This window comes from Pseudoalteromonas issachenkonii (genome assembly GCF_002310795.1).
Classification (GTDB): Bacteria; Pseudomonadota; Gammaproteobacteria; order Enterobacterales; family Alteromonadaceae; genus Pseudoalteromonas; species Pseudoalteromonas tetraodonis.
On sequence record NZ_CP011030.1, the window covers coordinates 2710553 to 2768223 of the forward strand.

47 protein-coding genes and 4 tRNA genes (1 of these 51 cut by a window edge) are annotated in these 57671 nt (G+C 40.1%); 24 read left to right on the forward strand and 27 right to left on the reverse strand.

The window, feature by feature from the left end:
* Positions 1–641, reverse strand: the 5' portion of a protein-coding gene (locus PISS_RS12575; RefSeq protein WP_013465765.1) for an iron-containing alcohol dehydrogenase. Its footprint begins 505 nt before the window's first position; 641 of the gene's 1146 nt are visible here — the first part of the coding sequence; its start codon is at positions 639–641; its stop codon lies beyond the left edge, outside the window.
* A 183-nt stretch (positions 642–824) separates the two neighbouring features.
* Between PISS_RS12575 and PISS_RS12580 the strand changes: the two genes are divergently transcribed.
* Positions 825–1703, forward strand: coding sequence for an AraC family transcriptional regulator (locus tag PISS_RS12580; protein WP_058155197.1), 879 nt, complete (start codon positions 825–827; stop codon positions 1701–1703).
* Between the two features lie 260 nt (positions 1704–1963).
* A complete protein-coding gene (locus PISS_RS12585) occupies positions 1964–3430 on the forward strand; it encodes a sensor domain-containing diguanylate cyclase (protein WP_232311324.1) in 1467 nt (488 codons plus the stop codon).
* A gap of 24 nt (positions 3431–3454) precedes the next feature.
* On the opposite strand, the gene PISS_RS12590 is transcribed toward PISS_RS12585, so the two are convergent.
* Entirely contained in the window at positions 3455–3877 is a 423-nt protein-coding gene (locus PISS_RS12590; RefSeq protein WP_024601311.1) for a VOC family protein, read from the reverse strand.
* A gap of 283 nt (positions 3878–4160) precedes the next feature.
* Here PISS_RS12590 and PISS_RS12595 point away from each other — a divergent pair, with 283 nt between their 5' ends.
* The 3 genes from PISS_RS12595 (at position 4161) to PISS_RS12605 (ending at position 7179) form a co-directional block, all read left to right on the forward strand.
* Positions 4161–4466: a hypothetical protein gene (locus PISS_RS12595; RefSeq protein WP_008111425.1), complete on the forward strand. Its 306-nt coding sequence runs from the start codon at positions 4161–4163 to the stop codon at positions 4464–4466.
* Positions 4463–4846, forward strand: a complete 384-nt coding sequence (locus tag PISS_RS12600) for a hypothetical protein (protein WP_008111424.1) — start codon at positions 4463–4465, stop codon at positions 4844–4846. Before PISS_RS12595 ends, PISS_RS12600 begins: the two co-directional genes overlap by 4 nt.
* Positions 4847–4989: 143 nt before the next feature.
* A complete protein-coding gene (locus PISS_RS12605; protein ID WP_058155199.1) occupies positions 4990–7179 on the forward strand; it encodes a fasciclin domain-containing protein in 2190 nt (729 codons plus the stop codon).
* 70 nt (positions 7180–7249) lie between these two features.
* Here PISS_RS12605 and PISS_RS12610 read toward each other — a convergent pair whose 3' ends face one another.
* On the reverse strand, positions 7250–8074 hold the full coding sequence (locus PISS_RS12610) for a sterol desaturase family protein (protein ID WP_058155200.1): 825 nt from the start codon (positions 8072–8074) through the stop codon (positions 7250–7252).
* Complete coding sequence (locus tag PISS_RS12615) at positions 8064–8513, reverse strand: SRPBCC family protein (protein ID WP_013465770.1); 450 nt, start codon at positions 8511–8513, stop codon at positions 8064–8066. The genes PISS_RS12610 and PISS_RS12615 overlap by 11 nt, the downstream gene beginning before the upstream one ends.
* Before the next feature lie 96 nt (positions 8514–8609).
* Between PISS_RS12615 and PISS_RS12620 the strand changes: the two genes are divergently transcribed.
* Together PISS_RS12620 and PISS_RS12625 are read left to right on the forward strand one after the other, a co-directional pair.
* Complete coding sequence (locus PISS_RS12620) at positions 8610–9608, forward strand: AraC family transcriptional regulator (protein ID WP_013465771.1); 999 nt, start codon at positions 8610–8612, stop codon at positions 9606–9608.
* Positions 9609–9701: 93 nt separating this feature from the next.
* Positions 9702–10463, forward strand: a complete 762-nt coding sequence (locus PISS_RS12625; RefSeq protein ID WP_013465772.1) for a substrate-binding periplasmic protein — start codon at positions 9702–9704, stop codon at positions 10461–10463.
* Here the strand turns inward: PISS_RS12625 and PISS_RS12630 are convergent.
* Entirely contained in the window at positions 10460–10870 is a 411-nt protein-coding gene (locus PISS_RS12630; protein ID WP_016900495.1) for a nucleotide triphosphate diphosphatase NUDT15, read from the reverse strand. The two genes, PISS_RS12625 and PISS_RS12630, sit on opposite strands and share 4 nt — an antisense overlap.
* A gap of 203 nt (positions 10871–11073) precedes the next feature.
* Here PISS_RS12630 and PISS_RS12635 point away from each other — a divergent pair, with 203 nt between their 5' ends.
* Entirely contained in the window at positions 11074–12963 is a 1890-nt protein-coding gene (locus tag PISS_RS12635; RefSeq protein WP_058155201.1) for a propionyl-CoA synthetase, read from the forward strand.
* 119 nt (positions 12964–13082) lie between these two features.
* A complete protein-coding gene (locus PISS_RS12640) occupies positions 13083–14351 on the forward strand; it encodes a mechanosensitive ion channel family protein (protein ID WP_058155202.1) in 1269 nt (422 codons plus the stop codon).
* A 3-nt stretch (positions 14352–14354) separates the two neighbouring features.
* Here the strand turns inward: PISS_RS12640 and PISS_RS12645 are convergent, their stop codons facing one another.
* A complete protein-coding gene (locus PISS_RS12645; protein ID WP_013465776.1) occupies positions 14355–15239 on the reverse strand; it encodes a LysR family transcriptional regulator in 885 nt (294 codons plus the stop codon).
* A gap of 110 nt (positions 15240–15349) precedes the next feature.
* Here PISS_RS12645 and PISS_RS12650 point away from each other — a divergent pair, with 110 nt between their 5' ends.
* Positions 15350–16492 carry an alkene reductase gene (locus PISS_RS12650; protein WP_029610021.1) on the forward strand — a complete coding sequence of 381 codons (1143 nt, stop codon included), beginning with the start codon at positions 15350–15352 and terminating at the stop codon, positions 16490–16492.
* Between the two features lie 255 nt (positions 16493–16747).
* Positions 16748–17935 carry a GGDEF domain-containing protein gene (locus PISS_RS12655; RefSeq protein ID WP_232311325.1) on the forward strand — a complete coding sequence of 396 codons (1188 nt, stop codon included), beginning with the start codon at positions 16748–16750 and terminating at the stop codon, positions 17933–17935.
* Between the two features lie 69 nt (positions 17936–18004).
* On the opposite strand, the gene PISS_RS12660 is transcribed toward PISS_RS12655, so the two are convergent.
* A complete protein-coding gene (locus tag PISS_RS12660; protein WP_058155204.1) occupies positions 18005–18532 on the reverse strand; it encodes a hypothetical protein in 528 nt (175 codons plus the stop codon).
* Between the two features lie 291 nt (positions 18533–18823).
* Here PISS_RS12660 and PISS_RS12665 point away from each other — a divergent pair, with 291 nt between their 5' ends.
* Both PISS_RS12665 and katG read left to right on the forward strand, forming a co-directional pair.
* Positions 18824–20164, forward strand: a complete 1341-nt coding sequence (locus tag PISS_RS12665) for an L-cystine transporter (protein ID WP_024601432.1) — start codon at positions 18824–18826, stop codon at positions 20162–20164.
* A 315-nt stretch (positions 20165–20479) separates the two neighbouring features.
* Positions 20480–22747 carry a catalase/peroxidase HPI gene (gene katG, locus PISS_RS12670; protein WP_058155205.1) on the forward strand — a complete coding sequence of 756 codons (2268 nt, stop codon included), beginning with the start codon at positions 20480–20482 and terminating at the stop codon, positions 22745–22747.
* A 61-nt stretch (positions 22748–22808) separates the two neighbouring features.
* On the opposite strand, the gene PISS_RS12675 is transcribed toward katG, so the two are convergent.
* The gene (locus PISS_RS12675) at positions 22809–24689 is read right to left on the reverse strand and encodes an MFS transporter (RefSeq protein WP_058155206.1); all 1881 of its coding nucleotides are present in this window, start codon (positions 24687–24689) and stop codon (positions 22809–22811) included.
* A gap of 226 nt (positions 24690–24915) precedes the next feature.
* Between PISS_RS12675 and PISS_RS12680 the strand changes: the two genes are divergently transcribed.
* From PISS_RS12680 to PISS_RS12690, 3 genes are all read left to right on the forward strand, one after another.
* On the forward strand, positions 24916–25695 hold the full coding sequence (locus PISS_RS12680) for a DUF2189 domain-containing protein (RefSeq protein WP_013465783.1): 780 nt from the start codon (positions 24916–24918) through the stop codon (positions 25693–25695).
* Between the two features lie 177 nt (positions 25696–25872).
* Positions 25873–26292 (forward strand): CBS domain-containing protein, encoded by a 420-nt coding sequence (locus PISS_RS12685; protein ID WP_016900499.1) that lies wholly within the window; start codon positions 25873–25875, stop codon positions 26290–26292.
* A gap of 165 nt (positions 26293–26457) precedes the next feature.
* Positions 26458–26820 (forward strand): DUF2237 family protein, encoded by a 363-nt coding sequence (locus tag PISS_RS12690; protein ID WP_058155207.1) that lies wholly within the window; start codon positions 26458–26460, stop codon positions 26818–26820.
* A 33-nt stretch (positions 26821–26853) separates the two neighbouring features.
* Here the strand turns inward: PISS_RS12690 and corA are convergent, their stop codons facing one another.
* On the reverse strand, positions 26854–27810 hold the full coding sequence (corA, locus tag PISS_RS12695) for a magnesium/cobalt transporter CorA (RefSeq protein ID WP_016900502.1): 957 nt from the start codon (positions 27808–27810) through the stop codon (positions 26854–26856).
* A gap of 348 nt (positions 27811–28158) precedes the next feature.
* Here corA and dps point away from each other — a divergent pair, with 348 nt between their 5' ends.
* The 3 genes from dps to PISS_RS12710 all read left to right on the forward strand — a co-directional run bounded on the left by dps (position 28159) and on the right by PISS_RS12710 (position 31558).
* Entirely contained in the window at positions 28159–28683 is a 525-nt protein-coding gene (gene dps, locus PISS_RS12700) for a DNA starvation/stationary phase protection protein Dps (protein ID WP_013465787.1), read from the forward strand.
* 185 nt (positions 28684–28868) lie between these two features.
* Positions 28869–30611: a SulP family inorganic anion transporter gene (locus PISS_RS12705; RefSeq protein ID WP_058155208.1), complete on the forward strand. Its 1743-nt coding sequence runs from the start codon at positions 28869–28871 to the stop codon at positions 30609–30611.
* A gap of 533 nt (positions 30612–31144) precedes the next feature.
* Positions 31145–31558, forward strand: coding sequence for a c-type cytochrome (locus PISS_RS12710; protein WP_058155209.1), 414 nt, complete (start codon positions 31145–31147; stop codon positions 31556–31558).
* Between the two features lie 102 nt (positions 31559–31660).
* Here the strand turns inward: PISS_RS12710 and PISS_RS12715 are convergent, their stop codons facing one another.
* Complete coding sequence (locus tag PISS_RS12715) at positions 31661–32371, reverse strand: VC0807 family protein (protein ID WP_028835687.1); 711 nt, start codon at positions 32369–32371, stop codon at positions 31661–31663.
* A 255-nt stretch (positions 32372–32626) separates the two neighbouring features.
* Between PISS_RS12715 and PISS_RS12720 the strand changes: the two genes are divergently transcribed.
* Positions 32627–33403, forward strand: coding sequence for a type 2 periplasmic-binding domain-containing protein (locus PISS_RS12720; protein ID WP_024601439.1), 777 nt, complete (start codon positions 32627–32629; stop codon positions 33401–33403).
* A gap of 113 nt (positions 33404–33516) precedes the next feature.
* The gene (locus PISS_RS12725) at positions 33517–34851 is read left to right on the forward strand and encodes an MFS transporter (protein ID WP_058155210.1); all 1335 of its coding nucleotides are present in this window, start codon (positions 33517–33519) and stop codon (positions 34849–34851) included.
* Positions 34852–34928: 77 nt separating this feature from the next.
* Here the strand turns inward: PISS_RS12725 and PISS_RS12730 are convergent, their stop codons facing one another.
* Positions 34929–35786: a hypothetical protein gene (locus PISS_RS12730; RefSeq protein WP_058155211.1), complete on the reverse strand. Its 858-nt coding sequence runs from the start codon at positions 35784–35786 to the stop codon at positions 34929–34931.
* 312 nt (positions 35787–36098) lie between these two features.
* Between PISS_RS12730 and PISS_RS12735 the strand changes: the two genes are divergently transcribed.
* Genes PISS_RS12735 through PISS_RS12745 form a run of 3 tightly spaced genes read left to right on the forward strand, consistent with a single transcriptional unit; the run spans position 36099 to position 37934 of the window.
* Positions 36099–36731, forward strand: a complete 633-nt coding sequence (locus PISS_RS12735) for an energy transducer TonB (RefSeq protein WP_058155212.1) — start codon at positions 36099–36101, stop codon at positions 36729–36731.
* Between the two features lie 14 nt (positions 36732–36745).
* Complete coding sequence (locus tag PISS_RS12740; protein ID WP_058155213.1) at positions 36746–37336, forward strand: sigma-70 family RNA polymerase sigma factor; 591 nt, start codon at positions 36746–36748, stop codon at positions 37334–37336.
* Entirely contained in the window at positions 37323–37934 is a 612-nt protein-coding gene (locus PISS_RS12745) for a hypothetical protein (protein ID WP_058155214.1), read from the forward strand. Before PISS_RS12740 ends, PISS_RS12745 begins: the two co-directional genes overlap by 14 nt.
* A 67-nt stretch (positions 37935–38001) precedes the next feature.
* Here the strand turns inward: PISS_RS12745 and PISS_RS12750 are convergent, their stop codons facing one another.
* The 16 genes from PISS_RS12750 to prfB form a co-directional block, all read right to left on the reverse strand.
* The gene (locus PISS_RS12750) at positions 38002–39678 is read right to left on the reverse strand and encodes a KAP family P-loop NTPase fold protein (RefSeq protein WP_058155215.1); all 1677 of its coding nucleotides are present in this window, start codon (positions 39676–39678) and stop codon (positions 38002–38004) included.
* A gap of 193 nt (positions 39679–39871) precedes the next feature.
* On the reverse strand, positions 39872–41248 hold the full coding sequence (locus PISS_RS12755) for a Na+/H+ antiporter NhaC family protein (protein ID WP_058155216.1): 1377 nt from the start codon (positions 41246–41248) through the stop codon (positions 39872–39874).
* Positions 41249–41328: 80 nt separating this feature from the next.
* Positions 41329–42969, reverse strand: a complete 1641-nt coding sequence (gene pbp4b / locus PISS_RS12760; RefSeq protein WP_058155523.1) for a penicillin binding protein PBP4B — start codon at positions 42967–42969, stop codon at positions 41329–41331.
* A gap of 20 nt (positions 42970–42989) precedes the next feature.
* Entirely contained in the window at positions 42990–44165 is a 1176-nt protein-coding gene (locus PISS_RS12765) for an exo-beta-N-acetylmuramidase NamZ family protein (protein WP_058155217.1), read from the reverse strand.
* A 537-nt stretch (positions 44166–44702) separates the two neighbouring features.
* Positions 44703–45497: a LytR/AlgR family response regulator transcription factor gene (locus PISS_RS12770; RefSeq protein WP_058155218.1), complete on the reverse strand. Its 795-nt coding sequence runs from the start codon at positions 45495–45497 to the stop codon at positions 44703–44705.
* Positions 45497–46480: a sensor histidine kinase gene (locus PISS_RS12775; protein ID WP_058155525.1), complete on the reverse strand. Its 984-nt coding sequence runs from the start codon at positions 46478–46480 to the stop codon at positions 45497–45499. The genes PISS_RS12770 and PISS_RS12775 overlap by 1 nt, the downstream gene beginning before the upstream one ends.
* A gap of 133 nt (positions 46481–46613) precedes the next feature.
* Positions 46614–49142, reverse strand: a complete 2529-nt coding sequence (locus PISS_RS12780) for a glycoside hydrolase family 3 protein (protein ID WP_058155219.1) — start codon at positions 49140–49142, stop codon at positions 46614–46616.
* Positions 49143–49192: 50 nt separating this feature from the next.
* Entirely contained in the window at positions 49193–49969 is a 777-nt protein-coding gene (locus PISS_RS12785; RefSeq protein ID WP_024600785.1) for a family 16 glycosylhydrolase, read from the reverse strand.
* Between the two features lie 73 nt (positions 49970–50042).
* Entirely contained in the window at positions 50043–52727 is a 2685-nt protein-coding gene (locus PISS_RS12790) for a TonB-dependent receptor (RefSeq protein WP_058155220.1), read from the reverse strand.
* 1154 nt (positions 52728–53881) lie between these two features.
* A tRNA-Arg gene (locus PISS_RS12795) sits at positions 53882–53958 on the reverse strand.
* A 43-nt stretch (positions 53959–54001) separates the two neighbouring features.
* Positions 54002–54078, reverse strand: a tRNA-Arg gene (locus PISS_RS12800).
* A gap of 58 nt (positions 54079–54136) precedes the next feature.
* Positions 54137–54213 (reverse strand) — tRNA-Arg (locus PISS_RS12805).
* A 34-nt stretch (positions 54214–54247) separates the two neighbouring features.
* Positions 54248–54340 (reverse strand) — tRNA-Ser (locus PISS_RS12810).
* A 128-nt stretch (positions 54341–54468) separates the two neighbouring features.
* Positions 54469–54651, reverse strand: a complete 183-nt coding sequence (locus PISS_RS12815; protein ID WP_013465804.1) for a hypothetical protein — start codon at positions 54649–54651, stop codon at positions 54469–54471.
* A gap of 352 nt (positions 54652–55003) precedes the next feature.
* Positions 55004–56539: a lysine--tRNA ligase gene (lysS, locus tag PISS_RS12820; RefSeq protein WP_008467803.1), complete on the reverse strand. Its 1536-nt coding sequence runs from the start codon at positions 56537–56539 to the stop codon at positions 55004–55006.
* Between the two features lie 26 nt (positions 56540–56565).
* Positions 56566–57664, reverse strand: a protein-coding gene (gene prfB / locus PISS_RS12825; protein ID WP_096038752.1) for a peptide chain release factor 2 whose coding sequence is annotated in 2 segments (ribosomal slippage) — positions 56566–57588 and positions 57590–57664 — 1098 coding nt in all. Because the reading frame shifts where the segments join, the coding sequence is not laid out codon by codon here.
* Between the last annotated feature and the right edge of the window lie 7 nt (positions 57665–57671).

Consider the following 57671-nt stretch of genomic DNA (forward strand, 5'->3'; position numbering starts at 1 on the left):
TCTGCGTATCCTTCTTGTACCAATGCGCCTTCAGGGAACGTAAGGTATTGCTCACAAGTATGCACCCACGCATCAACTAAGCCATTTACAAGCTGGCGCTGTGGTAATGTTTTCATTACGTCAGGATCCATAATCGCAAATTTAGGCAGTACTTCTGGTGAAGCAAACGGCAATTTTTGCTTAGTCGCTTCTTTGCTTACCACTGAGTTTTGGTTAGATTCAGAACCTGTAGCTGGTAGCGTTAATACGGCACCAATTGGTAATGCGCTGGTAATTGTATGCTTACCAGTAGGAATGTCCCAACCTTCGCCGTCGTATACTGCAGAAGCCGCAATGTATTTAACGCCGTCTATTACAGAGCCGCCGCCGACACCTAATACAAAGTCGATATCTTGTTCTTTACAAATTTTAACCGCTTGGTCAAGTACTTCAATTGTTGGGTTAGCACCCACACCCGAGAATTCGACCCAATCAAAACCTTCAAGTGCAGCAGCAACTTGGTCATACACGCCGTTCTTTTTAATTGAGCCGCCGCCATAAACAACCAATACTTTTTGATCTTTTGCGATCAAGTCGCTAAGTGCGGCAATTTGCTGTTGGCCAAATTGGATGAGAGTGGGATTTACGTAGCTAAATTTCATTATTTTGCTCCTAGGTGACGGTTAATTTCATAATGCTTTACTTAGTCACATATCAAGTAAAGCTTTGATGGATGCATATTAGTAGCAAAGTTAATATATAAAAAGCCCAATAACTGCCTAAAGCTTGCCTAAAACTACCAGCACTGTTATTTTACGCAAAATATTTTAATTACAGATACTTTTATGCCCATCATAGCCAAAATGTTGCAACAATACGCCGAGCACAATAATTTACTAAGCTTTGAGGGCACCATGGAAACAATTATTCCTGGGGTGTATTTTCATCGCGCTACCAAAAGTTCACCGCGCCAGCCGCTTATTTATAATTCAGGCATAATCGTGGTTGGCCAAGGCCATAAAATAATTCATTTCCCAGAACATCAAATAAAATACGGCGAAGGTGATTACTTGGTACTAGGTGTACCGGTCCCATTAGAGTGTGAAGCGTTTACCGATAATGACTTACCGGTTATGGGCATAGCTATAGATATAAACCCTGTCATGTTGCACAAACTGGTTAATCAGATGATGCAGCACCAGCCTTTATCTGTCTCCAGCGCGCACATTGGCGCAGTACAATCAGCAAAGCTAGACTGCGCAATGGAGCAGGTAACATGTAGGTTACTAACGGTTTTAAATAATCCACTTGAGGCTGAGGTATTCGGCGAAGATATAGTAAAAGAGCTAGTGTATCGTGTCCTTTGCGGCCCCCAAGGGAATACTTTAATAGGCCTAGCTATGCATGATGGCCATTATGCGCGTATAGCTCGCACACTAGCAACGATGCATCAGGACTATGCAAACCCTATTACTGTTGAAGGTTTAGCAGAAGAGGTAAATATGAGCGTATCCTCTTTTCATCGTGCATTTAGACAGGTAACGTTTGAATCTCCCTTACAATACTTAAAAAAAGTACGTTTAGCTAAAGCAAAAGAGTTAATTACCACAGCGGGAAGCAAAGCAAATGAAGCTGCTTTTAAGGTAGGTTACACCAGTGCATCACAGTTTAGCCGTGAGTTTAAACGCCACTTTAATAAAACTCCGAGTGAAATACAGTTATAAAAATAAGATTTACCCATTCATGCGCTATATCAAACTTTATTATTAACTTTTACTAGCAAAGATAACACGCTTTGTTAATATAGGGTAACTGCCATTTTTATAACCCTACTATGCTCAATAACACCGTAACAATAAGGAAGCACTTACATACAACCACCTCCTTATGTATTAAACTTTGCGGTGCTTTATTTTTTATTTTTCTTATCTGCAATACAGCTATTGCAAAAGATAGCTGCAATTTAAAATCTATTACAAACAGTGTGTCCATTCCCTTATCGCAAGGTATTGCTGCAGACATAAAACTAGAAAAAGGCATTAACCAATTTGAGTTGGTATGTACGCTAAACCAAAGCGGTGTTTTTACGTTTACTCGCCCTGCACTTGAAAGTTTTTCGTGGCAACAAAATAACCAATTAAAAGCCCCTTTAAAAACAAATCAAATGGCTATTTTAATGGAACAAGGCAGCTTTAATGCAAAGCTAACTTTAACCACTACTGCCAGCTATAATCCCCGGTTTACTTGGCTAGACTCACAGCAGTTTATTGAAAAGGTGCAGTTGTACAATTTAATATTTGGGGTGTTTTATGGATTATGCGCAACGCTTATTTTTTATGCTTTAATAATAGGTTATGGCATTAAAGACGCTATTTTTAAACTGTATGGCCTCTATCTTTTTTGTATCGCTAGCTTTATTTTTTTACAAGAAGGCCAGCCCTATTTATTTACCAATGGCTACTTTTCTGCATATATCAGCCACCTTTATACATTAAGCATTGGTTTAACTATAGTCAGTGCTACTTGGTTTATGAGCGCACTATTAGAGCTACCTGAGTATTGGCGCAAATTAAGTTATGCATTAAAAATTATCGCGTTATGTGTACTGACTTTGTGCTTACAAAAAATAGCTTTAGATTTACCCGCTATTACTAATATCACCACAATCGTTACTGGCTATTTGTCACTACTGATTGTGATGACCATTTTTATACTCTCAGCTGTGCAAGCTAAACAAGGCGTTAACGAAGCCAGCTTGGTATTTATTGCCTTAAGCTGTGTATTTATCAGCATGATATTTAGAGTGTTACTAACCGAATACAGTCCTTTTATACAGCGTTATGGGTTTGTGATTGCTTTTACGATTGAATCTCTGCTTCTTGCTATTGCAGTTGGTAGGCGAATTCAACGGCTCAGTTATGCTAAAAAACAGGCTGAACAGCACGCTAATTACGATCATCTTTGTCATATTTATAACCGCCGAGGCTGGAGTTTAAAAGCCAATGAGTTATTAAAAAAACACGCTCAACGTGGTGGCGTATTGTGTTTTTTATATATCGATTTAGACCGATTTAAAGCAATAAATGATACCTACGGCCATGATGTTGGCGATAAAGTACTTTGCACGGTGGCAGAGTCAATTAGTCAGCATATGCGCAGTGAAGACGCAGTTGGCCGCTTAGGCGGAGATGAGTTTGTGGCTATGGCATTATTTACCAGCAAAGATAAAATTAACCAGCGAGTTGCGACCCTTGAACAAAAATTAAATGCGCTTAGCTTAGAACACCAAGGCAACACCATCGCTATTTACGCAAGCGTAGGGCAAATAAACTATAGCGAAGCGCCTAAAAATTTAGATGAGGTTTTAAAAGCCGGTGATGAAGCAATGTATCAAAAAAAGTCATTACGAAAAGCGCAGGCTAAGCAAACCTACACTAGAGAAAACGCCTAAAGTAATCGTTTAGGCGCATAATCATTACTCGCCTTTTTTGAATAAGACTTCTGGGTTTACCATGGTTTTCATTTCTAAAACGTTACCATTTGGATCTTCAATAAAAAACGTTTCTTGCTCAAATTCATCACCTACAAAACGGCGGTAAGGCTTATCTAAATATTCGAGACCAGCAGCCGCAATCCGAGTTTTTAACGCCTGAAATTCATCTTCAGATAAGTGAATACCAAAATGCGGTACAGCTACTGCGCCCATATCAACATCATGACGCACTGTTGGTAAGCGCTCTGTGCTTTGATGAAGCGTTAACTCGTTACCCCAAAAATCAATGTCTACCCATCGCCCAGCTTCACTATTACCCGTTTTACAACCAAGCACGTCACAATAAAACGCTTTCGCTTTTTCAAGATCACCAGCTGGAATAGCCAAATGCAAACAGTTAGACATAAATTACCTTAGGTTATAACTTTTAATATATGAAATATGCTGCATTATACATAATTTGTAATTTATAGAACATTAACGGCATTATTTTTAGTCATTCATTGCGTACATTTAATTTAAAGCCACGGTTATTTGCTCTTTTGGAAGCCATATATCGCTTTTAGTCTTAAATCGTCGATTTTAACTATTAAAGCTAAAACTGAACCTTTATGATGTGCGCCTTATGACTAAATTCATACTTTTAAAATTCATCACCTTTTTTATCGGCTGCTTGTCGTGCTTTATAATGCATACCACATTGGCATTACCTATTGTTGTGTCTGCTGCTTTAACAGGCCTCATCGGCTCATTTATTCCGTTTCCTGCACGTTATCAAAACCACCCTTATGCCTCCATTTATGCAGGTAGTTTTGCCGGTATGTGTTCCACCAGCTTAATTAGCAACTATTGGGAAATCGCTATTATTTCTGCCATTGGCGCTGTTTTATATACACTAACACTTAATGTATTTGCAGGATTTGGCGGACGATTAGGCAGTATTGCATTTGCCAGTGTAGCCCTGTTTGTTTTAGCTAAAGGATTGCTGATATGACTATTACATACCCAGTATTAGCCTTGGCTGGTGCTTTTTTTACCTTTTATTTAGCAAAGCATAACCGCTTTGATGCTATAAGAGCCTCAGCTGCACTCTCAATTATTGCCTATCTGATTTTTGCACAGCTGAGCCTCAACGCAGAACTCTATAGTATCGTTTTTTTTGGCGGCACCTTTATTGGCATGAGCGCCCCTCACCGCTTTGGTGTTTATACGCTTGCCAGTTCAGCAATTATATTTTCATTGTTTTTTGCCTATTTGGTTCCCATTCTTGATGGCTTTGGTGGCGCTTTGGGAATTAGTGCATTTTTATCAGTGTGTATTTGCCACCTTTTTATTTTACTGGGTGCGCCTCGCAGTAAAAAAACTAAAATTTAAGACTTACTGGAATAAAAGTTCAATTAAATCTTACACCTATTAAATCGTACAAAAATAACGCTCCTTTTTTTGATCAATACAGAGTTTGGCTACGTAGAGTTCACAAAGCTGTAACACTGTAACATTCAATTAAAGGAAAAATTATGAATAAAGTATTTAAGCTCGGTGCTATCATACTTCCCTTGTTACTCATTCAAGGTTGTAGTAGCGACGACGATAACAACGCCCCTGTCACTGTAGATCCACAACCAGCTGTTTCTGTTTTTGATGCCGCGCAGGACTCTGGAGAATTCACTACCCTTGTTGCAGCTTTAGAAGCAACAGGTCTAGATGAAACACTAGACGATTTAACTAACAGCTATACCGTTTTTGCTCCTACTGATGATGCATTTGCGTTATTAGGTGAAGAAACTATCAATAATTTATTAGCTGATCCTGATACTTTAAGCTCAATTTTAACTTACCATGTGATCTCTGGCAGAGTAGATGCGCAAGCAGCAATTGGTTTGGCTGGGTCAACCGTTGAAACGGTAAACGGACAAAGTATTGCACTGTCTTTAAATGGTGAAAGCTTATTAGTTAATACCAGCACGGTAACAATGACCGACATTAAAACCGACAACGGTATTATTCATGTTATTGACGCAGTACTTACACCAAAAACGGTTTCAGAAACACCGTCAACCAACAACATTGTTGAAATAGCTCAAAAAGCAGGCGACTTTAGTACTTTGCTTGCCGCACTTGACGCTGCAGGCTTAACATCGGCACTAGCGGATACGTCGAAAGAGTTCACCGTTTTTGCGCCTACCGACGCTGCATTTGAAGCAATTGGTAGTGGTTTTTTAAATACACTGCTGGCAAACCCTACAGTTTTAGCGGATGTTTTAAAGCAGCATGTGCTTGTTGGGTCAGTTGATTCAGTCACTGCAATGTCTTTAAACGGCCAATCAGCTGAAACGCTATTAGGCAATACACTTCCAATTGCGATAAACGCAGATACAAATATGTTGTCGTTTGGCGGTGCAAACATCATTGTTAAAGATATTATGACTTCTAACGGTGTTATCCATGTAATCGATTCGGTTATTATTTCTGATGTAACCTTACCGCAAAGCGCAGGAACAATTGCTGATATAGCCAGTGCAAATGGTAACTTTACTACACTTCTTGCTGCGCTAACGGCAACAGGCTTAGATACGTTAGTTGCTGATCCAGATAACACTTTTAGTGTATTTGCTCCTACGGATGATGCATTTGCAGCGCTCGGTCAGGATACAATTAATGCGCTGTTAGCTGATACAGATACACTTCGTGATATCTTGCTTTACCATGTATTCCCTGACGCCACTGTTTTATCTGATGACGCTGTAGCCATTGCTAATAGCAATAGTAACAAAGTAGAAATGGCCAATGGCGACATGGCTGCTATTTCTTATGTAAATAGCTCGCTATTTATCAATGATTCGACAATCACAGAGGCAAATGTAACCGCTAGCAACGGCGTTATTCATGTATTAAATAAAGTGATTATGCCACCGGCTGAAGTCGGCACACCGACTAAAACTATTGCAACAGTTGCCACAGAAACGCCTGCATTATCTACATTAGTAACTGCACTGCAAGCAGCAGGGTTAGTTGATACGTTTAACGATACCACTCAATCATTTACTGTATTTGCACCAACAAATGCGGCATTTAGTAAAATCCCTTCCGCTGATTTAGATGCCTTATTGGCTGACACCGCTGCACTAACAGGTGTTTTGACTCAACATGTATTAGGCGCTCAAGTTGGAAGTACCGATGCATTTGCAGCCAATGGTAAAATGGTCACTACACTTGCTGATAATATGCTAAGCGTAAACGTGGTAGATTTTACCAGTACCGAAAATACAGCAACAGACAGCGTAGCTTATGATGCAACAAATAATCGTTTAGTAACGGGTATGGCCGATGCAATGCCTGGTAAAACCGTGTATGTATTTGATAACGACTTAGGTGAGGCAATGAGCGTATGTGAAGCAGCTTGTGCAACAACGTGGCCACCCGTGTTAGGCACTGCGGCATCGATTGAAAATATTCCGGGTTTATCATTGATTGCTCGCTCAGATGACAGCATGCAAGTAGCTTACCTTGGCCGCCCTTTATATACCTTCTCAGGTGATACGGCATTTGGTCAGAATAATGGTCAAGCTGTGAACGATATTTGGTGGCAAGTAAGCTTACCGGCTACATCACTACAAGTAGCTGGCAGCAATGTAACAACCACTGATATTTACACTAGTAATGGCGTTGTACACTTAATTGATACAGTGATCACAACGGCCAAATAACTAAATTTTACTGTGAGATAAGCCAGGAGTGATGCTATTTGCTCCTGGCTTTTTTTATATAAAAATAGGCTTACTTATTACTACTTTGAGAGCTTGTTGGGTAGCCAAACAACACGTTTAACTTGGCTTTTAACCCTTTAGCTTGGTAAGTACTTTTAAATAAATACTGCCACTGATGAAAGGTGATTTTGATTGGGTTATTACTGTTTAATTGACCAATAATGCCGTATTTACAGGGCTTGTTTTCATCCTCTTCTACATAAGTGCCAAATAATTTATCCCAAATAATTAAAACGCCAGCGAAGTTTTTATCTAAGTAGCCATTATTTATAGCGTGGTGCACCCGATGATGCGATGGGGTATTAAATAATTCTTCAAACCAACCGAGCTTTTTTACCACTTGCGTGTGTACAAAAAATTGATAAGCCAAATTAAGTGCCACCACCGCAAAAACAATCACAGGCTCAAAGCCTATTAATATCATCGGCAACCAAAATAGCCACATTCCCGCCAGCGGATACATTAAACTTTGCCTAAATGCCGTGGTAAAGTTCATTTTAGTAGAACTATGATGCACTACATGAGCGGCCCATAACCAATGAATATGGTGTGATGCACGATGAAACCAATAGTATAAAAAGTCTTGCAGTAAAAAAGCGCCTAATACAGTAAATAGCGTCAATTCAATATCAAATAGCCGAAACTGATACAACCAATAAAAAAACGGCATTAATAATAATAACGCAATGGCATCAGCGCCTTGATGTAATAAAGCAAGTAACGCGTTGGCTAAGCTGTCTTTTATATCGTAGTAACGTCTAAATTTTATAAACTCAACCCCTACAAACAGCAAAAAAATAGGGCTCAGTGCCAATAAAATAATTTCAATGCTCATGACCTTTCTCCTGAAAATAGCTGGCTATTTTTTTAAGTGCTTGGCTAACATCTTTTTTTATAAAAAAAACCAGTATAAAGTCGGGTAACCACAAAGGCGCAATACAACGAATATGGTAGCTGATCTCGGTGAGTGATGGCTGAGTATTATTGGCTTTTAAGTAAATATCACCACGGTGCTGTGCAACGGGTTTATCCCCTAAAATGCAGTAACAAATGTGGCTATTATCGGCCGTTATTATTTGCTCCTTAAATGTTGTACCTTGCATTTTTATTTGTCTAATGGTGCCTTTTCCACCACTTATTTCACCCGAGTCTTGCGGTGTTAACACTTCAAACTGCGCATTAAAAAAGCGCCCCAAATCAGCATGCGCTAATAATAAGGTGCGTAATTGTTCAGGCGTTGCTGCCACACTATGTTTAACGTTTATCTCAATCATTGTGTGCCCCATATTATTTTTATAGATCTCTAGCATATAAAAATATTGCATGGCAAACTTGCGATTAGATGACTATTTTTTAGCTTTAGGCGACAAATGAAAACCTTAGCCGATCATTACTTTTCTAGCTGTTTGGATTATCTTCAAAGCACAGGATTAGATAGCCAAGAGATACTAACTGCCATTGAATTTGATGAATATACAAATAAGCAAACACAACAATTAGCGCCACGTATTAGCTTAAAAAGCTATAATGCGCTGCTTAGTTATGCACAGCAAACGCTAAATGACTCCTTATTCGGGTTTGAATTAGGAAAACAAATACGTACCGCTGATTTTGGTGTACTTGGGTATTTAATTGAATCGAGTACTAATCTAGCCAGTGCCATTACTGCATTACTGAGCTACGACAGTTTAGTGGCTAACATAGGGCGTGCTGAGTTTGAACAGCAACAAACACTTTGCAAGGTAACCTGGTTAGCAGACCCACAGTGCAGTCCACAGGCCGTATTACGAAATATGACCGCGTGGGTAAGTGTTATACGCCAACTGCTTAATCCTCAGCTTTCGCCTAGTTGCGTTTATTTTACAGCACATTTTTCAGACAGTGAGTTACAACAATTAGCGCAATGGTTTAATTGCCCAGTAAAAGCTGGCGCTAACTTTAATCAAGTAGAGTTTCCAAGTAGTTACTTAACCCTTCCTTTTAAAACCGATAACTCCCAGATTAACGCTGTGCTAAAGCAAATGTCAGAGCAACAGCTATCCCAGTTTAAAAGTCAGCAATTATTAACAGAAAAAATTAATCATATTTTAATGGCTAAATACGATTTGCAGGACTGCTCACTGATCAGAACGGCTAGTGCTTTAAATATGACCCCGCGCACAGTGCAACGCCACCTAAAGCAAGAAAACACCAATTTTGCCGCTCTTCTTGAGCAAGAGCAAAAACGCCGTTTGTTAACTTATATTCCTCATTATTCGCTAAGCAGTATTGCAACTATGTTGGGGTTTAATGATCAAAGCTCTTTTAATCGCGCCTTTAAGCGCTGGTATCAATGCTCACCTCGTCAATTTATAAAAAACAATAATTAAACAATTTGATTACCTAAAACACACATTTAACGTGTACCTTTTTATTGATTTTATTTACACTAGCCTCATGTATTGCTTTAAAGACAATTATTTATGCGTTTGCGTATGATGTTAACTGTTTTTGTATTGGTTTTTTATAGTGCGGCCTGTCACGCAAACCCGGTTACCTTCATCGCTGAAGATTTGCCTCCTTATCATTTTAAAAACCCTCAAGGTGAAGCGCAGGGTGCCTTAGTAGATATCGCTAAAGCAGTATTAAAAGGCACGGCTTTAACAGCAACGTTTGAAATAATGCCGATGGCGCGTATGTTTCAACAACAACAAGCCAATCCTAATGCCATCATGCTGTCACTGTTAAAAACGCCAAACAGAAACAGCCAGTTTAAGTGGCTGGGAAAAGTGTATTTTGCAGATGCATACCTAGTAAGTTTACGCAGTCATAACGATGAAGTGATTCACTTAAACTTTGCCAAAGAATACAAAGTAGCCACTATTCGCGGTTATTCTGCACAAGCTTATTTAGAAGCTCAAGGCTTTACTGAAAGTGAGAATTTAGTCTTAGTCAGTTACTACCAGCAGCTATGGAGAATGCTGTATAAAAATCGTATCGATTTTGTGGTGACTAACACCCTCACCCTTGAAAACGAGTTAAAGCGAGCAGGGCTCGACCCAAACTTAATTACTAAGCGTATACATTTAGATGAGCTACCTTCTTCTCTTCACTTTGCAGCAAGTAAGCAGCTTAACCCGCAAACAGCGAAAATTATTACTGATAGATTAAACGCGATAAAAGAAAGCGGTGAATACCAACAAATTTTAAATAAATGGCAACTCCCTATTCCAACGCGCCTTTAGTATTGAGTAGGTAAAACGCCTTGCGTTAAGTAATTTTTTAATGAAGTAAATAAAGGTGAAGGTAAGTTATTAATATCGCACCAACGCCACTGTAAACATTTGTTAGGCTCTTTATTTACAGGCTCGCCACCTTCATACTTTGCCTGTACATATAAGGTAATATAGTGCTTGTTCTCAGCGCTAAAAATATCGTTGGTAAAATCGAGTTTACGAATATTAGTAACAGTAAGCCCAGTCTCTTCAGCGACTTCACGCACTGCACATTGCTCTACCGTTTCACCAAATTCTAAATGCCCCCCAGGGGTTGCCCAGGTATTTGCACCATGTGCGCCTATTCGCTCACCGAGTAAAATTTTATTATCATGCATTACTATCACTGCAACGCCTACTCTGACAACTTGACTCATTATTACCACATTAAATAGTTCATCATTTTTATATGTTACCTCATTTAAATCATCAAACTAGTCGTTAGTTCTTTATAAACCATAGCGTTAGCTAAAAACCACACAATCCGTTCATTATTTAACCGACCATAGTCGAATATCACTCCTGATAAAAAGCGCTTAGTTTTAAATAAAGTTATATTAAATTTTGCTCAGGAGCCTTTATGTCAGGTGAATACAAACAACACTACAACGAGTTTAAACAAAACCCGGCAGCGTTTTGGTTATCGCAAAGTAAACGCCTCCCTTGGTACCAGGCTCCCGAAACAGCTTACACACAAGATGAAAACGATTTATATCACTGGTTTGCCGACGGCCAACTTAATAGCTGCTTTTTAGCGGTAGATCAGCATGTTATTGCCGGCCATGGTGATGAAACAGCGTTAATTTATGACTCACCCGTAACCAATACCGCGCGCAGCTACAGCTACTTTGAACTACAACAAGAGGTCGCTAAATTCGCAGGAGTAATGCAGTCTTTAGGCGTAACAAAAGGAGACCGCGTGGTTATTTATATGCCCATGATCCCCGAGGCCGTAATTGGTATGTTAGCCTGCGCCCGCATCGGCGCTATTCATTCGGTCGTATTTGGCGGGTTTGCAGCGCATGAGCTTGCCGTAAGAATTGATGACGCCAAGCCTAAGTTAGTACTCAGTGCTTCTTGCGGTGTGGAAGTGAATACCGTAATTGAATACAAAGAGTTACTTGATAACGCCCTCGAATCAGCCTCTTATAAAGTAGAACATTGTATTATTTATCAGCGTGAACAAGTAACTGCACCACTTATGCCTGAGCGTGATATTGACTGGGCTGTTGCAATGCAAACAGCTACTGGCGTTGATCCTGTTCCGGTAAATGGCGATCACCCGCTTTATATTTTATACACGTCAGGCACAACCGGTACTCCCAAGGGAGTTGTTCGTGAAAATGGCGGCCATGCCGTTGCCATGCATTACAGCATGGAAACCGTATACGGAATGAAACCTGGTGACGTGTTTTGGGCCGCTTCGGATATTGGTTGGGTTGTAGGCCATTCCTACATAGTGTATGCCCCGCTTATGTACCGCTGTGCCACTATTTTATTTGAAGGTAAACCAGTTAGAACCCCAGATGCCAGTGCATTTTGGCGAGTGGTTGAACAGTATAAAGTAACGGCTTTATTTAGCGCACCGACAGCCTTTAGAGCGATAAAAAAAGAAGATCCCAATGCCGATGGGTTTAAACAATACGATACTTCAAGTCTGAAACGCTTGTTTTTAGCAGGCGAGCGCTTAGATCCCCCGACCTACGATTGGCTCAAAGAAAAAACAGGCCTACCTGTGCTTGATCATTGGTGGCAAACCGAAACTGGTTGGGCGATAGCCTGTAATCCTGTCGGCATTGAGCACCTACCTACAAAAGCAGGCAGTTCAACGGTTGCGACTCCTGGGTTTGACGTACGTATTTTAGATATGAATGGTGACGAATGCGCCCCCAATGAACAAGGTGCAGTCGTTATTAAACTGCCTTTACCGCCAGGATGTTTACCCACTATTTGGCAAAATACCGAACGCTTTAAAGCCGGTTATTTAAGTGAATATGAAGGCTATTATCTTTCTGGCGACGGCGGTTATATTGATGATGATGGCTACCTATTTATTATGGGCCGCACCGATGATGTGATTAATGTCGCGGGACATCGTTTATCAACCGGTGAAATGGAAGAAATTGTAGCCGCTCATCCCGCGGTTGCTGAATGTGCCGTATTTGGTGTTAATGATGCGCTCAAGGGTCAAAACCCCATGGCCATGGTGGTATTAAAAAATGATTTTCATGGTTCGCATAAAGAAGTAGAGCAGCAATTGGTGCAAACCGTGCGTAATCAAATCGGCGCTATTGCGTGTCTTAAAAATATTATGTGTGTAGAGCGCTTACCAAAAACACGCTCAGGTAAAATTTTACGCAAAAACTTACGTCAACTTATTGATGGTGAAGAACTACAAATTCCATCAACCATTGACGATCCGAGTATTTTTGAGGAGTTAACTCTGCAACTTGCTGAAAATAAAATATAAATATTATTTTTAAAACGTCTATTTAAGCGCGGCTTAAATAGACTTTTCTCGCCCCATCTGCTTAACTAGATTTCATTAAATAGATGAAACTCACGCAAATAAATCTCTTGGGAATATAAATGACTGAAATACGATCGCAGCTGCGAGAATTTTTACTGCAATGGTTTAGTCTTTATTTTCCTGGGAGTGCGCATTTATGGTACAACATATTAGTACTGTGCTGGGTTGGCTTATTTGCGCTCATATTGCACCTCATCTTAAGGTCAGTTTCAAAACGACTACTTAAAGGCCGCTTTAGTGATAAAGTTGTTCAAACCGATACCCACACGCCTGCCGACTTAGCGCTTAAATTAACATGTAATATTTCCTTTGTTTTACAAGGTGCTGTGGTTGTTATACAAGCTAGGCTCTGGGTTCCAGAAGGAACGGCTTTTTTACATATCATTGAGATGTTTACTGATCAGTGGATCATTTTATTTGCACTGCTCTCGCTGTTCTCTATGCTCAATATTTTTCAAGCAATATCTGACAGGCAACCCATTGCAGCTCACTTTCCATTACGTGGTTTTTTACAAACAATTAAACTGATCGCCAGCGTATTAACCGGTATTTTAGCGATTTCATTATTAATGAATAAATCCCCGTTAATATTACTCAGTGGTTTAGGTGCGCTATCGGCTGTACTGCTACTGGTGTTTAAAGACGCTATTTTAGGGCTGGTGGCCGGTATTCAGCTCTCAGCAAACAATATGCTTGCGGTTGGTGATTGGTTAGAAATGCCCAAATACGGCGCTGATGGTGATGTGATTGATATAGCCTTGACCACAGTTAAAGTAAGAAATTGGGATAAAACCATTACCACTATTCCAACCTATGCGCTAATTTCTGACTCATTTAAAAACTGGCGCGGTATGTCAGAATCTGGTGGGCGGCGCATAAAACGGAGTATCCATATAGAAATGAGCAGTGTGCGCTTTTTAGATGAGCAAGAGATCACCGCGCTGAAAAAAGCAGATTTATTGAGTCACTACCTCGAAATTACCCTACCGGCTATTAACGAGCAAAATACCACGAAAAAAATAGATATGAGCTGTACGTTAAATGGTCGTCGGCTCACTAATGTTGGCACATTTCGTCATTATTTAGTCGCGCTATTAAAACATCACCCACATATTCATCAGGGAATGACACTGATGGTAAGGCAGCTAGAGCCAACTAAAAATGGCTTACCCATTGAGATTTATGCATTTACCAATACAACTAATTGGGGTGAGTATGAAAATATTCAGTCAGATATATTTGACCATATATTAGCGATATTACCCGCCTTTTCGTTACGTGCCCATGAGGCACCAACAGGGAACGATATTCGTCAACTAATTAAATAGTCACTAAATCCGTTTTAATTGCGCTATTAACCACTGGTGAATATCGCTGTTATTTGAACGTGGATGCCACGCTGCAATCACCTTAAATGGCGGTGGTAATAATTCAACTTCAAGCTGTTTCACTTTGGCGTTTGGCAGTAAACGCGATGGGTAAAAAGCAATTAAGTCAGTACTGCAGAGCAAATCGGGGACAAATGAAAAGCCAGGCACTGACATAACAATATTGCGCGCATAGCCCTTATCAGCAAACCATTGGTCGTGAGAGCCTCGTAAGTTAGCACGGGACGCCGAAACCACTAATTGAGGGTGTGCGGCCACTTCAGCAAGGCTCAACGTCGATGTAGAAAACACCGTGTTTTTCCCTGCAATACAAATATGCTGTTCTTCAAATAATGTGTCATAGATTAAGTTTGCAGGGATAAATTCAGGAAAACTAATTAATAAATCCAGCTCTCCTGCACTTATTAATTGATTAACGTTATCAGAGGCAAAGTCACGAATAATCAGCTTTAATCCTGGCGCTTCGCGTCTTGTTATTTCTAATAATTGTGGCAAAAGAGCTGCTATAGCGTAATCAGTCGCACTTATTGTAAATACGCCCTTGTAACTACTTGGGGTAAATTGTTTAGGTATTAATAACGCTTCTACCTGAGTTAATATTTGATTAACGGGCTTCTCTAGTGCAATTGCCTTAGGTGTTGCAACCATTGTATTGCCTTGTCGAATAAAAAGCCGATCGTCAAATAAGTCACGCAATTTTCGCAGCTGCTCACTAATAGCCTGCTGGGTTAAGCCCATTTTGCGCGCCACATCCGACACATTTTTTAGTTTAAGTAATGCACTCAATATTCGTAATTGTTTTATATCAAGCCGAGATATACCATTCATAATTGTATCTTAAACAAAAAAGCATTGTTTCAAATTGTACCTCTTAATCCCTATGCTCACCAGCATTGTAATTGGCGCTAAACAGCATTATTAATTTAAAAGGTATTAAAATGAGTCAACCAAGTAAAAATATCGACAGTCTATTTTCATCAATCAATTTAGGCCCATACACACTTAAAAACCGTATTGTAATGCCGCCACTTACACGCTCACGCAGCACAGTTCCTGGCAATATCCCCAACGAGGTGATGGCCACATATTATGCACAGCGTGCTAGTGCTGGTTTTATGGTTACCGAAGGCACTCAAATTGAACCAAGAGGACAAGGGTATGCCTGGACACCAGGCATTCATTCTAATCAACAAATAGCTGGTTGGAAAAAAGTAACTGATGCAGTACATGCAGAAGGTGGAATTATTTTTGCTCAACTTTGGCATGTTGGCCGCGTTTCACACACCAGCTTACAGCCTAATGAAGCCAAACCTATTGCCCCCTCAGCTCTAATAGCTGATAGCGTTAAAGTCTTTATTGAAACAGGACCGGCTCAAGGCGCTTTAGCCAACCCAAGTGAACCACAAGCTTTAACAACCGATGCAGTAAAAGAGCTTGTTGGCATGTATGCACAAGCTGCCCGTAATGCGCTAGAAGCGGGGTTTGATGGCGTAGAACTGCATTGTGCTAATGGGTATTTAGTAAATCAGTTTATTTCTGAGCACACCAATAAACGAGATGATGAATACGGCGGCTCTCTTACTAATCGCCTGCGCTTTTTAAAAGAAATTGTCGCGGCAGTAAGTGACGTAGTAGGCCCTGAGCGCTTAGGGGTTAGATTTGCGCCCTTATTTAGCAGTACTGATGAAACCCGTGTTTATTTAGGGTTAGTAGAATCAGACCCACACCATACCTACATTGAAGCGATTAAAGTACTTGAACAAGCTGGTATTGCCTACCTTTCAATTGCAGAAGCTGATTGGGACAATGCCCCTGATTTACCAGAGCAATTTTATCAAGCAGCTAGAGCTGAATTTTCTGGGCGTATTATTTACGCTGGCAAGTACACTGTTGAAAAAGCGGTGGCGATGTTAGCTAAAGGTTACGGTGATTTATTTGCTTTTGGTCGCCCTTTTATTGCAAACCCTGATTTACCAGCGCGCATAAAAAATCAATGGCCATTAAATGAAGCCGATACAGCCACTATGTATGGCGGCACTGAGCAAGGTTACAGTGACTACCCTTGCTACAAAAACGATTAATTAATAGGCCATGGATGGCCTATTCAATGTTTAAACGCTTTTTACATCGTCTCCCAGCTTGTTAAATTAAATCTGCTCACTATTTTTACATTTACTAAAATGTCATACATTTGGTTAAAAAATGTCGATAAAAAGCATTAAAGTTAGTTTTAAAGTATTGTTTTTAAATAATTAACAAGCATTAAAGTAGTAATATTTTTTAATATCAATACAATAAGCTTTTATTTTTTTAGGCATCGGTCTTTGGAGCATGGGTTGTTAAAATTAGCAGGAGTTAAATCAACTTCTTTGAGTCTTTTAGCCGTGTGTGGATTATTTTTGTTATTAACTCAATTTCAAACCCAATGGCAAAGTAAGCTCTCTCTTATTAATAATCTTGTTTATCCATTACTGATTATTACCGCTATATTTGCCACTCAGTTTAATCGAAGTCGAGTCGCTATTTTGTGCGCGTTTTGGTTACTTTATTTATGCTCACTTGAATATGCTTTGCCGTGGTCAAGTTGGCTTAAAACGCAATCTGATTGGGTTTTACTATGCGCTGCAAGTTTATTAATGTTGTTAGCCGTGATAAAAGATCGCGCACTTTTATCAATACACACTGCGACCCGAACCTTATTAATTATTCTATGTGGCGGCGCAGCGTTTGCGTGGCTGGCACTGAGTCTGCATTTACAAGGGCTATCATTACAACCTTCTGTTTATACTCAACTGCTTCCTTATTTACCCATAGCTTTACCACTGTCGCTCATTGGCAGCTTACTCATTTGGCAAAGCGTAAGAACACATAACCTGACGCAAACGGCGTTACTCATCACTTTTATTGTGTGGTGCCTTAATCAACAACATGTTATTGATTTTCCTTGGTCTGTCATTGCTGTACTTATGGCTTCTCTGTATTTATTAGCGGTGAGTACCGACTCTTATTATTTAGCTTACAGAGACGATTTAACGAGCTTACCAACGCGCCGCGCACTTAATCAGCTTGCTCTATCATTAGGGCGAAAATACACTGTTGCTATGCTCGATATTGACCACTTTAAAAAATTCAACGACACCTATGGCCATGATATTGGCGACCAAGTACTTAAGCTAGTGGCAGCAAAAATGAGTGGCGTTAAAGGGGGTGGCAAGATTTACCGCTATGGCGGAGAGGAATTTACCGTTGTATTTCCAAGAAAAACAGCTGAGCAGTCAATTCCTGAACTAGAAACACTGCGTCAAAATATTGCAACTTACGACATGGTGATCAGAAACCCAAAACGCACCGATAAAAAATCTCGCAAAGGTAAACAGCCAAGCGACAATAAAACGGTGAACGTGACTGTTTCTATTGGCGTAGCACAAAGAACAGCAAAACAAACCTTTGACGAGGCTTTAAAAAATGCTGATTTAGCGCTTTATAGAGCTAAAAAGAAAGGCAGAAACAACGTAAGCGAATAATGCTTTTATAACGTGGCACGCTAACGTTTAGTCATAGCGTGCCCAAAGGCAACTAATTTTATCTGCAACCTATTGCTTTTCAATCACCGCTTTTAAATTATTTAACGCGGAGACCGAAAAGCCACGATCATAAAAATAAATAATTTTGCCACTCTCATCAAGCAGTATTACGCGGCTGTTGTTAGGGTTTTCGTTACCAGTAAATGCTTGAACTTTATCGCCATCTTTGTAAATTGTGATCACCCCACCCCACAACTCTTTTGGGATCCCTTTGCGCATACCGCTATCAATTAAGGTACTAAACATACGAGGAACCATCCCCTGAATAGTGGGCAACTCATAAGCGGTCACATCCACTGCGCTCATATCTAAACCAATAAGCCAACGATCAATATCAAACTGGCTATCTTGTTTATAACCAATTAACAGCAACGTATTGGGGTTGTTAAAGTCCTCAGGAATGGTGAATGACTGTTGCTCTAAGCTTTCTCCCGTCACAGTAGGAAATTGCTTACCAAGTAGTGCTTGGTTTGGGTATTGGGTTGAACACCCACTAACCACTAAAACCATCACCAGTGCCATTATTGCCTTTAACATACCTCTACTCCCTCTTTTAAATAAAAACTAAAGTGAACAAATTAACTTATTACCGCGTACTAAGGTTACGATTTTAACTGTAGTTAAGATCTTACTTTCATCTAGTAAACGCCATAAATTAAAGAAAATACAATCATATGGGTTAATTTTTTCAACAATGTGCTCATTCGTTATACTTTAATATTATTACTATATTCATTTTAATTCTATACCATAGCGAAAGCGTATTTTGTTAACGTCTTACAAAGCGTTAAAGTGCCGCGCTAATTCACAGCTATAAAAGAGGGTACTATGTCGCTTGCTGTATTATTAATGTTGGCATTATTTGTCGGTTTGCTGTTCGCGATTTATCTTTTTTCGCAAAAAAGCAGCTCTTTATCTCGTACCGTTTTATTTGGCTTAGTGCTTGGTAGCACCTTTGGCTTAGCCCTACAGTTTTTATTTGCCCACTCTCCAGAGACGATTAAAGAAATACTCAGCTGGGTAAGCGTGGTGGGTAAAGGCTATGTCGGTTTATTAAAAATGATCATCATGCCATTGGTATTAATTTTTATGATTGCCGCAGTGGTAAAGCTCGAAAACCAAGGCTCTTTAGGTAAAATATCATTTATTAGTATTTCTGTTTTACTCTTTACCACAGCAATTGCCGCTTTGGTGGGTATTGCTGTCACCTATGGATTTGACCTCAGTATTGAAGGGCTTGTTTCGGGTACTCGAGAAGCCGCTAGAATGGACACCCTACAAAGCAAAGCTGCGAATGTAGCCGACTTAAGCGTGCCGCAAATGCTACTGAGCTTTATTCCTGAAAACCCCTTTGCGGATTTAAGTAATCAACGTTCAACCTCTATTATTGCCACGGTTATATTTGGTGTCCTTGTTGGTATAGCTGCACGTAAAGTAATGCTGGAAAAAACAGAACTTGCCAGCCCAATTCGTAACGGTGTAAACGCCCTACAAGCTACGGTAATGAGCTTAGTTCGCATGGTGATTGCACTCACTCCTTATGGTGTTGCGGGCTTAATGGCAAGCGTCGTGGCAAACTCTAGCAGTAACGATATTTTAAATTTACTTGCCTTTATTGTTGCCTCGTATGTGGCTATTTTATTAATGTTTGTTGTGCATGGCTTATTGCTTAGCTTTGTGGGTGTAAACCCAAAGCATTATTTTGAAAAAATCTGGCCAGTACTGACCTTTGCATTTAGCTCACGTAGCTCAGCGGCCTCCATTCCTATGAATGTCGATGTGCAAATTAACCAGTTAAAAGTACCACCAGCAATTGCTAACTTATCGGCTTCTTTTGGTGCCACTATTGGTCAAAACGGCTGTGCTGGTATTTATCCTGCGATGCTCGCAATGATGGTTGCGCCAAGTGTGGGGATAGACCCACTTACATTTGAGTTTATTTTACCGCTAATTGGTATTGTGGTTATTAGCTCGTTTGGTATTGCAGGTGTTGGTGGTGGTGCTACCTTCGCAGCGTTGGTTGTATTGCCTACCATGGGATTACCTATAGAGGTTGTGGCTTTACTTATTTCTATTGAACCCTTAATAGATATGGCACGCACTGCGCTCAACGTATCAGGCTCTATGACCTCAGGTGTGATCACCAGCAAATTAATGAAAAATCAATAACACAGATTTTAATCTAATAGCCCAGCCTACGCTGGGCTTTTTTATGTCTGCCACTTTCAAAGCTCTTTAATGATTTATTTATTTAATCATTTAACTTTAATAAATCATTTTTATAGATTGTATCAATCGGTTTATTTCGCACACGGTTTTTAGCCCCTCTACTATACTATTCGCACTGCTTAGTCATTCAAGCTTGGTAAACAACAACTTGAATGGAGTAAAAGCTCACTAATTTTTAAATTATTAGATTCTATTTTTAATAATAGTAATACGCTTTGTATATAACGAAATTCGTTAACTTTAAGGAAGCTGACAATGAAAAACCGATCATTTACTAAAAAAGCACTTGTTGGATTTATAAGTATGGCACTTATGTCTGGCTCTGCTTTTAGCCAAGAAAAACCACAAATGTCTAAGCCACAAGGTGCTGTTGGCATGGGTGAGGCTAAAATGGGCGCAACCAGAACAAACCAATTTTGGTGGCCAGATCAACTAAACCTATCTCCTCTTCGTGATCATGATCTACGTTCAAACCCTTATGGTGCAGACTTTAATTATGCAGAGGCATTTAACAGCCTAGATTTAGACACAGTAAAAAGTGATATTGACGCCCTACTTACGCAATCTCAAGACTGGTGGCCAGCGGATTTTGGTAACTATGGCCCATTTTTTATTCGTATGACATGGCACAGCGCAGGCACCTACCGTACGCTTGATGGCCGTGGTGGCGCAGGCGGTGGTCAACAACGTTTTGAACCGCTTAACAGCTGGCCAGACAACGTAAGCCTAGATAAAGCACGCCGTTTACTTTGGCCAATTAAACAAAAATACGGAGAAGCACTTTCATGGTCAGACTTAATCGTATTAGCAGGTAACGTTGCTCTAGAAAACATGGGATTTGAAACCTATGGTTTTGCCGGCGGGCGAACTGACGACTGGGAACCAGACATGGTTTACTGGGGTCCAGAAGTAGAAATGCTTGCCAGCGACCGTGAAGATGCTAGCGGCAAATTAGAACGCCCATTAGGTGCAACGCACATGGGTTTAATTTACGTAAATCCTGAAGGCCCTAAAGGGGTTCCTGATCCAATTGGTTCAGCTAAAAATATTCGTGTGGCGTTTTCTCGCATGGCCATGAACGATGAAGAAACCCTAGCACTTATCGCCGGTGGCCACACCTTTGGTAAAATGCATGGTGCGCACAAACCTAAAGATTGTGTGGGTGCAGAGCCTGCAGCAGCAGGTATTGAAGAGCAAGGGTTAGGCTGGAAAAACAAATGTGGTAAAGGCCACTCTGAAGATACCGTATCAAGTGGTTTAGAAGGCGCATGGACACAAGCTCCTACTCGCTGGTCATCACTATACTTGAGCAACCTGCTTAACTTTGAGTGGAAACAAACTCGCAGCCCTGCAGGTGCCATTCAGTGGATCCCAACGGATGAATCGTTACACAACGCTGTACCTGACGCTCATATCAAGGGTAAGTTTAACGCACCGGTAATGACTACGGCCGACTTAGCATTAAAATTTGACCCAGAGTATCGCAAAATTGCTGAGCGCTTTTTAAATGACCCTAAAGAGTATCAACTGGCCTTTGCTAAAGCATGGTACAAATTGACTCACAGAGATATGGGACCACCACGTAACTTTTTAGGGAAAGAAGTTCCTAAAGAAGACTTAATTTGGCAAGACCCAATTTCAGCAGAGACTAAATCAAACATTGATGCTGGTGCTGTGAAAAAGCTTAAAGCCGCTATTTTAGACTCAAACTTAAGTGTACCTGAGTTAGTACGTGTAGCCTGGGCTTCTGCTGCCAGTTACCGTGACTCTGATATGCGCGGCGGTGCCAACGGTGCACGCATTGCGCTTGCTCCACAAAAGGATTGGGCGGTAAATAATCCAGCCGAAACCGCAAAAGTACTTAACGTATTAAAAGCGATTCAAGCTGACTTTAACGACAGCTTATTTAGCAAAAGCCATGTATCGCTTGCTGATTTAATTGTGCTTGGTGGTAATGTAGCGATTGAAAAAGCAGCGAAAGATGCAGGTTACACAGTAGATGTACCGTTTAATGCTGGCCGTGGCGATGCTACGCAAGCGCAAACTGACGTTAATGCATTTAGTTTATTAGAGCTGCCTGCCGATGGCTTTAGAAACTACTTTGATGCAGAAAAAAGCTATAAGTCGCCAACTGAAATGCTAATAGATAAAGCCGATCAGCTTGACCTAACCGTGCCAGAAATGACCGTGTTAGTAGGCGGCTTACGTTCGCTTGATGCAAACTACAAAGGCACTGACTACGGCGTATTTACTGACAAGCCAGGCACTCTAAATAACGACTTCTTTGTTAATTTATTAGATATGTCGACGGTTTGGAAAAAGTCATCAGATGCGGGGATTTATCAAGGCTTTGATCGTCAATCAGGCGAGCAAAAGTACACTGCTACTTCGGTTGATCTGATTTTTGGTTCAAATTCAGAACTACGTGCAGTTGCTGAGGTGTATGCCTTTGATACATCAAAGCAAAAGTTTGTAGAAGACTTTGTTGCGGCATGGACTAAAGTAATGAACTTAGACCGTTAATTACCATTAAGTAATACAACCATAGCGCTGCAATTAATTGCAGCGCTTTTTTATTATTAAGCTATTTTAAAGCAACCACTCGCTCGCGCAAATCATCGGCATTAACCTTCTGTGCAGCAACCATTTCACCAATAGTCACACTGACCAACGACCACTTTGGTCTAGGCAATCGCCACTTCGTTTTTCGACTAAACATACTGCCCCATAGTCCATCTAAATGGACAGGAATAACAGGCACCGGTGTGCGCTGAATTATTTTTTCAATGCCACGGCGAAATATATCAACCTCGCCATCTCCACTGAGCTTGCCTTCAGGAAAAATTCCCACCAGCTCTCCACGCTCTAGTGCCTGAGCGATATCGTCAAAGGCTTTATTAAACGCCTTAGGATTTGCTTTTTCACTATCAATTGGAATGGCTTTGGCCATTTTAAACAACCAATTAAGTGCTGGTGAATAATAAATAGGGGCAAACACGACAAACCGAATTGGCCTAGGTGACGCGGCTAAAATAAACATCCAATCAACAAAGCTAACATGGTTACTCACCACCACGGCAGCCCCATCATCGGGCATATTAAGCGTTCCCTTAGTGCGTACTCGATACATGCAAATCGCTAAAATATAAATAATAAAACGTAAGAAAAACTCAGGCACTTTGCTATATATGTACAGCGATATCAGTAAATTAAGCCCTGCTAATAACAACAGTAATTGTGAAATCTCCCAGTGTAAAAGCGTTAGGGTAACAATACTTAAAACAGCGCTGCCCACCATAAATAAGGCGTTTAGTACATTATTGGCAGCAATCACTCGTGAACGGCTATCTGGGTGAGTACGCTGCTGAATAAGTGCATACAGTGGCACCGTATAAAAACCCGCAGCTATACCAATACCAGCCATCCAAATAAAGTGCCAGAGCATATCGCCGGTATTAATCACTTGTTCAAGGGTAAGCAGCGATTCATTAGTTTGGCGATAAAACTCAATGCTTGGCTCTTGGCTTAATAAATATAAAAACAAGCTAATTAAAAGCGCCCCAAAAGGCACAATGCCTAACTCAATACGTGAGCGCGATAGCTTCTCACAAAGTAAAGACCCCAATGCAATACTCAACGAAAACACCACTAAAGCTGAGGTAACCACCAGCTCATCGCCTCCCATTACATGTTTTACGTAATTAGGGAGCGCTGTTAGTATCACCGCACCAATCAGCCAAAACCAGCTGATCCCCAATACTGATTTACCCACTGACTCGGTTTGTGCGTTAAGCACATTAAATACACTTTTGGTCGAGGAAATAGGATTAAGCGATACCTTTAAATTAGCATCATTCGCAGCACTTTTTGGTATAAAACGACTACTCAAATAACCAATAACCGCCAAGCTCACTATCGCGATACTGATATAAACAGGGCCTGCAGCTTGAGTTATATAATAAGTGCCAAATACGGTGCCCAATAAAATAGCCACAAAGGTGCCAGATTCAACTAACCCATTAGCTTTGGTTAATTCATGAGGAGCCACATGCTGCGGTAAAATTGAGTATTTTAATGGCCCAAAAAAAGTGCTTTGTAAACCCATTAAAAACACAGTACCTAACATTAACCAAACCTGCTCGGTTAAAATAGATACCACGCCCACCAGCATTATTGGAATTTCGCAAAACTTTACGATGCTGATCAACTTTGATTTTTCCAACTTTTCTGCAATTTGACCAGCCATGCCCGAAAATAAAAAGAATGGCAAAATAAATAATCCCGCAGCCACGTTAGAATAAAAAGCACCATCGGCCACCGTAGCAGCCTGAAAAATTAAAATAAGGAGGATTGATTGCTTGTAAACATTGTCATTTAAAGCGGAGAAAAACTGTGTCACAAACAGAGGTAAAAACCGTTTACTGCTCAGTAAAGCTCCTTGATATTGTTGTTTATTTTCCTTCATTACGGTCTCTTAAAATTAGCTACAGCGTTTAGATTACCACTGTGTAAAAGAAATACGAACCCACTTTTTTAAGTACGTGCTCAAAAATATACCTAATCGCTAACACGCAATAAAAATGATTAACAAATGAACAATGCAACTAAATCTTGCGTATAAGTTGTTTATGAGTTGTAAATAAAACATCTATGTTCTAAAACTAAAAGGTGACTAAAAAAGGAGCATCTTTATGCCAACTACAAACACAATAGACAAAGACACCAAATTCGCACGTTGTTTAGAGTGCAACAAAGTAAATACATTTGCCGCTTTTCATTGGCTTTCGTTAGCGTTTAAGGATATGGCGCGCGCGCCCATGCTGAGCTTAATTTACGGTTTGATCTTCACACTTATTCCCGTAGCGATTGTTTACTCTGTTGTACTTACCGACAGCCACCTTGCCATACTGCCTGCCACGGTTGCATTTGCCTTAATAGGTCCTGTGTTTGCGGTTGGTTTGTACGATGTGGCTTGGGAGCTTGAGAAAGGCCATAAACCTACTTTAAGCCATTCATTAAAATCGATGTTTCGTAACCCTGTAGGTGAGTGGGGTTTTGCCGTGTTACTTATGGTAATTATGATTATTTGGATGCGCTTAGCTGCAATTGTTCATGCATTGTACCCAAGCCATGCAAACCCAACATTTGAAGAGCTTTCGGCGTTTTTAACCATAGGCAGTATTATTGGCGGTATTTTACTGGTTAGTGTGTTTTCAATTTCGGCGTTCACCCCGCAAATTATGATGGAAAGACGCGTTGATATAATGACTGCCGTGGTTTCTTCAATCCATGCAGTTAAAGAAAACTTTGCAGCCATGCTGGTGTGGTCTATTTGTATATTTGTACTTGTGGCACTGGGCTTTGCTGCGGGTGCCGCTGGATTCATTATTATTATGCCACTACTTAGTTACGCTAGTTGGCACGGTTACATTGCGGTTATTAAAACTAAAAAAGAACGTGGCTACGAATAACATTCACCCATAGTCATTTTTTATCACTTAATAAAACGCTTTAGGGTGTTTTATTAAGTGATGCCTGTTTCCCTCCTGTGAATTAAATCTGCAAAAACCTTGATCTCAATAAGGTGCAAAGCTTAAAAAGCGCGCTAATATAATGTGATATACCACACGCTTTATAAAGGAATAAACATGAGTCAAAACGTTGCAGACTTAATGACACCTAACCCATTCTCAGTGAATATAAAAAGTACTTTGCACGACGCACATAATTTAATGAAAGAAAAAAATGTTCGTCACATTCCCGTTATCGACGAAGATGGCGCATTTGTTGGCATGCTTACGCAAAAAATTATGGTCGCCAAAGTAATGGGGATCATGGCTACTTTTGGCGCAAATGCACTACAACGCAAAGAAAAACTCACAAAAGTAGAAGATATTATGGTGAGTGACTTTATTAGTGTCACTCCAGCCCAGCCATTATCAGATGTGGTTAAGTTTTTTGTAGAGAATCGCCATGGCTGTATGCCTGTGGTTAGCGAGCAAGGTCAGCTGGTAGGTATTTTAACCTCTTCTGATTTTGTGCGTTTAGCTGCGGCGCTATTATCTTAACTTAATAGCACAATAAAAAACCTGCGTTTTGAATTTACTCAAAGCGCAGCTATTTTTATAAACAAATACCTACCCAGAAGCCTCTTCATATATAGCTAAGTCACTAACAGCCTGTTATGGTAAGCAGCTCTTTTCAGCAGTTATCACTAAAAGGTAATTTGTTATATGGCTAATCAATTAAATGTACTGGGAACTCGCCTACAACTATGTTGTGGCAATGGCGGCTATACTCGCGAAGGGTTTTGCTATGTGCCAGATTCAGACTTTGGTAATCACAGTGTGTGCGCCATTATGACCGACGAATTTTTGCAATTTTCTAAGGCGCAAGGTAACGATTTAATTAGCCCAAATCCTTTGTATGATTTTGCTGGCTTAAAAGCTGGCGACAAATGGTGCTTGTGCGCAGTGCGTTGGTACCATGCCATTGCTGCGAACGTTGCTCCTCCTGTTGTACTTGAAGCAACAAACCAAAAAGCGCTAGATATTATTCCCCTTGAAGTATTAAAAGCACATCAATATACCGGGTAATGATTTGAGCGCTCAGCTTGCAATATTAAAGTATTATAACCACCCTTTATGTTTAAAAAATAAATAAGGGGCAAAGCCCGACAGCAACATAATGCCAATTGCAAATGGATAACCCCATTCCCATTGTAGCTCAGGCATTATATTAAAATTCATACCATACACACTAGCCACTACTGTAGGCGGTAAGAAAACCACTGAGGCAATAGAAAAGGTTTTAATAATTTGATTTTGTTCAATATTAATAAAGCCTTGTGTTGAATCCATCAAAAAGTTCACCTTGTCGAACAAAAAGGTACAGTGCGACATTAAAGTTTCTATATCGAGTACAATTTCTCGAAGAGATTCGCGCTCATCATTTTGCGCGCCTATACGGCGTATTAAGAACGAAATATTGCGTCGCGTATCCATTAAACATAAACGCACTTTACCATTAGCATCTTCTAAGCGAGCTATGCGACCAACCGCCTCTTCTAAGTCTGAGTTATCTTCTTCAAGTACATAAGCACTGAGCTTCTCTAATTGATGATGCATGTCTTCGAGCATATCCGCGTGGTTTTCAACTTTTTGATCAAATAAAGTGATTAATAATTGTTTTGCTGTATCGCATGCCACCTGACCTTTGCGCGCTCTTAAGCGCAGTAGTCTAAAATCAGCCAATTCCTCATCACGAATAGTAAGTAAGCAATTGTTTTGCAACAAACAAGCTACCGTTACAGTATTAAATCGCCCTTCATTAGGTGACATAAACAATGCATGCACATGTAAACCTTCATTATCGATAAAGCACCTAGACGACGTTTCAATCTCTTCTACATCTACCGAATCTGGAAAAGTTATATTGAGCGTTTTTGCAAGCGCATTTTGCTCCTGCGGTGTTGGATTAATAGTATCAATCCAATGTGCATTCTTTATGGATACTTCAACAGGGGTATCAGGTAAAGGCGCTAACTCTTTGATCACTCCTTGCTCGATGGAAAAAAACCTCAACATACACTTCTCCTTTAATGAATCTTTAAGTTGAGTATATGTAACAGGACATTAATCAACAATGATAATACCTTCATTATAACCACTATAAAGGGCACGCTATTCGCTAACACTTTAAAGTACTGCTGTTTTGCAGAATTTACAAAAAAGTGCATATTTTTCATATGCACTTAATCTTACTGCTTTATCAAGTACTATAAATAAAAATTAAACTGCTATTTTTCAGTTAGTTAAAACTATATCACTATCGGCATGACGATTGCTTCTATAAATATAAGAGGTGTTCGTTATCGCAATTTAAATACTCACTAGAGTAAAGCGAGCACTATTTTTGAAATAGTAGGAGGAATCATGAGTAACAGTAATAATGCAAATAAAGTCGCTGAATTTACCGCTCCCGGTGTAAAAAACGAATCAGCAAATAAAGCAATATCTGTACTAGAAAATCGCATGGTAGCGCTAATTGATTTACAGCTAACTTTAAAACATATTCATTGGAATGTAGTAGGTCCAAACTTTATTGGCGTACATGAAATGCTAGACCCACAAGTAGAAACCGTCCGTGAAATGACCGACACCATAGCAGAACGTATTGCCACTTTAGGCGGCGTCCCAGTTGGCACACCAAAATCGATTGTTGAGCGTCGTACATGGGAAGATTACGCCATAGGTAAAGGCTTAGTAACTGAACACTTAGCCGCATTAGACAAAGTATATAACGGCGTTAACGGTGATCACCGTAAAGCCATAGAATCACTTGCTGAGCTTGATCCGGTATCTGAAGATATGATCATTGCGCAACTTGCAGAGCTTGAGCAATATCAGTGGTTTGTTCGCGCCCACATAGAATCATCTACTGGTCAATTGAATAGCTAATTTTTAAAGCTGTCATTTGACTTACAAAGCCCAGTAACTTGCTGGGCTTTTTTATTTTTAAACTATATTCCTCTTATTAATACACTAGAAATCCCCCTATTTAGCGCATCTAACACGTTTAGTTACTATACTTATTATTAAAGAGAACTTACTATCGACTCCTAATTATTAGCAGGGAATTTGAAGTGTTGTCGCGTCTATATAGCTTTATGCCAGGTTTACACACCTTATTTAATTATCAACGCCAATGGTTTGCAGATGATGTTAGAGCGGCATTATCGGTTGCAGCCGTTGCTTTACCTGTTGCTATAGCTTATGCGCAACTTACAGGCGTTAATGCTGCAGTTGGCCTGTATTCTTGCGTATTACCTATGATGCTTTATGCACTTTTTGGTACCTCTAAACAGCTTATTATTGGCCCTGATGCCGCAACATGTGCGGTTATTGCTGCAGTTGTTACTCCACTTGCTGCAGGCGATAGCTTTAAACATTGGCAATTAGTGATCACCATGACCGCAATGACCGGTTTTTGGTGCTTTATTGCCAGCCGCTTTAAGCTAGGTGTATTAGCCGACTTTTTATCTAAACCAATTTTAATGGGGTTACTAAACGGTGTGGCTATTACCATTATTGTTGGTCAGTTTTCTAAAGTATTTGGCTTTACCTTTGATGAACGCTACTTGCTTGAGCGTTTAGGTGGCGTTCCTACGTATTTATCGCAAACTCATATTCCCACCTTATTAATGGCTTTATTTACCCTCGGCGTTTACTTTGTGTTAAAGCGCTTAAAACCTACATGGCCAGCCTCTATGTTTGCCATTGCACTAGGTGCGGTATTCGTTTGGTTGTTTAATTTAGAGCAATTTGAAATAAAAACCATAGGCACAGTAACCGGTGGTTTGCCTATGTTTAACACCCCAGTCTTTGACGTGGGTATTATTCGAGAACTTGTTGTACCGGCACTCAACTTAGCCATAGTTAGCTTTGTCAGCATGATGCTAACAGCGCGAAGCTTTGCAGCAAAGAATGGATACGACATCGATGCCGATAAAGAATTTAGAGCCTTGGGCATCGCTAATTTAGCGTCAGCATTATCCCAAGGCTTTGCCGTTAGTGGTGCCGACTCACGCACAGCCGTAAACGACGACTCTGGCGGAAAAACCCAATTAGTTTCGATTATAGCTGCCGCTATTATTGGCGTTATCGCTCTTTTTTTAACGGCGCCGCTTGAGTTTATTCCCAGTGCTGCACTCGGGATTGTATTAATAATTGCCTCTGTTCACCTGCTTGATTTAAAGGCAGTCTGGCAATTAAAATTTAAAGATAAGCAGGCATTTTACTTAGCCTCGGCCACACTTTTTGCTGTGCTGTTTATTGGTGTTATACCAGGAATTACCCTTGCTGTATTACTAGGGTTATTTCAATTTATTCGAACTGTTATGCGCCCATCAGACACCATTTTAGGTGTGGATATAAAAGGCGTAGTAAGAAGCTTAGACGAAACAGATAAAGCCAAAGCAGTACAAGGGGTTTTTATATATCGTTTTAATTCTCCTTTAACCTATTTTAATGCCAGTTATTTTAAACGCCGCTTGTTAGAGCAATATGCAAGACAAAAAGACGACACACAATGTGTCATTATTGATGCTGTGCCCTGCTTCACTCATCTTGATTTAAGCGTTATGGCCATGCTCGCAGACCTAGATGTGATATTTAAAAAACGAGGTATTCGATTAGAGCTAGCAGGAAGAAAACGCCAGCTACTTTCTTGGTTTAAAACCGCTGGTATCGCCTCAGGTAAAGACGGTATTTATATTCATTCAGACTTATACATTGCCTTACAAAAAAACAGCGTCAGTCAGCATGTCGACGAGGTTACGATGTTTCAATCGCAAAACTCCGAAGAGATAAATGCAGGTAATAATTAGGGTTATTATTTTTCCTCAACTACACTAGGGTCTGTTGACCTTTGTGGATTAAAATTTGTTCAAACTAGGGGCGGTTTAATCGCGGCGCGAGGTTTGTAACCTAGTGGGCTAAGTAAAAACCGAGTAACAAAGAGTAAATCGTCCCTAGGCAGAACCCTTCGGGCAGCGCCTGTTTGGCATTGATGCTACGTTATCGCCTATTTATGGGGAATAACCACACCACATAGGCTCTGTCTTGCCTAAATACCAAACAGACTGCTGCAAAAGGTCAACAGACCCTAGATGAGTCATTTATTGTGAATGACTCTTTATAAAAACAATAGAGTGTTCAAGCATTTTAATAAATCAACACTTAATAATAAGCGTAGCCTTATTACCTTTTCTTGCTACTTACTAAGCCTTAAAAATACAAACAATAGCCAGATGCAAATATCATACAGCGCAGTAAATACATAGTTTAGTCGCTAATGCGGTCGCTTTTAGTTTTAGCTAATTAGCCATAAGTAAACCTAATGAAAGACAAAGGAGCTACCATGAAATATACATTAATAATTTTATGCTTAATTGCACTTGCAGGTTGCGATAGAGGCGTTGATTCTCCAAGAGGATTTAGCTTACCAGAGGGAAATGCTGAAAAAGGTAAAGCCGTTTTTATAAAGTATGAGTGTTTGGCATGCCATACACTTGCAGGCGTAGAAGATGACAGTATAAAAAAACATGACGATATTTCTATCAGACTAGGCGGTAATAAAACCAAAATAGTCACTTATGCTGAGTTAGTTACATCGGTTATTAACCCTTCTCACCGCTTTTCAAGGCCTTACAGAGCTGATGCTAGAACCCCCGATGGAGCATCTAAAATGACGGTATTTAACGACACCATGACCGTTTCTGAACTCACTGATTTAGTGACCTTTTTACAACCAAATTATAAACTTATTCCTTAACACAGAACGAAGTACTCAGATTACAAATAAATACTTATAAGTAAACATCAACAAAAAAGCCGTTATTAAACAACGGCTTTTTATTATAGATTATGTATAACCCTATTCAGCATTAACCATGTCTTCAAACTTCATACCGGTTAATTTAGTTAGTACTTTAATTACATAAACAAAAATACCAATGAGCATGAGCATAGACGGAATAGCAATTACCGGATAACTCAATAGCGTCATTTCACCAAGCTGTTCGTTAAATTCAACGGAACCTGCAGGGCTGGTAACAATCCATTTAGCAAGGATGTAATTCATCGTAGATGAAAACACAAAGGTCAGCGCTAAGAGGTAATTAGCATTGGTGATTTTTTGTTTAAAGCTTTGTGTATTGCCCCGTGCATCTAAGGCATCATAAATAGTATCTAGCTTAAATAAAAGTGAGTTTAATAAAAGTTTGGCTAGCAGGGGTTTACCAAAAAAGCCCGACATCAGCACGGTAAAACCAATGATTGCCGGAATAGCTGCTTCTTTAATAGCTAACCACTCAACGTTTAGCTCAAACAAGGCAATACCACCGGTAAGCAAAGTACTTAAAAAGCCTAAAAGCGAGATGAAGTTTAATGAGCCCGCTTTTATAAAATCATAAATACCGTAACTAATAGGGAATATAAGCGCGACAATTAAACCAGTCACACTGCCTAAATATTCAGGGCCAGAAAACTTCATTAAAATGACTGAAGGGATGATGATATTAAAGACTATTTCGATAAGCGGATTATTTTTTTTACGCTTATTTGTAGCTTGATTATTACTGGTCATTTTTAGTTCCAAAAAATATTACTGCTGCCATTAATTTCCCCTAATGTGGAATAAATAATGCTAAATATTGCTTCTTTGCATAATACCCGCAATAAGCCCGCTATTCTAGCATGGCACTTAGTCATATTATTTTATTATGTAGCGCTTACTCTGCAGTAATATAGGTATAAATTGAGGCGTTAATTAAATCACCAGTCGTATTTTCAGCCCTCAAAGACTATATTAAAGCTACAAAAAATAAATTAGTTTAAAGTCATGCTCAGTAGTAAGTATTTATCTACATCGTACTTTTGGTTATTTTTATTGATGGTTTGTGTGCATCAAAAGGCCGCTGCCAAACAAATTATTGCTGTTGCCGAATTAAGTGGACTGTTTCAACACGCTGCTAATAATCAACACCAAGGGGTTTATCATGCGTTATTAACCAAAGCACTCGCAGATACAAAACTGAGTGATCAATACATAATTGAAGTCATGCCAATGAAACGCGCTAAGCTTGAGTTTTTAAAACAAACTGTTGCTTGCTATGCACCAGGTGAGGACACCTTTGATGGCTCAGAAGGGATTACATTACCTAAAAACATTTTACACAGCACACCTTTTAACAAAGCACTGATCAAAGTGGTTTCTAATAACCCAAAGCGAGTTATTTCAAACGTAGGCCAAATTAATAACAGCGATATTATTAGCATTGTTCGAGGGGTGCCCAGTAGTCGTGAGCTAGATAGAATAAAAGAAAAAGCCAAAATAGTAATTGAAGTAAATAGCGAAATGGAAAGCTTACAACTTTTATTACTCGGGCGAGTAGACTTAATATTAGCGTTTTACCCCGATATTAACTTTGCCTATAAAGCGTTAAATATACACCCCCATCTACCCTATAGTAATAACTACTCACCGGTGAGCATTAACGATAATATTATTTGCCACCCAAGCTATAAAAAAGACTTTGAAAAAATAAACAAAAAAATTACCGAATATCTGCAAAACGGTGAAATGAAAATATTATTAAATGATTATTTTATTCATTAACCTCTATTTAAAGCCTGCATAGGGTTGCGCCATATAAAACTCCCTTTTACAGCTTGGAAAACCTTCTCGCTTGCTCTAGTATCTAGTTGTCTTAGCTCATAATTTGCATTTTAATGAAATCATTTCCGTCACTGTACTTTGCCAATTTATTTTTAATTATTGGTACCGGTTTACTTACTACCTATTTAGCGCTTTATTTAGGTAAACAAGGCACGTCTACGTTTTGGATAGGCTTAATGACCTCGTGTTATTACCTTGGCTTATTACTGGGTTCAAAACTTGGCTATCATCTTATTAAATCGGTAGGTCACATCAGAACCTTTGCCGCCAGTACTGCTGCAGTGACAGCCTGTGTGGCTGCTCACGGCGTGAGTGATAATCTTTATATATGGTTAGGCCTTAGGCTTTTTGTTGGCTTAGGTATGATGTGTAATTACATGGTGCTAGAAAGCTGGCTGAATGAACAGTCAGCCCCCGAATCACGCGGCCGCGTATTCTCGTTTTATATGATCACTTCATACTTGGGGATGATTTTAGGGCAATTAGCGCTCGCACAATTTCCTGAGCTAGGTTATGCGCCGCTATTTTTGGTGTGCATGGCGTTAGCAATCGGTATTATTCCTATTTCTATCACCCGTAGAATTCACCCAAAACCCTTAAAACCGATAAAAATGAGCCTATTTGATTACGCTAAAAAAGTGCCACAATCGCTTACCGCGGTCCACTTTGCAGGCATTATCAATGGTAGCTTTTATGGTCTAGCACCTATTTTTGCTAAGCTATCTGGCTTTAACGCCGCTGAAATTGCTATTTTTATGTCGCTAACTATTTTAGCCGGCCTGCTAGCACAGTGGCCAATGGGCATGCTTTCTGACCGTATTCGCCGTAGTTTATTAATTCGTACTAATGCCATAGCCATAGGCATTGTGAGTTTGGCATTGTTTTTATTACCAAGCTCACAGTTAATTGCTTACATACTCACCTTTATATTTGGTTTGTTTGCCTTTACTTTATATCCGCTTTGTTCGGCACTGGCCAATTCGCGAGTTGAAGACGAAGAACGCGTAGGCGTGTCATCAGCGTTATTGGTTGCTTTTGGCGCTGGGGCAGCAATAGGCTCAACAGTTAACGCACAGATCATGAGCTACTTTGGTCACCAAGCATTGTATGCGTCTATTTCGCTATTAACCGTAACCATGTATTTATTACTCACGTTTATTAATTCTAAACAAAAAGTAGAGCAGCCTGAACCCAGTGATTATGTGGTCGGTACTTCAGATGTAACTAACTCGCCACTGGCAGCGACTATGGATCCGCGTATTGAAGAAACTACCGCGCAAGATCAAATGTTGGTTGTAGATGACGAAGAAATAGACGATGAGTTTTTTGAACATCCCCAAGGGGAGCTGTTTAAAGATCTAGAAAACGAGCAAAATATGAAAAGTTAAACTTCCATTCGAAGCATTGATAAGAATCATAAAAAAGGGGGACTCCCCCTTCTTTGTTGATTTAATACTTAAAAACTTTATTGGCTTATCTGTGGCTTAAGATCGCTTAAATCTAAATGGATAGTCATTTCAAAATTCTCAGGCTGTACAGCAACATCACTTAAACCCGTTCTCGCAAAATAATCTTCAAAGTCTTGCTGATATTTAGCCGAGAACTGCGTATACGCGGTAATAAACAAACTTAGCTTTTTAGCTATTATTGGATAGGTAGCGGCAAGTTCCCGCAATTTTTCAGGTTCATCAAAGGCAAATTCAGCATAAATATTAAAGTCGTTCTCAATATTAGTTTTACCATATCTAGATAAAAACCCATTTTCATAATCAGGTCCTACATTTCTATCTTGCGTTAAAGCCTCATAGTTCGAGGATGCAGGCTTCCACTCTTTTGGCAGCAAAGCTTGCCATGCAAATATAACGAAAGGTGAACGTATATAAATTAATGAACTTAATTCATGGTGAACCCCTTTCAATGAGTTTTCGAAGTTAAAGTTGGTGCCATTTTGATCTGAAATATTTACTAATATTATGGAGTTGCTTGAGTATGTCCCACCCGCTTCAGCTCCTTCCATAAGCATAGGACCAGAGAGGTAAATAGCGTCAATTACTTCAGTAACAAACCCTTGAGGATAGGTCGTTAATGCGGCCTCAATACCATCAAGTGACTCAGAAGAATCTGCAAGCGTAGTCATTTCCATTTCAAGAATTGGAGGCTCTCCATCACTGACTGCAAATTGTTCAGGAAAAAATAAACGAGGTTCACCAGCTTGAATGTCTACTTGGTATGTTTTGGATAAACGATTAGCTTGCTCTGTTTCACTTTCTAAATATGAACAAGCACTAACTAATAATAAAAAAACAAATATTGCTTTTTTCATTTATAAATCCTTTTTAATGAGCATGCCTGAATAATGCCGCCACTATTGAGAACGAAAGTTTAACAACAGCAGGTAAGCAACTTAAAGCTCTCATTTCATCTACCTAGAGCAAACAAAATAGAAAATAACAGGCAAACCTTAAAATAACTACATTCTTTTAGCCAACCCAAAATAAAAAAATCAAGAGACCTTTTACATAGGTTAAATACTACCCCTGTATTTTTAATTAAATTTTAAAACTATTTAACCCCTTTTCTATTTGCCAGCCGTTATAGCTCTGAAACAACACAATAAGTTAATTTGGAGCGGCTTATGCACACACTTGAATTCCCTAAAAACCCCATGTTCAAAACATCAACAGCTGTTATTGGCGGTGCTGTGATGACCTTTATTGCATTTGCCTTTATGCAATACTTAATTAGTGGCGAGCAAAGAGCACCTATAAAATTGGGTGATGATATTACTGTTGAGATTTTTCAAGCACCAGAAGATAAACAAACCACGCATATTAAAAGAATACCGCCACCACCCACACCTAAAATGCCGCCTAAAGCACCACCACGTGTAACACCTAGTAATGAGCCAATAACAGCAATAAGCACAGCACCACCCATAGTAATTGACAGGTTTGGTAACGATATGAAGCAAACACTTGCCCGCCCTACGGGAGATGCTTCACCCATTGTGCGTATAAATCCTAAATACCCAACTAGCGCAGCACGTGATGGTATAGAAGGCTGGGTGCAACTTAGCTTTAATATTTCACCCACAGGTGAAGTCATTGATGCCACAGTAGTAAATGCCGAGCCAAAACGCATATTTGATCGCGAAGCACTTCGCGCTATTAAACGCTGGAAATATCGTCCAAAAATAATTGAAGGTGTGGCACAATTACAAACAGGTCAAACCGTACAGCTTGATTTTAAATTAGACAGTTCGCAGTAAAGGAATAAGCGCCTATGCTATTGAGTATTAAGTCATGGTTATTTGAAGCGCCAAGCAAAGACTGCATGGCGCGGTATGCAAAAAGTGGCGACAACCGCCACTTAGAGCAGCTTATTGCCTTATACAGTAACGATTTATATCACTACCTAGTTACACAGTCTAATACACATTTAGCCTACGATATAAGCCAACAAACATGGTTAAAAGTAATTGAAAAGCGCCACCTTTACCAAGCACAAACCACGCCTAAAGCCTGGTTATTTCGACTCGCACGCAACACCCTAATAGACGAATATCGTAAACAGCAACACTTTGTCGAGCTTGATGAAAACAGCCAACTGCCTGCGCAAAATGATAATCAAAGTGAATTAACAAGTAGTGACTCACACATAGGCGACACATACATAAGTTATGAAGCGTTTAATGCTGCGCTCAAGCAACTTAGCTTTGTGCAGCGCGAAGCCATCACCTTACAACAAGAAGGCTTTAGCCTTGCCGACATAGAGCTTATAACGCAAAGCAACGCCCAAACCATAAAAACAAGGCTACGCTACGCCAAACAAAACCTAAAACAATTATTAGGAGATTATAATGAACAAGCCTGATGAGCAGTTTGATGAAAAGCTCACACAACATTACAAAGAGCGAAAAGCACGCACCAGACTTTCGCACGCTCAGCAACAGGCGTTAAAACACTCCGTAATCCAAAAACAACCTAAAAAGCTTAGCTTTGCCCTGCAACTCACAAGCCTTACCTGCGCACTGGGCTTACTGGCCTTTATAGTGTTCGACAGTAACAACGTGATAAATACTTCCCCTAAAACCGTATTTAACACCATAGACATACACGATTACTCGTTTATAACAACGCATGAAATAGATCAAACAGGTAACTACGCAAGCACTATAACGCAACAAAAACGAGCGCTCGACACCCAACTAGCAAACGACTTACGCCGCCATCAACAACACCATATAGAATACGGCACGCTCGTAAAGATCGACAACGACTGGTACATAGCCAGCTGCAATGACGAAGTACTGGTACACATTAAACAATCACTGCTCAGTGATTTAAAAGGAAAACATGCAGTTGAAAGTAATATAAATACGGGTGACATACTCGCTATGGCACATAACGGCAAAGGGCAGATTATAGGGCTTAAACATGCGGGGGCTGGGGTTAGGGAATGTGGAGCTTAGTAGGTGGTAATTTAAATAGGTAATTACCACCGAGAACACAGAGGCGCTTTGCGCTGCACAGAGATAGTTAACTATCGCCCATGTAATCTAATGGCGAGGAAAGCTCTATAAAATCACGATATTGCTCTTTAGTAATTTCTTTATAGCCATCTTTTATATAAATATAATTTAACCATAATGTGGTTGCTTTCTCACAGATTTTAACCGAGTTGCTGGCCAACTGTTGCTCTACTCTATTTAACTTTTTTTCGCTCCCTCCCGCAGTACTAGAAATCATAGTAGCTATAGCCAAGAGCCTTTTTTTAAAAAATATTTCACAAAAAATATCATCTATAAATTTAGAAAATATTATTGGATACTTTCCATCAGAATAGTTGTTTTTCTTACGCCCTAAATTCTCATCATAGAAATAGGGAGTGTATGATTGAGGAGCAATAAAATAGGTCAACTCGGCTGACAGGTGTTCTTTTAATATATTTTTTTGTAAAAAAGTACTCAAACTTATATTTTGTATATCACCTTTATTGTCTGGCTCTTTCCGTTGAAATCGCCCACTAATTATCTCTTCATAAAGTGGGTGGTCTTTTTCATAGATACAAAACAAAATAGCGAGCACAAGTACATCAACTTTTTTACCACTTGGTAAATTAGCAATTATGGCAGTTATTCGCTCAGTGATTTGAATAGCTGTTCTTGGAGATACCTGGAATGCATCTAATACAACTGAGATATTAGCTAAAGCGGTTTCGGGTGTCTTTGTTCGAGGGAGTATCTCAATTTTTCTACTTTTTAAATACGCAGATTCAAATTTAGTTGTATCGCTATGTACTGATAAAAAATCCTTTAAAACAGGTCGTTTTAAGCTATAACGGCTATTAAAAAAGCGGCCTAGGTAAACTTTTGCATCAAAGCCTTCACCGTATATTGATTTTATTGTATGTTGAAGCTGATCGGTATCCGTAGCCACAACAAATACAATACCTTTAACATCAAAAATATGTTTAATCGTCTCTAACATTTCTACTGCATAACTTGGGCGACAACGGTCTAATTCATCAATAAAAATAAATATAGGTAACGACTTACCTTCCTGCTTTTCAAACTTACTGACCCAATCATCTAGCTTAGATTTTATTACTTCAATGCTTTTGTTTTTAGCTTCATGATCTTTAATTAAGTTTTGCGCAAGCGCCTTTACAGCAGGCGAAAAGTCGCTGCCAGTTAACTTGTTAGAATTTTGCTTTTGATCATCTTCAATTTCTTCATCAGAGAATAGTAATGTGTGTAACTCATCTAAATCTATGCCTGATATTTTTTTAGTTAGGCCTTGTGCAATAGCAGGTGCAACAGCCTTAAACATCGAAACTGCGCTTTTAGGAATAGTTATATCAAAATTCGCCTGAAGTTGTAGCTGCTTAATGATCCCCGCAATTACAGTTAAAAATGGGTCGTCTGAATAGTCTTGCTGCCATGCATCAATATATACAACAGGATAATTTACAATTAGTTCTTTTGACCAACGCTTAAGGAAGTAAGTTTTACCTGCCCCCCATTCAGCATTGAGATTTAATACATAGTTTTTCTTTTGCTCTTCATCAGGCTTACTTTTGTCAAAACCTTCTTGAGCCAATAGCCTTGATAAGAATGTGGCATAACGAGCACGATCTAATTTATCAGCAGGAAAATACTCCCCCAGTGAACGGTTGGTTGGCTTGTTCCAGTTGAAGTCTTTAATATCGTGCATTTAATTTCCCTTTAAACCATTCTTTTTCATATAGTGCCATACAACATTCAATAAACGTAACCTATTAATAAAAAGCTATTATTATTTATCTCTGCGTAGCGCCTCGGTGGTGATCAATCTTAAACAAAAAAGCCTGCACTAAGCAGGCTTTTGATTAACTCACTTTGTTGGGTTTCGCTGTGCTCTACCCAACCTACAAAACAATTAAGCTCGTTACTAAGTAAGCTACAAACGTTAGGCCGCCGCCTACTAATGCATAGGGTAATTGGGTTTTAACGTGGGTGAGTAAGTCACAGCCTGATGCAATGGCCGATACGGCGCTGGTGTCGGATATAGGGGAACAATGATCGCCAAATATCCCGCCGCCTAAAATAGCGCCTACCACCAGCGATGGCGGCAAACCAAGCGCTTGAATAAGCGGTACGCCAATGGGGATAAGTATGGCAAATGTGCCCCAAGATGTACCTGTAGTAAACGACATAACCGCACCGGTTAAAAATAGCACTGGCACTATTAAATATATCGGTAAGTAATCGCCAACCAAAGATGCCACAAACACGCCTGTACCTAGCTCTTTTAAGCTTGCGCCCAAGGTCAGCGAGAGCAATACAATACTTACCAGTGGGAGTAATTCGCCCATGCCTTTAAAGCCGGTATCAACAAGTTGGTGGTGGGTAAATTGACGCGAACTAATCATTAAACAATAGGCTACAACAATAGCTAAAACGGTGGCGTACAATACTGATTTTGAACCGCTGCCCTCGGCAAGTACGCCGTTACCGGTATAAAACATAAAACCGACCATGCTCACAATCAGCGTAAGTAATGGCACCAACATAAAGCGTGCTTTAGAGCCTTTTACTTCTTCTTTTAGCTCGGTTGTTTGTAGCTCTAGTTTTTGCTCGGCTACTTTCATTGGGCCATGTACTCTATCGAACGCAATGGTATAAAAAACAATAACCAGAGTGATTATGGCGTAAAAGTTATAGCCTACACTGCCCCACAGCACCGATACGGCCGACTCGCCTAATTCGTAATTACCTAACAAGCCCAGTACAAATGCACCCCAGCCGTTTAGTAATATTAAAATACATACAGGTGCGCTGGTGCTATCGATTATATAAGCTAAACGCGCGCGGCTCATTTTAAATTTGTCGAACAGACCGCGAGATAAAATACCCGAGGTAAGCACACTTAAGTTTGACTCTATAAATACCGCTACGCCGGTAAACATAGTTAAAAAGCCTACTTGGCGCTTACTTTTAGCAACACCTTTGTTCATTAGCAAATTAACGGTAGCAGCAACACCGCCAGACTCGCGAATATAGGCCAGTAATGCGCCTATTAAAATACTAAATATGAGTATACGGGTATTACCTGGCGAGCTTGCTACCGAAATAATGCGCTCTATGGTATTTAAAAATGTATTAAATACGCTATTTCCTTCGCCCTGAATGGCCAGTAAAAACTCTGATGAAGCCACTGCCAACAAAAGTGCCATAATCACTTCTTTACGCCAAAACACGATAGCAATGGCAATCAGTGGCGGTAAAATAGAATACCAATGCATAAACAAACCTTATTTATTTTTATAATGACGACGCTTTACTTAACTTAATAGATATAAGCACTTAAGTCACTTACTAACACTTATTGATTTAATAATGCCTCATAAACAAGCGACACAATAGAGCCGTATTGCGCTGTTTCAAAATTTTTCCCTACGAATTGATAGCGCTTTTCAGTGCCTTTAATAGGAGTATGCCGCGCATTAGTGAGTAAAATAATGGCCAAATCGTAAGCCGGATCAATCACGGTGACTGTGCCTGTCCACCCTGTGTGGCCATAGGCCTGAGCGCTGGCATAAGGGCCAAAGTGCCAGCGCCTTGCTTGGTTATTACCCGCTAAACGAAAGCCTAACCCGTAGGTTTCATCACTGCTTTGTGGCGTTAAAAATTGCGCTAAGCTACTGGCGTTAAAAATTTGCGTATCGCCATAACCGCCTTTGTTAAGCAGCACTTGGCACAGCACAGCTAAATCGGGGGCGTTACTAAATAATCCCGCATGGCCTGCAACACCATCGAGCGAATAATAAGCACGTTCGTCATGCACCTGCCCTTGCAGTACATTGGTGCGAATATTATCAAAATGAATACGCCCATCTCGAGTATTACCGCTGAGCTCCGTGGCAGCAAACTGCTGACGATTAAAACCTTTTTTAAGCGGATTAAATAAGGTGTTATTGAGTTTTAAAGGCGCGTAAATATGCTGCTCTAGGTATTCATCGAGTGGTTGGCCGCTAATTCGCTCAATTAAAACACCTAAAATCATGTAATCAATATCAGAGTAAACATGCGGTGCTGTAGGTTCAGCGGTTAATGGCACGCTTGTTAATAATAGCTGTTTAGTGGTTTCGCTTGTTTGTGAGAAAAACGCATCGCCGTAAGCGGTGTCTTTTCGATGAAAATCAAACACTGGCGGATAACCGGCACTATGAGTTAGTAAGTCTTTTACTTGGCGGTGCTCTCGGCCATTACCCTGATACTCTTTTAGGTATGAATGCACCGTATGATTTATGTTTAACTGCCCCTCGCTGACCAACTTCATTAATGCAAAGTTAGTAGCAAATATTTTAGTATTTGAGGCTAAGTCAAATAAGGTATTGGTTTGCATAGGCTCTGGGCGCAGTAGCATTAAATCACTTTGCTGATATTGTTTTGCATCGCCATACGCGGTTAATTTTAATACCTTACCCGCTTTAACAACCGCTAATACCGCTCCTGGAAAGCCTGCTTTTATATCGTTTTCAATTAAGGTATCAACTTGGCTAAAGTCGATTTCTTTTGTGGCGGTATTTTCTAAGGTAGCAAATGCAAAGCGCAGGGTTAAACTGCCGCCAGCAGGTTGAATACTCTCTACCTTAAAGGTGTTCACGCCGTTATGCGTATAGTGCCCTAAATTAAAGTCGTACTCGGTGTTAGCGCGTAAAGGCTCATTAAGTGAGAGCTTTTTATTATTGATGTATATATCGGCGCTAACCGCACTGACATTTTGTAGCAATAGTTGTCCACGGCCCCGGTAGGCTTTAAAAGTGCCGCGGTTATTTACATATTCTCTGCTGCTGGGATTTGGCTCAGGAAAGGTAGCAATCACCTGCGCATTAGCTAACGCGTTAATATGATTAGCCGTTAAAGGGCGCTCTGATTTAATTGCTGTAGAGCGACTACAGCCTGCAATAATAATGCTCAGCAGCAATATAACTACTTTATAGTACGTTTTATTATTTATCATTTTTAAAGCCCAATGCACGCTTATTCATAAAGCAAATAAGGCGCTCTTTGCTGTTTAAACTGTTTTAGCCCGGCTTGCCAACTTTGTTTGATTTCCTCAGCTGAGTGCCCTGCTTCTATGGCGAGCCTTAATTTATCAGTTCCTGCGAGCTTATCCATAAAATCGGCACGTTCAAAAAACAGCTGTTTAGCCTGTGTAAGCTGCTGGTAAGCATTAATTAAATAATTTAAGTTTAAGCCTGTGATATTACTATGGCGTAAATCAATCCCTTTCACCATTTGGTTTTTAAACTTTGGATTAAGCGCTGCGCCTTTTATTGAACGCGGGGTAAAGCTAAAGTCCCCAAGTGCTACTGGTGAATAACCAATAACCTGAAATGCAAAGTCAGTTCCCCTACCTATGCTAATAGGAGTGGCTTCAAAAAAGCAAAGTGATGGATAAAGCGCAATTGATTGATCGTTAGGTAAATTAGGGCTTGGCTTTACCGGCAAACTGTATGACGTTGTGCGGGTGTAGCCGGCAACAGGGAGCACGCTTAGCTTTAAATCGCGAGCCTGATTGATCCAGCCCTCGCCTTTGATCATGTTAGCAAGCTCGCCTACCGTCATACCATGCAGTACAGGGATTGGGTGCATACCCACAAACGATTTAAACTGCGGTTCTAAAATTGGCCCGTCAATGTGGCTAATATTAGGATTTGGCCTATCGAGTACTATAAATTCAACACCTTGTTCAGCCGCGGCTTCCATCATGTAATGCATAGAGCTTATGTAGGTATAAAAACGTACGCCCACGTCTTGAATATCAAAAATAATTACATCTACATTTTGCAATGACTCGGGGGTTGGCTTTTTGTTTTTACCGTAAATAGAAATAAGCGCAATACCGGTTTTGCTATCAACGGCGTTTTGTACATGAGCACCGGCATCGTGATCGCCTCGAAAGCCATGCTCAGGTGCAAAAATTTTAGTGATGTTGATGTTTTTAGCCAGCAAGCTATCAACTAAATGCGTTTGCCCCACAAGAGAGGTTTGGTTAACCACCAGCCCTACACGTTTGTTTTTTAATTGGGGTGCATACAAAGCAAATTGCTCTGCACCAACGGCGATTGCATGTTTAGCCTCATTTGCATGTGTAGCAACGGTAAAAAGTGCACTTAGTATAAAAAAGAAGGTAAAAAACACGGTTTTAAACATACAGCAAGATCCTTTTAAACAAGGCATTTAAAATAACACAGCTAAGTATAAAGAGCAGCTTAGGTTTTAAGAATTAGCGGTCAGCGGTCAGCGGTCAGCGGTCAGCGGTCAGCGGTCAGCGGTCAGCGGTCAGCGGTCAGGTAATAAAAATAAAACACCGAGCCTTTTGCAAGCGCAATTTTTATATTGTAGGCGGGAGTTTACCTCGCGCAGGTTTCAGGTTTTAGCAATGAGAAACTGTGTTTCTAACGTAAGTAAGCTCTACGTCCACATTGAAAATAGACGATAATATTATCTCTAAAATATAGCTTGCTGGCGTTCAAATACTCATGGTGATTTTGAACGTCTCATTTACTCCTCATTCATTTCTCTTTGTGCATTTAAATTTTTAAGAGTGTTATTCACAAAGAGGTTAAGAGGCGCTGCGCTTTTAGAGAAGTGACTGAAACATTATAAATCAAAAGCGACGCTTTTAACGTAAGCAAGCACTACGTCCACATTGATAATGTTGGCGGTGGTGTTACCAAAAAACCACCGTTATTGTTTTATTAAGCTCTTTAAGTTTTTACTGTACGTTCTACTTACCTTGAGTGTTTTTTCGTTATCTAACACCGCCATATATTCAGAATTACGTAATGGGTTGAGCTGTTTGATATGGCTTAAATTAACAATCGTTGATTTATGTATGCGTAAGAAGTCTTCTGGTAAGGTATTTTTTTCAAGATCTTTTAAACGCGCACGCATTACATGGGTTTCAGCCAGTGTATGAACACACATATAATCGCCTGCGGCATCAATCCATAAAATATCTTTAAACGGAATTATTTGAATTGGGTTTTTAGCATCTTGGATAACTAAGTTTTCGGCTTCAAATTTATATTCTGAGTTTTTTGAGCTTTCTAATTCTTGATGTTCGTTTTCTATCAGAGATTGGTGTACTTCAATCAATGTATTTTTTCTGTGGAGTTGCTCTGTTTTTACTACCCTTTCTATGGCTTCTGCAAGGCGAGCTAACTTAACGGGCTTGAGTAAGTAGTCAAGGGCTCTTACCTCAAATGCTTTAACGGCATGCTGGTGAAACGCAGTAACAAAAATAACCGCTGGACAGCTTTCTGGTTGAAAATATTTAATTAGTTCAAAGCCTGATTTTATTGGCATTTCTATATCTAGAAACACTAAATCAACGTCATGTTTGTTAAGTACGTTAATAGCTTCATCAACACTTTGTGCACTGCCAATCACTTCAATTTCAGCAAAGGCCTCTAAACGAATACGCAACCCTTCAATAGCGCTGTATTCATCGTCAACAAGTAATGTTTTTAATTGAATCATTATTGCAAACCATTAATAGGAAGAGAAATACAAAGCCATGCGCCGCCTGATTTGCCATTGCCTTTCTCAATGCGATGGCTATTTCCATACATTAATTTTAAGCGTTGCTCGCAATTAGCCAAGCCAATGCCCCTTTTCGATTTTTTATTATCGTCAAACCCTTTACCAGTATCTGCAACTTTAATGAGCAATGCGGTTTTTGTTTTTTCAACTTTAATTGTGATCACCATTTTTTGATCTGCTCGCATACCATGTTTTAACGCGTTTTCTACCAATGGTTGAATTAATAAAGAAGGTATTAATAAATCGTTGCATGGTTCATCAACGTTAATATTAACCTCTAACCGGTCAGTAAATCGACATTGCTCTATATCTAAGTAGGTTTTTAATATGGCAATTTCTTCTTTAATCGCTACTTTTTCAAGCGGATCGGTATACAAACTATGGCGCAATAGATCACAAAGCTTTTCGAGCATATTCACTGCCTGCACACTTTCTTTTTTTAAGATTAAGGTGCAAATAGCATTAATGCTGTTAAACATAAAGTGCGGATTAAGCTGATATCGAAGCATTTTAAGCTGTGACTCTTTAGCTAGGTGTGTCGCTTCTGCGGCTTTTTGAGTTTGCTCTAAATTGTCGAGATATATTTTGATCCCGTAATAAAAAGCAGTCCACGTTGAAAGCATAGTTAACGATGCAGACGTCCATGTACCAAAGTCAAACCACGACATGGAAAGCCACCAATTGCCATATAACCACTGCAAAGACGCCCATTTAATTTGTGTCCAAATTAATGTGGCAGTTAACAGCAGCACCAGATGCAGTGCTATTTTAACTTTAATCCCTTGCCTATTTGAGCAGTTATAAGCCCTTCTTAAAAGTAAGGTGATTAAAAAGCCACACGCTACATCAATAATTAAATGCGGAATGTGTATCGACCATGGCTCGTCGCTTGGTATTTTTATCATTAGCTCGGTCAGCATTGCATACACAATCCAACCGCAGCTCTGAAACAACCAGAAAAGATGACTTCTGGGATTTTTGGAATTCAAATTAATACGTCCAACTTTAAAGGCAGTTGAATAGCTTACTTATTATCAACTGCCTTTGCCTTATTTATTTTGAGCACGTGATTGATAATGCGTCATTATTAGGTTTTGCAGTCAACGCGATATCTGCAACTGCTAAACTTAAACGCTGAGCTGAAATACGAATTACATCTGACATAGATTGTTCAATCAGTTCGCTATCGGCGCAATTGAGTGCGATTGATAAAGTATGCCAGCGCTTATCTGCCATTGTTTTTTCAAACGATGAAAAATCAATACTTCTTAAACAGTTATCTAAATTACACATTACTTGTAACTGGGCACCTTGCTCTGGAGCTTTATCTAATCGCATCTTTAGTTCAAGGTAACCTGATTTAAATTTGCGTTCGAGTAGCGTAGGTTTTAAGTAACTTAGGCTAAGCGTTGCATCTGAGGATTGAGATTGCCACTTAAACTGCCTTGCATCCTCTTGATACGATAAATTAACCGATTGCATTAACAAACTTTTTTTATCGCCACTGGTGGCCGATGAACCACTAGTTAAAACCTTTGCTGTTGTATCAGCTAACGCCCAAGTGAGATTTTTAGCTAAACTTTTTACAAACAATGGGTGTGCATCGCTTTTAACGATTTTTTTAGGGCTTGTAGTTTCACTCACAACAGGTATGTTTACTGTATCTTGATAAGTTAGCCCGTAGCCATAGGCAAAGAGCGGGTCGTAATTTACATCGCCTAAGTTAAGGCTAAATTGGTCGTCGTATTTAGGCCACGAAAAACTCAACTTACCGCTAAAATCAAACTGACTGTTACCGTTTTTATCTGTTAGTAATACGTCTGCAACTCCCTCACCCTCAGAGCCTGGTAACCATGCAGCAACAAAGGCATCTGATGCATTGAGCTCTTTATTGACCCAAAGCGGGCGACCACTTAAAAATACGGTGACTACCGGAATATTGTCTGCCTTAAGTTTTTTCAGCAGTGCAAGAGCGTGTTTGCTTTCATGCTGAAACTCTAGCATTTCTATATCACCAAACCACTCAGCATAAGGTTCTTCACCAATAACTACAATGGCTACGTCTGGCTTAGTTTTATACTCACCAGACTCACTTAAGCTTATTTCACCGCCTGCTTTTAAAACGGATGATTGTAATCCTGAGAAAATAGAGGTCGCATTTAAAAAGTCACTGTTGGTGTTGTCAGTGCCTTGCCAAGACACACTCCAACCTCCTGCTTGCATATTGATTGCATTAGCGCCTTTGCCGGCAACCAAAATATGGCTAGTTGGGTTTATTGGCAACAGGTTATTGTTGTTTTTTAATAACACTAATGACTTTCTTACCGCTTCTCTTGCCAGCTCTCGATGTTCAGAAGCACCTAACCATTGCGGGTATTGTGACTCAGGACGCGAGGATGGTTTACCCTTTGTAAACACACCCCAGCGAATTTTAGCTCTTAAAAAACGTCTAACAGCATCATCTATTCGTGATTGAGGTATAACACCCGCTTTCACTTGCTTAACAGTATTATGATAAAAGGCTTCAAAATGCTCTGGCACCATTATCACATCAACGCCCGCGTTAATTGCTTGCGCACATTGCTCTAAATCGCAGCCTTCTACAAACTTATGCGCATTCCAATCGCTTACAACAAAGCCATCAAAACCTAACTGGTTTTTAAGTACATCCGTTAATAAATGTTTATCGCCATGGACACGTTTGCCATTCCAGCTATTGAAGGATGCCATCACTGATTGCACGCCTTCATTAATAGCAGAAAAATAACCTGCGCTGTGAATATCTCTTAATCCTTTTTCATCAATAAGGGTATTTCCGCGATCAACGCCTCGCTCAGTGCCACCATCACCCACAAAGTGCTTAGCGGTGGCAATACGGTTACTGCCTTTTAAAAAGTCAGCGCCTATGTCACCTTGAATACCGGTCACCATACTACCTGCATACAACCTAACTAATTCAGGGTCTTCTGAGTAACTTTCATAAGTTCTGCCCCAGCGATCATCTCTGACTACAGCAACAGTAGGCGCAAAACTCCATTCAATCCCTGTGGCAGATACTTCCTTTGCTGTTGCTTGGCCTATGCGTTTAATTAAATCAGCATCATGCGCAGCTCCTAAGCCAATATTGTGCGGAAATAACGTAGCGCCATACACATTACTATGCCCATGCATGGCATCGGTTCCCCATACTGTCGGGATCGCAATACCATCTATGGTCGAATCCATAGAGGCTAGGTACATTTCATCTGCGTATTTTAACCAAGTAGCTTGATCCGCTCGTTTATTTCCGTAAGGGGCAGTATTTCCGCCATTTAGATAAGAGCCAAATCCATACTTTTTCATTTGCTCTACACTTAAATAACCAATTTCTGGCTGGATCATTTGCGCCACTTTTTGCTCTAAAGTCATTGTTGCGAGCAGTTTATCAATCTGTTTTTCAACGGCTGGATCACGCTTAAGTTGCGTATTCACATAAGGCCAGTTAACTTGCTGATTGTCTGCACTCAATACATTTTGACAGTTGAACATGCCAAAAACAGGCAATAAGCAAAGTAATAATTTAGGGTGTTTTATTTTCGACATTTAAAACCTTCGAGATTAAATACTGTTTTATAAAATACGGACTGATTAATTTAGTGTGGAATATATTCAATAAAATCATAATATGCCCATGAAGGGCTGTCGTAGTATTGACCCGGAAAGTAATTCCCTTGAGTCGAGTTGTCACCATTCCACTGGTTAATCATTATTTTTGTTTTATCAATTGGCCATGCATAGCCGGGAATTTCATTATCGGCTATTACGCCATCCCCATTGTCTTTGTACATCACTCTAATTGTTTTCTCGTTTCCTTGTGAGTCGTACAGATACCAACGAATTGATGAGCTTGACCAATCAAAGCCAATGGTTAATAAGTTTTCTCTGTAATCAAGCCCAAACTGGCTTAAATCGATATCCTTTTCCCAACTTTGATACGTGCCTCCTTGGGGCTGGTAAATCACATTGGTATGAACAACATTGCCTAAAGAAGGTAATAGTTCGATATCTATTTCTTGCCATGCGCGTCCTGGCGAATCCCACCATGAGGTATAAGTAAAAATAGAAGACACGGTACCGGCGATATTGCCCGACTTAACACTGCCTTGTACCTTACCAAAACTATAAAAGTGATTACTTTGCAGCTCAGCACATGCACCTTGTGACAGAGAAAGGGTGATGCCGTGTTGACTTGGGTTAATCATTCTTGGGACAAATTCGCAGCCAAAAGGTGAGCCATTATCGCCACTACGTGCACTCCAAAGAGTTGTGTCAAATCCCCACGAAAAATCGTCTTTAAAATAGTTAGCGTATGTGGCGGGTGAAATAACTATAAGGCCAGCAACTAAGGTTGAAATTAACTTCGTTTTCATTATTAAATCCTTATTTAATCAAGCACCTCCTACAGTACTTTAGCCTGTAGGAGGGTAACTTTTACTCGGTTATTTAGAATGAAAAACCCGCTCTCATACCGTAGTATCTCGGCATACCAAAGCTGCCTTTTGGGATTCCCTTACCAGTATTATTCCAGTATTGAATAGTTTCATCTGAAGCATTATTAACAAACACTTCTGCAAACCAGTTTTGTCCTTGCGGCTCATACTTAATAGAGGCGTTAAATACGGCAAACGCATCGCGGCTATCATCGATATATTTTGTTGCTTCATCTGGCACTTGAAAATCCATGTCATCTAAATGTTTATCAACATTCCATACCGTTGAGTACGACTCATCTTTCCAACTGGCATTTAACCATGCGTGAACAAAACCATACTCTCCTAAGTTGAGTGTATGTGTGTAACTGATATTGGCGGTAAACTCAGGGGTCATTGCTAAATTATTCCCCTTTAGATTGGTAGCTAACAGGGTATTTTCAGGATTTTTTGATTCTTCATAAGAAATATCAAACAGATACTCCGCGTCGTAATCCCATTTAGTATTCCAATCTTCAGTAACTTTTGCATCAGTCCACGTTACGTAACCACTAATTCGACCATTTGGATACGGCTTCCAATCAAACTCAAGCTCAATCCCTTTTATTGTTGAGCCAGGGACATTTTGTGTGTAGTAAGCTATAACTGGCTTGTTTTGAAAATCGAGTACAGGCTCGCCATTACCGTCTAAAACGGGAGAGCCATCTTCATCTTCTACCACAGATAAACGCTCTACGTTACCAATAGAGCCCACTGATGCGTATTGCATGTCGGTGTAATCTGTGTAAAAAAATGCGGCTTTTAGGTTTAATGAGTTATCAAAAAAGCTCGATTTAGCACCCAATTCCCATGTTAGTACTTCTTCTGGGTCGAACTTGGTTTCAAAACGAGTAACGTCACCGGTTCTGTCATTTACCACTTCGTAAACATCACCAATACCACCGGCTTTAAAGCCACTGGCAAGATAGGTATAAACCATGGTTTTAGGTGAAATGTCATAATCTAAACCAACACGAAAATCATGGTGTTTCCAACTTCCCTTATTGTCGTTTTCAAAGTATGACGCATAAATAGAAGGATCTTCGTAGTAGTCAACAGGAAGGTTATTTAAATCAGTTCTATTTAACCAACCTACGGCGCAGCCATCAGCATTAGAACAGCGATAGGTTTTTCCGCCTTTATCTTCTTTTGTTTCATCACTAAATCGATAGCCAAGTGTTAGGTGTAACTTTTCAGTTAAGTTGTATGTACCTTGACCAAATAATGCGAGGGCGTCGGTAGAGCGATCGGGTTGATCCCAAAACGCTTTGTCATCCATAGGATTATCGTAATAACCTAAGGTTTTTGTTCTTTCATGAAAGTAATTAATACCTGCAATCCAGATAAAGTCGCCATATTCATCAGATTGTATTTGCAGCTCAGTTGAAAAAGACTCTGCGCCAGTGCCTTCTAAAAAGTAAGTTGCGCCATCCCAAGGGTCTAAACCTACTTCACTATCTTGTGCTGAAGAGCGTTCCATATCTTCATAGCCCAATAACCAGACAAGTGAATATTCATCGTTTATGTTGTAATTAAGGGTGTTTCTTAAGTACGTGATATCTAAATTAAGCTTACCGGGCACATTTACAACCGCCTGATAAGTATTATCGCTGGGTAAAAAGTTAGTGCAGTCTCCCCCTAGTTCAGCACTTCTGCCACGAATTTTATCGCAGTTAACTAAATCTAGGTTGTTATTGCTGTCATTTACATACTTTTGAAAAACAGTGTGGTTTGAAAAATTGCCGCCCAAAGGCTCCCACAAGGTGCTAATTCTAAATGAATATTCATCAGCATTATTGTAAAAATTGCTTTTATCAGCCGGTGTTAGCGCGCGAACTTTTTGCGCTTCTGGATCTGTGCCAGCGCCATCTATCCACCAGTTTTCTCGTTGGGTAATTGTTTGACCCACGCCTTGATAAGAATCTTCAGAGATTACTGGCGCATTAAGAATATCGTCGCTTAAGCGTCTTGAGTCATATTGGTTAGGATCGTAATACCCTTCTAAATAAGAATCCCGTTTCAAGCCTTTTCCTGAAAACCTAACGGCAAATTCATCATTAATAGGAATATTTAAGACTGCATCAATATTTTTACTATTAAAGTTTCCCGCTTCAATACTGACGTTGCCATATAAACCGGTAAACTCTGGTTTTGCTGAAATAACATTAATACTACCCACCGTTGAGTTACGACCAAATAGAGTGCCTTGTGGGCCCCTTAGAGCTTCAACCCTGTCTATGTCGTACATCAATGCAAGGGCACCTTGCATACGTGGTGAGTAAATACCATCAAGGTGAACACCCACAGCCGGATCGCCAAGCTCAGTAATATTAGTAGAGCGTACACCTCGCATTGAAATAACCGGCGCAGCTTGATCTGTTGCAGTTGAAATATCTAAGCCAGGGACTAAGTTAGCAATATCCTTAACGCTATTAACACCGTTTCTTTTCAGCTCGGCTTCAGTTAATGCTGTAATGGCAACAGGTGTTTCCATTAATCTTGTTTTTCGCTTAGTTGCTGTTACCGAAATGATTTCTAATGAAACTGTTTCTTTTTCTGACGCTTGCTCTTTATCCGTAGAAGCTTCTTGAGCATTCAATGGCATTGAACAAGCCAACGCAACGGCTATTGATAGTGCTGTTTTATTTATTGTGTGCATGTTTGACCTTTTGGATGTGTGTGTAAACGTTAAACTTTGTTACTTTTATTTAACAGTCTCATAGTATCCATATCGATTATTTTTATTACTAGTCAAATACGCCAAGACGAGTTAGATATAATACAAACCGAAATCACCTTCTAATTTTTGAAGCTAAAGCCAGATAAACCTCAAGTATTTTCCTCGTAGTTTAGCCTTTTGATTCTATTTCAGACACAAAAAAACCGACTTAGTGTCGGCTTATTTATAAAAGCGGTAGACGCAGGATATCTCTTGTAAGGGTTAACCTATGACAGCCTGTTCGTAGCTAGAGGAAACGGCACATCTACGTGAGCAAGCTCTTCGTCTACATTAAAACGTTGTGGTGATATTATTTATAGACCGTAGCTTACAGGCGTTTAAATACTCATGGTGATTTTGAACTTCTCATTTACCCCTCTTTCATTTCTCTTTGTGCATTTAAGTTTTTAAGGGCGTTATTCACAAAGAGGTTAAGAGGCGCTGCGCTTTTAGAAAAGTGACTGAATGGAAGATTTGGCAGTATGTATCATTAGGTTTAACTGATATCTGAAAGCTTTCTCAAATTTCAGACATAAAAAAACCGACTTAATGTCGGCTTATGTATGAAAGTGCTGGGCGCAGGACGTATCTTGTAAGAGTGAACCTCCGACTGCTTGGTTCGCAGTAGGTTACTCTATCCACATCCACGCTTTGATTTATTTCAGGCACAAAAAAACCGACTTAATGTCGGCTTATTTATGAAAGTGGTGGGCGCAGGACGTATCTTCTAAGAGTGAACCTCCGACCGCTTGGTTCGTAGCTTGCTACTTTCCCATATTCACTTTATTTCAGGCACAAAAAAACCGACTCAGTGTCGGCTTATGTATGAAAGTGGTGGGCGCAGGACGTATCTTCTAAGAGTGAACCTCCGACTGCTTGGTTCGTAGTAGGTTACTCTATCCACATCCACGCTTTGATTTATTCCAGGCACAAAAAAACCGACTCAGTGTCGGCTTATGTATGAAAGTGGTGGGCGCAGGACGTATCTCCTAAGCGTGAACCTCCGACCGCTTGGTTCGTAGCTTGCTACTTTCCCATATTCACTTTATTTCAGGCACAAAAAAACCGACTCAGTGTCGGCTTATGTATGAAAGTGGTGGGCGCAGGAGGATTCGAACCTCCGACCGCCTGGTTCGTAGCCAGGTACTCTATCCAGCTGAGCTATGCGCCCACTTTCATATTTACTTATTTAAACTCTAAGTGAGAGTTGAAAGTGGTGGGCGCAGGAGGATTCGAACCTCCGACCGCCTGGTTCGTAGCCAGGTACTCTATCCAGCTGAGCTATGCGCCCACTTTCATTTTGCTTGTTTTAACTCTAAGCAGAGCGTTCTCTAAAAGAGAGTAAAGTATGGTGGGCGCAGGAGGATTCGAACCTCCGACCGCCTGGTTCGTAGCCAGGTACTCTATCCAGCTGAGCTATGCGCCCATACTTTATTTTACAAGATGCGCCATTTAAAAAATGGTGGAGAGGGAGGGATTCGAACCCTCGATAGAGCTACAAACTCTATACTCCCTTAGCAGGGGAGCTCCTTCGGCCACTCGGACACCTCTCCGTCTTGTGGGGCGTATAATAAAGATTTCAGAAAATATGTCAAACACTTTTCTGACAAAAGTGACTATATGGCTATAGATTGCACACATGCCTGGTTTTAAAGTGTAATTAGTTTGAAAAATAATCAGGTTAGGTGTTTGGGGTGCTTGAATTTACACCCATCACTGGCACTAGTTCGTCCGTAAGTTCAGCAAGGTATTGCTCTTGATAGCCTAACTTCTGAAACTCGGCAATACACGCGCGATAATACGCTTCTCGCTGTTGCTCTGTAGTGTTCTCATCAGGTAAAGATTCTACTCGTTTAGCTTTCATATTATTTCTCTAAGTCCTTTAGAAATTTTTTTTTTACGACTAAGAATGACCGTGTATAAATTTCGGCCACATTTTAGCTAAAAAATTCACATAAATACAACATAATGTTTAAAAAACAATCATACCAAAAAGTTATAGCACTGCTGTAATGTTGCTAAGCAGTCAAGCAACTTTATGATAATGAAGCTGAATTAAAGATTAATTTACTTTTATACTTACACTTAATTATCAGTGTAGTACTTATTAATTAAAAGCCCTAATGTGAAGTTTAGGCAATGTCTCACAAACAATAGGGCAAAAAAAACGCCGCTAGTTAGCGGCGTTGATAATTTTTTAGTTTATTCCTTCAAGCTTAGTCTGCTTGTGGGCGCATATGCGGGAATAAAATAACATCTTTGATAGTTGATGAGTCAGTAAACAACATGACTAAACGGTCAATACCAATCCCTTCACCGGCTGTTGGTGGTAAACCATACTCTAGCGCGCGAATGTAGTCTTCGTCGTAGTGCATTGCTTCATCATCACCTGCGTCTTTTTCTTCAACTTGGCGAGAAAAACGCTCAGCTTGATCTTGTGCATCATTAAGCTCAGAGAAACCATTTGCAAGCTCACGGCCACCAACAAAGAATTCAAAGCGGTCAGTTACAAATGGGTTTTCGTCGTTACGACGTGCAAGTGGCGATACTTCCCACGGATACCCTGTGATAAATGTAGGTTGGATAAGCATATGCTCAGCCGTCTCTTCAAATATTTCACATAAAAACTTACCCGGGCCCCATACGCAGTTTTCAGGAATTTTAACATGCACTTGTTTAGCGTACGCTTTTAATTCTTCAAAGTGGTTTTCTGGGTCGTTAAATACCGCAGCATCAAACTCAGGGTTATATTTTAAGATTGCGTCACTCATGCTTAAACGTGTGAACGGTTGACCAAAGTCATACTCTACTGAATCAATCACTTCACCGTTTTCATCTTTAGTGGTGTTAACCACGATTGGGCTGCCCAATACGTTAGTTGCAACTGTACGTAACATGTCTTCGGTGATGTTCATTAAATCAATGTAGTCAGCGTATGCTTGGTAGAACTCAATCATGGTGAATTCTGGGTTGTGACGCGTTGATAACCCTTCGTTACGGAAGTTACGGTTAATTTCGAATACACGGTCAAAACCACCTACTACTAAACGCTTTAAGTAAAGCTCAGGCGCAATACGTAAGTACATGTCGATATCAAGCGCATTATGATGAGTTACGAATGGACGCGCAGATGCACCACCAGGAATAACCTGTAGCATTGGCGTTTCTACTTCCATAAAATCGCGGTCTGCTAAAAAGCGACGAATACCTTCAACCACTTGTGAGCGAATACGGAATGTTTCACGCGTTGCTTCGTTAGTAATTAAATCAACATAACGCTGACGGTATTTCGTTTCTTGATCCGATAGGCCATGGAATTTTTCAGGAAGTGGACGAAGTGACTTAGTCAGTAGTTCGTACTCAGCCATGTCTACGTATAAATCGCCTTTACCCGATTTATTAAGCGGCCCTTTAACACCAATAATATCGCCAATATCAAGCTGGCCATATTTTGCTTTTAAATCTTTTTGTACGTCTTTTGATGCATAAACTTGTACACGGCCTTTCATATCTTGAATAGACATAAACGGACCACGCTTAGCAAGAATACGACCTGCAATCGATACTACGTGCTGTAATTCGATTAATTCTTCTTTACTCTTATCACCAAACTCAGCCTGCAAATCTGCCGTGTAATGCTCACGACGGAATTGGTTTGGATGACCGTTGGCTGGGCAATTTGCGCGAATAGCGTCTAATTTGCCGCGACGCTCAGCGATTAACTTATTTTCGTCTTGGATTTGATCAGTCATTTTTTAGCTCTTTTTTAGCTTGGTGGTTATAAACCAGATTTTAAGCTGGCTTCAATAAATTTGTCTAAGTCGCCATCGAGTACCGCTTGAGTATTACGGTTTTCAACGCCGGTACGTAAATCTTTAATACGCGAGTCATCAAGTACGTAAGAACGAATTTGACTTCCCCAGCCAATATCAGACTTGTTGTCTTCTTGGCTTTGCTTTTCTGCATTTTGCTGTTGTAGCTCAAGCTCAAATAATTTCGCTTTTAACTGCTTCATTGCTTGGGCTTTATTTTTATGCTGCGAGCGCTCGTTTTGACACTGCACCACAGTATTAGTTGGCACGTGAGTAATACGTACCGCTGATTCAGTGGTATTTACGTGCTGACCACCCGCGCCTGATGCACGGTAAACGTCTATACGTAAGTCAGACGGATTAATATCAATCTCAATGTTGTCATCAACTTCTGGGTAAACAAACGCAGAAGCAAACGAGGTATGACGGCGGCCACTTGAATCAAATGGGCTTTTACGGACGAGGCGGTGTACGCCTGTTTCAGTGCGTAACCAACCATAAGCGTATTCACCAGAAAAACGTACCGTTGCGCCTTTAATACCAGCAACATCACCATCGGTCGCTTCAACTAGCTCTACTTTAAAGCCTTTTGCTTCACCCCAGCGTAAGTACATACGCAGTAAAATATTACACCAGTCTTGTGCTTCAGTACCGCCAGAGCCTGACTGTAAATCAAGGTAAGCATCGTTTGAATCGTGAGAACCTGAAAACATACGGCGAAACTCTAAGCCTTCAAGCTGCTGATTTAAATCAGCCAGTTCGCTTTGTGCTTCATCAAAGGTGTCTTGATCTTCGGCTTCAACAGCAAGCTCTACTAACCCTTCAACGTCGTCAGTACCCGCCACTAAGGTGTCAATGGTTTCAACAACAGCCTCTAGTGCTGACTTTTCACGACCAAGGGCTTGTGCGCGCTCAGGTTCATTCCATACGGCTGAATCTTCAAGTTCGGCGTTAACTTCTTCTAAACGTTCTTGTTTAAGAGCGTAGTCAAAGGTACCCCCGAAGCAGTTCAGTACGTTCGCGAATTTCCTTGATTTGATTAATCACAGGATTCACTTCAAACATGTACATT

Excerpts from the sequence above, each read along its gene's own strand:
- PISS_RS12580 (WP_058155197.1), top strand. The coding sequence starts at position 825 with ATGCCCATCATAGCCAAAATGTTGCAACAATACGCCGAGCACAATAAT.
- PISS_RS12590 (WP_024601311.1), bottom strand. The coding sequence starts at position 3,877 with ATGTCTAACTGTTTGCATTTGGCTATTCCAGCTGGTGATCTTGAAAAA.
- PISS_RS12595 (WP_008111425.1), top strand. The coding sequence starts at position 4,161 with ATGCATACCACATTGGCATTACCTATTGTTGTGTCTGCTGCTTTAACA.
- PISS_RS12600 (WP_008111424.1), top strand. The coding sequence starts at position 4,463 with ATGACTATTACATACCCAGTATTAGCCTTGGCTGGTGCTTTTTTTACC.
- PISS_RS12605 (WP_058155199.1), top strand. The coding sequence starts at position 4,990 with ATGAATAAAGTATTTAAGCTCGGTGCTATCATACTTCCCTTGTTACTC.
- PISS_RS12610 (WP_058155200.1), bottom strand. The coding sequence starts at position 8,074 with ATGAGCATTGAAATTATTTTATTGGCACTGAGCCCTATTTTTTTGCTG.
- PISS_RS12615 (WP_013465770.1), bottom strand. The coding sequence starts at position 8,513 with ATGATTGAGATAAACGTTAAACATAGTGTGGCAGCAACGCCTGAACAA.
- PISS_RS12620 (WP_013465771.1), top strand. The coding sequence starts at position 8,610 with ATGAAAACCTTAGCCGATCATTACTTTTCTAGCTGTTTGGATTATCTT.
- PISS_RS12625 (WP_013465772.1), top strand. The coding sequence starts at position 9,702 with ATGCGTTTGCGTATGATGTTAACTGTTTTTGTATTGGTTTTTTATAGT.
- PISS_RS12630 (WP_016900495.1), bottom strand. The coding sequence starts at position 10,870 with ATGAGTCAAGTTGTCAGAGTAGGCGTTGCAGTGATAGTAATGCATGAT.
- PISS_RS12635 (WP_058155201.1), top strand. The coding sequence starts at position 11,074 with ATGTCAGGTGAATACAAACAACACTACAACGAGTTTAAACAAAACCCG.
- PISS_RS12640 (WP_058155202.1), top strand. The coding sequence starts at position 13,083 with ATGACTGAAATACGATCGCAGCTGCGAGAATTTTTACTGCAATGGTTT.
- PISS_RS12645 (WP_013465776.1), bottom strand. The coding sequence starts at position 15,239 with ATGAATGGTATATCTCGGCTTGATATAAAACAATTACGAATATTGAGT.
- PISS_RS12650 (WP_029610021.1), top strand. The coding sequence starts at position 15,350 with ATGAGTCAACCAAGTAAAAATATCGACAGTCTATTTTCATCAATCAAT.
- PISS_RS12660 (WP_058155204.1), bottom strand. The coding sequence starts at position 18,532 with ATGTTAAAGGCAATAATGGCACTGGTGATGGTTTTAGTGGTTAGTGGG.
- PISS_RS12665 (WP_024601432.1), top strand. The coding sequence starts at position 18,824 with ATGTCGCTTGCTGTATTATTAATGTTGGCATTATTTGTCGGTTTGCTG.
- katG (WP_058155205.1), top strand. The coding sequence starts at position 20,480 with ATGAAAAACCGATCATTTACTAAAAAAGCACTTGTTGGATTTATAAGT.
- PISS_RS12675 (WP_058155206.1), bottom strand. The coding sequence starts at position 24,689 with ATGAAGGAAAATAAACAACAATATCAAGGAGCTTTACTGAGCAGTAAA.
- PISS_RS12680 (WP_013465783.1), top strand. The coding sequence starts at position 24,916 with ATGCCAACTACAAACACAATAGACAAAGACACCAAATTCGCACGTTGT.
- PISS_RS12685 (WP_016900499.1), top strand. The coding sequence starts at position 25,873 with ATGAGTCAAAACGTTGCAGACTTAATGACACCTAACCCATTCTCAGTG.
- PISS_RS12690 (WP_058155207.1), top strand. The coding sequence starts at position 26,458 with ATGGCTAATCAATTAAATGTACTGGGAACTCGCCTACAACTATGTTGT.
- corA (WP_016900502.1), bottom strand. The coding sequence starts at position 27,810 with ATGTTGAGGTTTTTTTCCATCGAGCAAGGAGTGATCAAAGAGTTAGCG.
- dps (WP_013465787.1), top strand. The coding sequence starts at position 28,159 with ATGAGTAACAGTAATAATGCAAATAAAGTCGCTGAATTTACCGCTCCC.
- PISS_RS12710 (WP_058155209.1), top strand. The coding sequence starts at position 31,145 with ATGAAATATACATTAATAATTTTATGCTTAATTGCACTTGCAGGTTGC.
- PISS_RS12715 (WP_028835687.1), bottom strand. The coding sequence starts at position 32,371 with ATGACCAGTAATAATCAAGCTACAAATAAGCGTAAAAAAAATAATCCG.
- PISS_RS12720 (WP_024601439.1), top strand. The coding sequence starts at position 32,627 with ATGCTCAGTAGTAAGTATTTATCTACATCGTACTTTTGGTTATTTTTA.
- PISS_RS12725 (WP_058155210.1), top strand. The coding sequence starts at position 33,517 with ATGAAATCATTTCCGTCACTGTACTTTGCCAATTTATTTTTAATTATT.
- PISS_RS12730 (WP_058155211.1), bottom strand. The coding sequence starts at position 35,786 with ATGAAAAAAGCAATATTTGTTTTTTTATTATTAGTTAGTGCTTGTTCA.
- PISS_RS12735 (WP_058155212.1), top strand. The coding sequence starts at position 36,099 with ATGCACACACTTGAATTCCCTAAAAACCCCATGTTCAAAACATCAACA.
- PISS_RS12740 (WP_058155213.1), top strand. The coding sequence starts at position 36,746 with ATGCTATTGAGTATTAAGTCATGGTTATTTGAAGCGCCAAGCAAAGAC.
- PISS_RS12745 (WP_058155214.1), top strand. The coding sequence starts at position 37,323 with ATGAACAAGCCTGATGAGCAGTTTGATGAAAAGCTCACACAACATTAC.
- PISS_RS12750 (WP_058155215.1), bottom strand. The coding sequence starts at position 39,678 with ATGCACGATATTAAAGACTTCAACTGGAACAAGCCAACCAACCGTTCA.
- PISS_RS12755 (WP_058155216.1), bottom strand. The coding sequence starts at position 41,248 with ATGCATTGGTATTCTATTTTACCGCCACTGATTGCCATTGCTATCGTG.
- pbp4b (WP_058155523.1), bottom strand. The coding sequence starts at position 42,969 with ATGATAAATAATAAAACGTACTATAAAGTAGTTATATTGCTGCTGAGC.
- PISS_RS12765 (WP_058155217.1), bottom strand. The coding sequence starts at position 44,165 with ATGTTTAAAACCGTGTTTTTTACCTTCTTTTTTATACTAAGTGCACTT.
- PISS_RS12770 (WP_058155218.1), bottom strand. The coding sequence starts at position 45,497 with ATGATTCAATTAAAAACATTACTTGTTGACGATGAATACAGCGCTATT.
- PISS_RS12775 (WP_058155525.1), bottom strand. The coding sequence starts at position 46,480 with ATGCTGACCGAGCTAATGATAAAAATACCAAGCGACGAGCCATGGTCG.
- PISS_RS12780 (WP_058155219.1), bottom strand. The coding sequence starts at position 49,142 with ATGTCGAAAATAAAACACCCTAAATTATTACTTTGCTTATTGCCTGTT.
- PISS_RS12785 (WP_024600785.1), bottom strand. The coding sequence starts at position 49,969 with ATGAAAACGAAGTTAATTTCAACCTTAGTTGCTGGCCTTATAGTTATT.
- PISS_RS12790 (WP_058155220.1), bottom strand. The coding sequence starts at position 52,727 with ATGCACACAATAAATAAAACAGCACTATCAATAGCCGTTGCGTTGGCT.
- PISS_RS12815 (WP_013465804.1), bottom strand. The coding sequence starts at position 54,651 with ATGAAAGCTAAACGAGTAGAATCTTTACCTGATGAGAACACTACAGAG.
- lysS (WP_008467803.1), bottom strand. The coding sequence starts at position 56,539 with ATGACTGATCAAATCCAAGACGAAAATAAGTTAATCGCTGAGCGTCGC.